General features: G+C 70.4%; 46 protein-coding genes, 1 tRNA gene and 1 pseudogene (1 of these 48 only partly in view). 16 read left to right on the top strand and 32 right to left on the bottom strand.

The features are described 5' to 3' along the window. From proC to CLV49_RS09815, 15 genes are all read right to left on the bottom strand, one after another. On the bottom strand, nt 1-178 hold the 5' end (the start) of the coding sequence (gene proC, locus CLV49_RS09885) for a pyrroline-5-carboxylate reductase (RefSeq protein WP_106563397.1). 728 nt of this gene lie to the left of the window's left edge; the window shows 178 of its 906 coding nt (coding positions 1-178); its start codon is at nt 176-178; the stop codon falls past the left edge of the window. Continuing rightward, complete coding sequence (locus CLV49_RS09880) at nt 175-1,404, bottom strand: metal-dependent hydrolase family protein (protein ID WP_243696624.1); 1,230 nt, start codon at nt 1,402-1,404, stop codon at nt 175-177. The genes proC and CLV49_RS09880 overlap by 4 nt, the downstream gene beginning before the upstream one ends. Further along, nucleotides 1,401-3,125: a hydantoinase B/oxoprolinase family protein gene (locus tag CLV49_RS09875; protein WP_106563396.1), complete on the bottom strand. Its 1,725-nt coding sequence runs from the start codon at nt 3,123-3,125 to the stop codon at nt 1,401-1,403. The genes CLV49_RS09880 and CLV49_RS09875 overlap by 4 nt, the downstream gene beginning before the upstream one ends. Next, entirely contained in the window at nt 3,122-5,203 is a 2,082-nt protein-coding gene (locus CLV49_RS09870) for a hydantoinase/oxoprolinase family protein (protein WP_106563395.1), read from the bottom strand. Before CLV49_RS09870 ends, CLV49_RS09875 begins: the two co-directional genes overlap by 4 nt. A gap of 33 nt (nt 5,204-5,236) precedes the next feature. Continuing rightward, nucleotides 5,237-6,214, bottom strand: coding sequence for an ABC transporter permease (locus CLV49_RS09865; protein WP_106563394.1), 978 nt, complete (start codon nt 6,212-6,214; stop codon nt 5,237-5,239). Further along, a complete protein-coding gene (locus CLV49_RS09860; protein WP_158261945.1) occupies nt 6,211-7,734 on the bottom strand; it encodes a sugar ABC transporter ATP-binding protein in 1,524 nt (507 codons plus the stop codon). Before CLV49_RS09860 ends, CLV49_RS09865 begins: the two co-directional genes overlap by 4 nt. A gap of 43 nt (nt 7,735-7,777) precedes the next feature. Further along, nucleotides 7,778-8,815 (bottom strand): sugar ABC transporter substrate-binding protein, encoded by a 1,038-nt coding sequence (locus CLV49_RS09855; RefSeq protein ID WP_106563392.1) that lies wholly within the window; start codon nt 8,813-8,815, stop codon nt 7,778-7,780. 207 nt (nt 8,816-9,022) lie between these two features. Beyond that, nucleotides 9,023-9,328, bottom strand: coding sequence for an antibiotic biosynthesis monooxygenase family protein (locus tag CLV49_RS09850; protein ID WP_106563391.1), 306 nt, complete (start codon nt 9,326-9,328; stop codon nt 9,023-9,025). Then, nucleotides 9,325-10,845 (bottom strand): aldehyde dehydrogenase (NADP(+)), encoded by a 1,521-nt coding sequence (locus tag CLV49_RS09845; RefSeq protein ID WP_106563390.1) that lies wholly within the window; start codon nt 10,843-10,845, stop codon nt 9,325-9,327. The genes CLV49_RS09850 and CLV49_RS09845 overlap by 4 nt, the downstream gene beginning before the upstream one ends. Nucleotides 10,846-10,869: 24 nt before the next feature. Next, nucleotides 10,870-11,871 (bottom strand): proline racemase family protein, encoded by a 1,002-nt coding sequence (locus tag CLV49_RS09840; protein ID WP_106563389.1) that lies wholly within the window; start codon nt 11,869-11,871, stop codon nt 10,870-10,872. Between the two features lies 1 nt (nt 11,872). Further along, nucleotides 11,873-12,799, bottom strand: coding sequence for a dihydrodipicolinate synthase family protein (locus CLV49_RS09835; protein ID WP_106563388.1), 927 nt, complete (start codon nt 12,797-12,799; stop codon nt 11,873-11,875). Nucleotides 12,800-12,823: 24 nt separating this feature from the next. Further along, the gene (locus tag CLV49_RS09830; RefSeq protein ID WP_106563387.1) at nt 12,824-14,242 is read right to left on the bottom strand and encodes an FAD-dependent oxidoreductase; all 1,419 of its coding nucleotides are present in this window, start codon (nt 14,240-14,242) and stop codon (nt 12,824-12,826) included. Then, entirely contained in the window at nt 14,239-14,619 is a 381-nt protein-coding gene (locus CLV49_RS09825) for a (2Fe-2S)-binding protein (protein WP_106563386.1), read from the bottom strand. Before CLV49_RS09825 ends, CLV49_RS09830 begins: the two co-directional genes overlap by 4 nt. Continuing rightward, nucleotides 14,616-15,815, bottom strand: a complete 1,200-nt coding sequence (locus CLV49_RS09820; RefSeq protein WP_106563385.1) for an NAD(P)/FAD-dependent oxidoreductase — start codon at nt 15,813-15,815, stop codon at nt 14,616-14,618. The genes CLV49_RS09825 and CLV49_RS09820 overlap by 4 nt, the downstream gene beginning before the upstream one ends. A gap of 128 nt (nt 15,816-15,943) precedes the next feature. Continuing rightward, the gene (locus tag CLV49_RS09815; protein ID WP_106563384.1) at nt 15,944-16,630 is read right to left on the bottom strand and encodes a GntR family transcriptional regulator; all 687 of its coding nucleotides are present in this window, start codon (nt 16,628-16,630) and stop codon (nt 15,944-15,946) included. A gap of 218 nt (nt 16,631-16,848) precedes the next feature. Here CLV49_RS09815 and CLV49_RS09810 point away from each other — a divergent pair, with 218 nt between their 5' ends. Next, entirely contained in the window at nt 16,849-17,946 is a 1,098-nt protein-coding gene (locus tag CLV49_RS09810) for a Zn-dependent alcohol dehydrogenase (protein WP_106563383.1), read from the top strand. 29 nt (nt 17,947-17,975) lie between these two features. Here the strand turns inward: CLV49_RS09810 and CLV49_RS09805 are convergent, their stop codons facing one another. Together CLV49_RS09805 and CLV49_RS09800 are read right to left on the bottom strand one after the other, a co-directional pair. Beyond that, on the bottom strand, nt 17,976-18,161 hold the full coding sequence (locus CLV49_RS09805) for a DUF1272 domain-containing protein (protein ID WP_106563382.1): 186 nt from the start codon (nt 18,159-18,161) through the stop codon (nt 17,976-17,978). A 289-nt stretch (nt 18,162-18,450) separates the two neighbouring features. Continuing rightward, nucleotides 18,451-23,379: an ExeM/NucH family extracellular endonuclease gene (locus tag CLV49_RS09800; protein ID WP_243696625.1), complete on the bottom strand. Its 4,929-nt coding sequence runs from the start codon at nt 23,377-23,379 to the stop codon at nt 18,451-18,453. Between the two features lie 217 nt (nt 23,380-23,596). On the opposite strand from CLV49_RS09800, the gene CLV49_RS09795 reads away from it, so the two are divergent. The 4 genes from CLV49_RS09795 (at nt 23,597) to CLV49_RS09780 (ending at nt 27,412) form a co-directional block, all read left to right on the top strand. After that, complete coding sequence (locus CLV49_RS09795; RefSeq protein ID WP_106563380.1) at nt 23,597-24,403, top strand: hypothetical protein; 807 nt, start codon at nt 23,597-23,599, stop codon at nt 24,401-24,403. A gap of 141 nt (nt 24,404-24,544) precedes the next feature. Continuing rightward, on the top strand, nt 24,545-24,793 hold the full coding sequence (locus CLV49_RS09790; RefSeq protein WP_158261944.1) for a type II toxin-antitoxin system VapB family antitoxin: 249 nt from the start codon (nt 24,545-24,547) through the stop codon (nt 24,791-24,793). After that, a complete protein-coding gene (locus tag CLV49_RS09785) occupies nt 24,790-25,194 on the top strand; it encodes a PIN domain-containing protein (RefSeq protein ID WP_106563378.1) in 405 nt (134 codons plus the stop codon). The genes CLV49_RS09790 and CLV49_RS09785 overlap by 4 nt, the downstream gene beginning before the upstream one ends. Before the next feature lie 157 nt (nt 25,195-25,351). After that, nucleotides 25,352-27,412: an acid phosphatase gene (locus CLV49_RS09780; RefSeq protein ID WP_243696626.1), complete on the top strand. Its 2,061-nt coding sequence runs from the start codon at nt 25,352-25,354 to the stop codon at nt 27,410-27,412. A 13-nt stretch (nt 27,413-27,425) separates the two neighbouring features. On the opposite strand, the gene CLV49_RS09775 is transcribed toward CLV49_RS09780, so the two are convergent. Then, nucleotides 27,426-28,184: an SDR family NAD(P)-dependent oxidoreductase gene (locus CLV49_RS09775; RefSeq protein WP_158261943.1), complete on the bottom strand. Its 759-nt coding sequence runs from the start codon at nt 28,182-28,184 to the stop codon at nt 27,426-27,428. 156 nt (nt 28,185-28,340) lie between these two features. Here CLV49_RS09775 and CLV49_RS09770 point away from each other — a divergent pair, with 156 nt between their 5' ends. Then, nucleotides 28,341-29,288 (top strand): hypothetical protein, encoded by a 948-nt coding sequence (locus CLV49_RS09770; RefSeq protein ID WP_106563376.1) that lies wholly within the window; start codon nt 28,341-28,343, stop codon nt 29,286-29,288. A gap of 43 nt (nt 29,289-29,331) precedes the next feature. Here the strand turns inward: CLV49_RS09770 and CLV49_RS09765 are convergent, their stop codons facing one another. The 6 genes from CLV49_RS09765 to CLV49_RS09740 form a co-directional block, all read right to left on the bottom strand. Next, nucleotides 29,332-30,093, bottom strand: a complete 762-nt coding sequence (locus CLV49_RS09765; protein WP_106563375.1) for a FadR/GntR family transcriptional regulator — start codon at nt 30,091-30,093, stop codon at nt 29,332-29,334. A gap of 83 nt (nt 30,094-30,176) precedes the next feature. Beyond that, a complete protein-coding gene (locus CLV49_RS09760; RefSeq protein ID WP_106563374.1) occupies nt 30,177-30,866 on the bottom strand; it encodes an ABC transporter ATP-binding protein in 690 nt (229 codons plus the stop codon). Next, nucleotides 30,853-31,629 (bottom strand): ABC transporter ATP-binding protein, encoded by a 777-nt coding sequence (locus tag CLV49_RS09755; protein WP_106563373.1) that lies wholly within the window; start codon nt 31,627-31,629, stop codon nt 30,853-30,855. Before CLV49_RS09755 ends, CLV49_RS09760 begins: the two co-directional genes overlap by 14 nt. After that, nucleotides 31,626-32,717 carry a branched-chain amino acid ABC transporter permease gene (locus CLV49_RS09750; protein WP_106563372.1) on the bottom strand — a complete coding sequence of 364 codons (1,092 nt, stop codon included), beginning with the start codon at nt 32,715-32,717 and terminating at the stop codon, nt 31,626-31,628. The genes CLV49_RS09755 and CLV49_RS09750 overlap by 4 nt, the downstream gene beginning before the upstream one ends. Next, nucleotides 32,714-33,601 (bottom strand): branched-chain amino acid ABC transporter permease, encoded by an 888-nt coding sequence (locus CLV49_RS09745; RefSeq protein ID WP_106563371.1) that lies wholly within the window; start codon nt 33,599-33,601, stop codon nt 32,714-32,716. The genes CLV49_RS09750 and CLV49_RS09745 overlap by 4 nt, the downstream gene beginning before the upstream one ends. Before the next feature lie 37 nt (nt 33,602-33,638). Then, nucleotides 33,639-34,883 carry an ABC transporter substrate-binding protein gene (locus tag CLV49_RS09740; RefSeq protein ID WP_158261942.1) on the bottom strand — a complete coding sequence of 415 codons (1,245 nt, stop codon included), beginning with the start codon at nt 34,881-34,883 and terminating at the stop codon, nt 33,639-33,641. A 325-nt stretch (nt 34,884-35,208) separates the two neighbouring features. Here CLV49_RS09740 and CLV49_RS09735 point away from each other — a divergent pair, with 325 nt between their 5' ends. From CLV49_RS09735 to CLV49_RS09725, 3 genes are read left to right on the top strand one after another with little or no spacing between them, the layout of a single operon-like run. Next, nucleotides 35,209-36,789: an amidase family protein gene (locus CLV49_RS09735; RefSeq protein WP_106563369.1), complete on the top strand. Its 1,581-nt coding sequence runs from the start codon at nt 35,209-35,211 to the stop codon at nt 36,787-36,789. Nucleotides 36,790-36,801: 12 nt separating this feature from the next. After that, on the top strand, nt 36,802-38,415 hold the full coding sequence (locus tag CLV49_RS09730; protein ID WP_106563368.1) for an amidase family protein: 1,614 nt from the start codon (nt 36,802-36,804) through the stop codon (nt 38,413-38,415). Next, entirely contained in the window at nt 38,412-39,992 is a 1,581-nt protein-coding gene (locus tag CLV49_RS09725) for an amidase family protein (protein WP_106563367.1), read from the top strand. The genes CLV49_RS09730 and CLV49_RS09725 overlap by 4 nt, the downstream gene beginning before the upstream one ends. A gap of 59 nt (nt 39,993-40,051) precedes the next feature. On the opposite strand, the gene CLV49_RS09720 is transcribed toward CLV49_RS09725, so the two are convergent. The 3 genes from CLV49_RS09720 to thrC are packed head-to-tail and all read right to left on the bottom strand — an operon-like array spanning nt 40,052 to nt 42,087. Further along, nucleotides 40,052-40,369: a type II toxin-antitoxin system RelE/ParE family toxin gene (locus CLV49_RS09720; RefSeq protein WP_106563366.1), complete on the bottom strand. Its 318-nt coding sequence runs from the start codon at nt 40,367-40,369 to the stop codon at nt 40,052-40,054. After that, on the bottom strand, nt 40,366-40,611 hold the full coding sequence (locus CLV49_RS09715; protein ID WP_106565001.1) for a ribbon-helix-helix domain-containing protein: 246 nt from the start codon (nt 40,609-40,611) through the stop codon (nt 40,366-40,368). The genes CLV49_RS09720 and CLV49_RS09715 overlap by 4 nt, the downstream gene beginning before the upstream one ends. A 51-nt stretch (nt 40,612-40,662) precedes the next feature. Continuing rightward, nucleotides 40,663-42,087: a threonine synthase gene (thrC, locus tag CLV49_RS09710; protein ID WP_106565000.1), complete on the bottom strand. Its 1,425-nt coding sequence runs from the start codon at nt 42,085-42,087 to the stop codon at nt 40,663-40,665. 161 nt (nt 42,088-42,248) lie between these two features. Here thrC and CLV49_RS09705 point away from each other — a divergent pair. After that, nucleotides 42,249-42,887: pseudogene (locus CLV49_RS09705) on the top strand (isochorismatase family protein). Between the two features lie 121 nt (nt 42,888-43,008). Here the strand turns inward: CLV49_RS09705 and CLV49_RS09700 are convergent. Further along, nucleotides 43,009-43,081: transfer RNA gene (locus CLV49_RS09700), tRNA-Arg, on the bottom strand. A gap of 153 nt (nt 43,082-43,234) precedes the next feature. On the opposite strand from CLV49_RS09700, the gene CLV49_RS09695 reads away from it, so the two are divergent. Both CLV49_RS09695 and CLV49_RS09690 read left to right on the top strand, forming a co-directional pair. Beyond that, complete coding sequence (locus CLV49_RS09695) at nt 43,235-43,813, top strand: hypothetical protein (RefSeq protein ID WP_106563365.1); 579 nt, start codon at nt 43,235-43,237, stop codon at nt 43,811-43,813. Between the two features lie 192 nt (nt 43,814-44,005). After that, nucleotides 44,006-45,373, top strand: a complete 1,368-nt coding sequence (locus CLV49_RS09690; RefSeq protein ID WP_106563364.1) for a hypothetical protein — start codon at nt 44,006-44,008, stop codon at nt 45,371-45,373. Nucleotides 45,374-45,455: 82 nt separating this feature from the next. Here the strand turns inward: CLV49_RS09690 and CLV49_RS09685 are convergent, their stop codons facing one another. From CLV49_RS09685 to CLV49_RS09675, 3 genes are read right to left on the bottom strand one after another with little or no spacing between them, the layout of a single operon-like run. Beyond that, entirely contained in the window at nt 45,456-46,346 is an 891-nt protein-coding gene (locus CLV49_RS09685) for a carbohydrate ABC transporter permease (protein WP_106563363.1), read from the bottom strand. Continuing rightward, nucleotides 46,339-47,292: a carbohydrate ABC transporter permease gene (locus CLV49_RS09680; protein WP_243696627.1), complete on the bottom strand. Its 954-nt coding sequence runs from the start codon at nt 47,290-47,292 to the stop codon at nt 46,339-46,341. The genes CLV49_RS09685 and CLV49_RS09680 overlap by 8 nt, the downstream gene beginning before the upstream one ends. Further along, entirely contained in the window at nt 47,289-48,632 is a 1,344-nt protein-coding gene (locus CLV49_RS09675; protein ID WP_106563362.1) for an ABC transporter substrate-binding protein, read from the bottom strand. Before CLV49_RS09675 ends, CLV49_RS09680 begins: the two co-directional genes overlap by 4 nt. A gap of 281 nt (nt 48,633-48,913) precedes the next feature. Between CLV49_RS09675 and CLV49_RS09670 the strand changes: the two genes are divergently transcribed. Genes CLV49_RS09670 through CLV49_RS09660 form a run of 3 tightly spaced genes read left to right on the top strand, consistent with a single transcriptional unit; the run spans nt 48,914 to nt 52,925 of the window. Further along, complete coding sequence (locus CLV49_RS09670; RefSeq protein ID WP_106563361.1) at nt 48,914-50,356, top strand: LLM class flavin-dependent oxidoreductase; 1,443 nt, start codon at nt 48,914-48,916, stop codon at nt 50,354-50,356. Nucleotide 50,357: 1 nt separating this feature from the next. Beyond that, nucleotides 50,358-51,593 (top strand): acyl-CoA dehydrogenase family protein, encoded by a 1,236-nt coding sequence (locus CLV49_RS09665; RefSeq protein WP_208019799.1) that lies wholly within the window; start codon nt 50,358-50,360, stop codon nt 51,591-51,593. A gap of 9 nt (nt 51,594-51,602) precedes the next feature. Continuing rightward, on the top strand, nt 51,603-52,925 hold the full coding sequence (locus tag CLV49_RS09660; protein ID WP_106563360.1) for an acyl-CoA dehydrogenase family protein: 1,323 nt from the start codon (nt 51,603-51,605) through the stop codon (nt 52,923-52,925). A 201-nt stretch (nt 52,926-53,126) separates the two neighbouring features. Here the strand turns inward: CLV49_RS09660 and CLV49_RS09655 are convergent, their stop codons facing one another. Then, nucleotides 53,127-54,032, bottom strand: coding sequence for a MerR family transcriptional regulator (locus CLV49_RS09655; RefSeq protein WP_106563359.1), 906 nt, complete (start codon nt 54,030-54,032; stop codon nt 53,127-53,129). A 465-nt stretch (nt 54,033-54,497) separates the two neighbouring features. On the opposite strand from CLV49_RS09655, the gene CLV49_RS09645 reads away from it, so the two are divergent. Then, a complete protein-coding gene (locus tag CLV49_RS09645; RefSeq protein WP_158261941.1) occupies nt 54,498-57,593 on the top strand; it encodes a M14 family zinc carboxypeptidase in 3,096 nt (1,031 codons plus the stop codon). Nucleotides 57,594-57,671 lie beyond the last annotated feature (78 nt).

Raw genomic sequence — 57,671 nt, 5'->3', positions numbered from 1 at the left:
TGACCCCCGGCCACGCGATCTCCGCCGCTCGGGACGCGGTGCGGGAGACCGTGAGCACGGACGGGAACGGCACACCGGCGCGCTGCCATCCGGCGAGGAGCGTGCGGGCGAGCGACCCGGCGCCGATCACCGCGAGGGCGCGGGCCGGTGCGGTACCGGCCAGGTGCGGGTCCGTCACGAGGCCGCGACGGCTACGCGACCGCGGCTCACGACCGTGCGCGCGCGTCCCTCATCCGAGATGACGGCGATGTCCTCGAGCGGATTCCCCGACCAGATGACGAGGTCCCCGAGCGCACCGGCCGCGATCCGGCCGAGATCGTCGCGCTGCAGCAGCTCGGCGTTCGCGGAGGTGAGCGAGCGGAGCGCGTCGAGCGGGCTCGACGCCTCCGCCTGCAGCCGCACTCCCACGAGCTGGTCGGAGGCGAGGTCGCCCATGAGGTCGGAGCCGAAGCCCACGGTGACGCCGGCGTCGAGGGCGAAGCGCACGGCGTACTTGCCCGCCTCGAGGACCTGCTTGTTCTTCGCGGCGGAGACGGGTGAGAGACCCACTTCGTCGCCGCGTCGGTCCATCGCGTCATAGGCGGCGAGTGTGGGCACGAGGACCGCGCCGGCCGCGGCCATCGCAGCGGCCGTCTCCGGGTCGAGGAGATTGCCGTGCTCGATCGATCGCACGCCGTTCTCGATCGAGTGGCGGATCGACTCCGGCGAGTACGAGTGGGCGGCGACGTAGCTGCCGCGCCGCCCCGCCTCCTCCGTGACCGCGCGCACCTCCTCCGCCGAGTACTGCGCCGGCCGCAGCGGGTCGGTGAGGGAGGCGACGCCGCCGGACGTCATGATCTTGATCGCGTGGGCGCCGTGGTGGAAGCGCGACCGTACGGCGACGCGGAGCGCGTCGACCCCGTCGACGAGCTCGCACATGTGGCCGCCGTGGAAGCACACGTCGTCCTCGGCGCCGCGGTGGTCGCCGTGCCCGCCCGTCTGGCTGAGCGCCGCGCCCGTCCAGAAGTACCGCGGCGAGGGGATGAGGCCACGGTCGATCGCGGCGGACAGCCCGGCGTCGCCGCCGGCCACGTCGCGCACGGTCGTGAAGCCGCGGCCGAGCGCGTCGCGCAACCGGAGGGAGGCCGCGAGCGCGAGGTAGCTCAGGTAGGCGCTCTCGATGCGGCTCGTGATCATCGACACCGCGTAGGCGTGGAAGTGCGCGTCGATGAGGCCGGGGGTCACGACGGCGCCGTGCGCGTCGATCTCCTGCTCGCCCGGTCGGCTCGCACCGACGTCTCCGACCTCGGCGATCGTTCCGTCGACGATGCGGATCGCCCCCTCGACGAGGTCGGCCGAGACGCCGTCGAAGACGAGCGCGTTGCGGACGACGAGGTCGCCGCCGGCCATCGGGCCGCCGGTCATCGGGTGGCCGCCGCTGAACCGCGGAGCTCGGCGGTCGCCGCCTCGTCCACGTCGAACCCGCCGGGTCGCAGCACGACCCCGTACGACGATGCGGCGGCCTCCACGGAGACGAAGCCGTTGCGCACGTCCGCGGCCACGGCCTGCGGGTCGCGCTCGAAAGCCGGACCCCAGCCGCCGCCGCCGCCCGTCGCGTTGACGAGGACGTCTCCAGCCTCGAGGTGGCTGTACTCGCCGGCAGCCCGTCGCTCGCCGGGGAGTCCGGGGTTGATGGTCATGCTGTTCGGCACGGCCTCCTCCCCTCCCGCGACGGCCCACGGCGGGCTCGTCTTGTACATGAGGCCGATGCCGATCGACGGAGCCGTGAAGCGGTACGCCCGGCTCACGCCGACGCCGCCGCGGTGCTTGCCCGCGCCGCCGGAGTCCGGTCGGTACCCGTAGTGGTCGATGATCATCGGCGACTTCGTCTCGAGCACCTCGACCGGGTTGTTGCGGCAGCCGGGCTCCGAGAAGTGCATGATGCCGTCCTCGCCGTCGCCGTCCGCGTGGCCGCCGTAGCCGACGGCCTCGTTCGTGGCCTCGAGCCAGGAGTCGCCGTTCCGCGGGTTGACGCCGAGACCCATCATCGAGTTCACGTCGCCGCCGGAGGATGCCGGCATCCAGTCGGGCATGCCCTGCGCGAGCGCCTTGAGCACCACCTCGCCCGCGAGGAGGCCCGTCCACAGCGTGAACGTGGGCATCGGGGGGACGGCGTGCATGACGCTCCCCTCCTTCGTGATCACGCGGAGGGGCGCGAAGTTGCCTGCGACGACGGGGCTGTCCGGCGTCGTGAGGGACTTGAAGACGAGGCTGCAGAGCGCCTCGGTCTGACCAGGCGGGAGGTTGATCGGGCCGACCACGCCGAAGGCGCTGTCGCTCCAGTCGATGATGAACTCGTCGTCCGTGATCGTCACGACGGCGTCCATCGCGACGGGCGTGGACTTGTCGATCCCGTCGCTGTCCATGAAGTCGCGCGCGTGCCACGTACCCTTCGGGAGCTTCGCGAGACCGATGCGGGCGAGCTTCTCGCCGTGCTCGTTGATCGCGCGCATCGCGTCGGCGAGGGTCTCCACTCCGTACTTGTCGGCGATCTCGCGGGTGCGGGCGACACCCGCGTGGACCGCCGAGACCTGCGCCTGGAGGTCGCCGATGGTCCGCTCGGGCATCCGGCTGTTGAAGCGGATGATGTTGAAGACGTCGTCGCACTGCTTGCCGCCCTGGTACAGCCGCGTGCCCGGGAAGAAGATGCCCTCCTGGTACATGTCGGTGGAGTCGAGCACGTAGCCCGCGTCCTTCTGCATGAGGTCGAGCACGTGGATGCGCACGGAGGCGTAGCCGATGAGCTCGCCGGAGCTCGCATGGATTGGCCCGAAGACGAGGGTGTCGAGGGCGTGAGCCGACGACCAGTACGGGTAGTTGAGGAGGAACACGTCGCCTTCGCCCATGGCATCCACCCCGAGGAACTCGACGGCCTTCTTGATCCCGTAGTCGTTCCCACGGGTGAAGATCGCGATGCCGGGGGCGTCGGCCACGACGTCGCCGTTCACGTCGTGGACGCCCACGCCGTAGTCGTGGATCTCGTACACCACCGTGTTGTAGGCGGTACGGCACAGGTTGTGCGCGACCTCGGCGGCCGCGGCGATCAGGCCGTGACGGATGACTTCGATCGTGATGGCGTCGCTCATCGGACGGCTCCTTCGAGGGCGGGGGAATCGGAAGCGGTGACGGGTTCGGTCTCGATCGCGATGACGAGTTCGCCGTATCGACCCACCGTGAGGACGTCGCCCGCGTGCATGACGGTCGTCGCGGTGTGCTCGGTGATCACGGCCGGGCCGGGGATGCGGTCGCCCATGAGGAGCTGCTCACGGGAGTAGAGGCCGTACACCGTCTGCTCGTCGTCGGAGAGGTGCACGATGCGATCGCCGAGTCGTTCGGGCCCGCCGTCGACCCGGTCGGCCATCGTGGGCAGCGAGGGCTTGTCGATCACGCCGACGCCGCGGACGCGGAGCGTCGTGATCTCGACGGGGTCGGACATCGTGTGCCCGTACTGGCGCTCGTGCAGCTGCGCGAACGACGACTCGACAGCGGCCGCGAATCCGTCGCCGATCGGCGGGCAGGCCACGGTGACGGAGTGCTCCTGCCCCATGTACCGCACGTCGATCGTGCGCACGAGCCGTCGGTCGGACTCGGCGAAGCCCTCGGCCTCGAGCGCCTCGACCGCCTGGGCCTCGAGCGCGGCGAACGACGCGGCGATCTGCTCCGCGTCGATGTCGAGCAGCGGGGTGATGGAGGTGCGCGAGAAATCGTGCTGCACATCCGCCATGAGCATGCCGAGGGCCGAGAACGCACCCTGTCCCGGCGGGACGACGACGGTCGGGATGCCGAGTTCTCGCGCCACGTCCACCGCGACGAGCCCGCCTCCGCCGCCGAACGAGAGCAGAGCGAAGTCCTGGGGGTCGAGGCCGAGCTCGACGGTGATGCCGCGCACCGCCCCGACGATCTTCGTCGTCGAGATGCGGAGCATGCCGCGCGCGAGGGCGCGCTCGCCGAAGCCGAGAGGCCCGGCGATCGTCGCGAGGGCGTCGATCGCCCGCTCCTCGTCGAGAACGAGCGTGCCGCCGAGAGGGGTGTCCGAGCCGAGGTAGCCCACGGCGAGCGCCGCGTCGGTGAAGGTCGGCTGGGTGCCACCGCGTCCGTACGACGCGGGGCCGGGCATCGCTCCCGCGCTCTGCGGGCCCACCTGCAGCACGCCGGCCGCATCGAGGTAGCCGAGCGATCCGCCGCCCGCTCCGATCGTCTGGATGTTGAGGGAGGGCGTCGTGATCGGCAGTCCCTCGAACTCGGCTCCCTGGTGCATGAGCGGCTCGTGGTCGAGGACGAGGGAGGCGTCGAGACTCGTGCCGCCCATGTCGATCGTGATGAGGTTCGGGGTCTCGATGAGCTTCGAGAACGCCGCGGCGCCGATGACGCCACCGGCGGGGCCGGAGAGGATGAGGTTGACGGGCTGCTGCTTCGCGGCCGCGGCCGTCATCGCGCCGCCGCCGGAGCGCGACATGAGGAACCGGCCGGCGAAGCCGCCCTGCGCGAGCTCGTCCTCGAGCACGTCGAGGTAGCCGCGCACGATCGGCTTGATGTACGCGTCGAGGACGGTCGTGCTCGTCCGCTCGTACTCGCGGTACTCGCGGGCGAGCTCGTGCGAGAGCGTCACGTCGACACCCGGTGCGACCTCCTCGAGGATCTCCCGCATGCGCGCCTCGTGGGCCGCGTTCGCGTACGAGTGGAGGAAGGTGACGGCGACCGACGCGTAGCCGCCTGCCGCGATCTCCGAGGCCACCCGGCGGGCGTCGTCCTCGTCGAGCGGGGTCGCCACGGTGCCGTCGAAGTAGCTGCGCTCGACGACCTCGAAGGTGTCGGCGCGCTCCACGAGTGCCGCGGGCTTCTTGTAGCGGATGTCGTACATCGCCGAGCGGTCCGTACGACCCAGCAGGTAGACGTCGCGGAATCCGGCGGTCGACACGATCGCGGTGCGCGCACCCGTCCGGGTGAGGAGGGCATTGAGGCCGAGGGTCGTGCCGTGGTTGAACATCACGATGTCCTCCAGGGTGGCCTCGGCGGCCGAGAAGCCGGCGAGCACTCCGTCCGTCGGCGCCGACGGCGTGGTCGGGACCTTCTCGAACCGGAGTTCGCCGGACGCGGGCGTGAGCTTGACGACATCGGTGAAGGTGCCGCCTACGTCGATGGCGACGCGGACTCGTTCAGACATGGGGGGGTCCTTTCGGAAGGAGGGAGACGGACGTCAGCGGCGCTTGACGCCGGCGGCGGCGAGGCCCACGGCCGCGAGGATGATGGCGCCCGTGACGAGGTCCTTGATCTGCGGGTTGAAGCCGAGGATGTCGAAGCCGTTGCCGATGAGGGCGATGAGGAAGACGCCGGCGACGGAGCGCCACACGGCGCCGACGCCGCCGTAGATGCTCGTGCCGCCGAGGATGATCGCGGCGATTGCATCGAACTCGAGCCCCGCTCCGGCCTGCGGCTGTCCGGACGCGATGCGCGAGACGCCGATCGCGGCGGCCATGCCGGCCGCGAGGCCGCTGAGCGCGAAGACCATCACGCGCGTGCGGTCGACGCGCACGCCGGAGAGCTGCGCGGCGTCGGGGTTGCCGCCCACCGCGAAGACGTGCCGGCCGAAGACCGTGCCCTTGAGGAGGAACCACATGAGCGCGACGAAGACGATGAGGATGAGGACGGTGTAGAACACGCCGCCGACGCGGCCGCGGCCGAGCTCCGAGAAGCCGGGGAGCGCCACCTGGATGAGCGATCCGCCCGTGATGAGCACGGCGATCGCCTTGAAGATGAGGCTCGACGCGAGAGTCGCGAGGAACGAGTGCACCCGCAGCACGGTGACGGCGAGGCCGTTGAACACGCCGAGGGCGAGCCCGATGACGGGCGGGGCGAGGAGGCCGAGCACGACGTTGCCGCTCTCGACGGCCACCCACGCGGCCGCGACGCTCCCGACCGCGTAGATCGCGGCGGTGGAGAGGTCGAAGGAGCCGGAGATGATCACGAACGTGCCGGCCACCGCGATAAGCGCGAGGGGCGTGTTCTGGTTGATGATGTTGATGATGTTCGCGAACGTGAAGAACGACGGCGACGCGATCGCGAGCACGATGAGGAGCGCGACGAGGAGGATCAGGACGGCGTAGTCGCGCAGGAACGCGAGGGCCTTGGCCGGCGTGATGCGCGGTTCGGACGCGCGGACGGTCGTGCTGGTCATGCGATGGCTCCGATTTCCTGTTCGACTGAGAAGAGATGCGCGAGGAGGTCGCCGACGCCGAAGACGGCCGGGTCGACCTCGCCCGCGATGCGGCCGTTGCTCACGGTGTACGCGCGGCTGCTGAGCGCGAGGACCTCCTCGTGCTCCGAGGAGATGAGGAGCACGCCGACGCCGCGATCCGCGAGGTCGGCGACGAGCTGGTAGATCGTGGCCTTCGCGCCGATGTCGACGCCACGGGTCGGCTCGTCGAGGATGACGAACGACGGGTCGCCCACGAGCCACTTCGCGAGGAGGGCCTTCTGCTGGTTGCCTCCGGAGAGGCCGCCCACCTCGAGTCCGATACGCGGCGGGCGCATGCTGAGAGCCTCGGCGAGCGCCGTGGCCTCCGTCCGCTCGGCCGACCGTCGGATGACACCGGCGGTCGCGAAGCGGTCGAGGAAGGCGAGCGAGATGTTCTCGCGCACGCTCCGCTGGAGGACGAGGCCCTGCGCGTGCCGGTCCTCCGGCACCATGACGAGTCCCTCGGCGATCGCACGGCGCGTGTTCCACCGGGTGCGCGTCGTCCCGCGGAATGTCAGCGTGCCCGCGGTGAGGGGATCGGCCCCCGCGAGGGCCCTGGCGATCTCGGAACGGCCGGAGCCGACGAGACCGAGCAGGCCGACGATCTCGCCGGGCCGCACGACGAGGGAGGCCTCCTCGACGCCCGTCGCCGTCGCGATGCGATCGGCGACGAGGACGGGCTCGACCTCCGGGTCGGCCGCCGGTCGTCGATCGGGGAAGGTCACCGACAGCTCGCGGCCGAGCATCGCCTGCACCATCGACGCCTTCGTCTCGCTCGCCGCGGCACCCGTGCGCACGCGCACCCCGTCGCGCATGATCGTCACCGTGTCGGCCACCTCGAGCACGGCGTCGAGGAAGTGCGAGACGTACACGACGCTCCTCCCCTGCTCGCGCAACTGCACGACGAGGCGGTGCAGTCGCTCGGTCTCGTGCGCCGTGAGGGAGGAGGTGGGCTCGTCCATGACGATCACGCGGGCGTCGCGGGCGAGCGCCCGCATGATCTCGACCTTCTGCTGGTCGGCGATCCGCAGGTCGCCGACCCGCGCCTTCGCGTCGAGCTCGAAGTCGGCGAGCGCACGCAGTGTTTCGAAGCGCTCGCCGTTCCTCCGGTGGAGGATGCCGGCGGTGCTGGCCTCGACACCGAGGAAGACGTTCTCCTCGACCGTGAGATCGTCCACGAGCGAGAGCTCCTGGGCGATCATCACGACGCCGCTCCGCTGGGCGCGGACCGGATCCCACCGGCCCACCGCCTCCCCGTCGACGCGCAGCTCGCCGGAGTCCGGCGCGTAGAGCCCGGCGACGATCTTGCCGAGCGTCGACTTGCCCGCGCCGTTCTCGCCCACGAGGGCGTGCACGGCGCCGGCGCGGAGCACGAGGTCGACTCCGTCGAGCGCCTGGGTGCCGCCGAAGCGCTTGGAGACGCCGCTCAGTTCGACGAGCGGGGTGGTGGTGGTGTCCATGGGATCCGATCCGTCCGATGAGGGTGAGGGGGATGGTGCGGGTCTAGCCCTCCCACTCGCCGGTGAAGTCGGGGGTCTCCTCGAGCGTCTCCTTGGTGGCGTACGGCTCGACCTCGCCGACCTCATCGGCGTTCACGTAGGACTCGACGTCGGCGCCGGTCAGGGCGTTGTAGAGCTGCTGCATCGCGGCCGCGCCCATCGAGACGGGGAAGTTGATGTAGTCGGCCTGCCAGATGCCGTCGCGCACGTTCTGGATCGACTCGGTCGTTCCGCCGCCGCCCGTGAGGTACACGGACGAGGGGTCGATGCCGGCGTCCTCGAGCGCGATCTGCGCGCCCTTCGTCTGCTGGTCGGCGTTCGAGAGGATGACGTTCACGTCGGGCGTCGACTGCAGCACGTTCGTGATGGTCGTGGCCGACTGGTCGGGGTCGTAGTTGCCCTCGACCGTCGTGACGATCTCGATGTTGTCCTCGGCCTCGAGGACCTCGCGGTAGGAGGCCTCACGGGTGACGTCGAGCGGGGCGTTGAGCTGACCGACGAGCAGCACGACCTTGCACGGGTCGATGTCGGCGCAGTAGGACACGACGTCCTCCGCCTGCTTGGCCGCGGCCTCGCCGGCCGGGACGGCGACCGTGGACACGACGCCCTCGACCTGGGGCTCCATCTCCTCGATCTCCGGGCCGATCGGGTTGAGCACCGACGCCACGGGGATGCTGTTCGACAGGGGGAACGCCGCGGCGAGGGCCGGGCCGTCGAACGGGACCACGACGACGCCGTCGTACTTGTCCCCGACACCCGCCGTCTCCATCTGGCTGAGCTGCGTGTCGGCGTTGAACGCCCCGTCGAGGAGCGTCAGGTTGATGTCGGCGTCGAGCTCGTCCGCCATGTTCTGGACGCCCTCGGCGACGGCCTGGTTGTAGCCGTTCTGGCTCGAGGAGAGCAGCACGGCGATCTCGTAGCCGTCCTCGGACGCACCGGTACTGCCGGTGTCACCGCTGCAGGCGGTGAGGGCCGATGCTCCGAGGAACACCACGGATGCCGCGACGGGGAGCCGCCACCGGCGACGATTCGATGTGAACAACTGCTACCTCCAAGGAGTGAGTCGGCGGACGCCGGGATGAGTCTTGCCGTGGTGCGTGTCAGTAATATGTCACACTTCGCATTACAGCGGTTTATCTCTTATGTAACGGACGCATTTCGTCTGGCGCGGCGGTCGAGAACCGCCCGACGTCTGGACGGCGCGACGAACGGGCCGACCCTCGCGGGGCGGCCCGAACGACGAGCGACGCTACGCCGAGACCGAGTGGTCCACCTCGAAGAGGCGCGCGGACCCGACCTCCACGCCCGCGAGGATCGCGACGAGTCGTTCGTTGCGGCGGCGCGGGTGGTCGAGCCACTCCTGGTAGGCGGCGGGGTCCGGCCAGAGCGCGGTCACGACGATCTCGCCCGAACCGTCGACGGCCACCGAGATCTCGGAGGCGACGGCGCGAGACTGGTCGAGCGAGAACTGCAGGATGTCGGCATCCCGATACACCTCGAGCACGTCGGCGACCCGCTCGGGGGCGGGATACAGCGACAGGATGCTGCGGATCATGCGGCGCCACCGCCGGTTGCTCCGGCGCTGGCGGCCAGCTGACCCCACGACGCCGACTCGCCCGCCGACGAGCGCCGCTGCGGCACTCCCCACGGGTTGTCGTCGCGCAGCGGCGGCGGCAGGATGCCGTCGGGTGCGTTCTGGTAGGTGACGGGGCGGAGGAAGCGCGAGATCGCGGCCGTGCCGACCGATGTCCCCGCGCCGCCGACGGTGGCCGGGAACGGGCCGCCGTGGGTCATCGCGGGCGTGACGGCGACCCCGGTCGGCCAGCCGTTCACGATGACGCGGCCCGAGTGGGCCGCGATCGCCGCCGCCAGGTCGGTGAATCCGGCGGGGTCCTCCCCCGGCGCCGTCTGGATCGTGCCCGTGAGGTTGCCAGGGAAGAACTCGTCGACGAGGCCGGGGAGGTCCGCCGGGTCGTCGTAGTCCACGACGATCGCGAGCGGTCCGAAGGCCTCGTCGAGCAGAGCCTCGCGCTCGCGGCGGAGCGTCGCGACGTCCGTCCGCGCGATTGTGGGTGTGGCCCAGGCGCCGGCCTCGTCGTCCGTCACGTCGCCGCCCGCGACCGTCTCGACACCGTCGGTCGAGAGGATGCGCTCGCGCCGATCCCGGAACCCGTCCGCGATGCCGGCGTGGAGCAGGCGGTGCGGAGCGACCCCCGCGGCCGGAGCGGCGACGGGGAGGTCCGCGCCGCGCGGCACGAAGAGGAACCCGGACTTCGTGCAGAGCTGCCCGGCGGATCCGCTGACGCTCGCGACGAACGCCTCGGCGAGCGGGCCGAGGCCCGCCTCCGCAGCGGCGGGCGTCACGAACACGGGATTGACGCTTCCGAGCTCACCGAAGAACGGGATCGGGACGGGACGGTTCGCCGCGATGGCCGCGAGAGCGACCCCGCCTCCCGTCGAGCCGGTGAAGGCGGCCGCCGCGATGCGCGGGTCGCGGAGCGCGGTGATCCCCGAATCGCGTCCGAAGACGATCCCGAAAGTCCCCTCGGGGAGCCCGGCCGCGACGAGGGCCGTCGCGACGATCTCCGCCGTCCGCTGCGACAGCTCCGGGTGACCCTCGTGCGCCTTCACGACCACGGGTGACCCCGCGGCGAGCGCTGCCGCCGAGTCGCCGCCGGCGACGGAGAACGCGAACGGGAAGTTGCTCGCGGCGAAGTTGAGGACGGGTCCGAGGGGCACGAGGTAGCGCCGCACCTCGGGGCGCGGCCCCAGTACGAAGTCGGGATCGGCGTCGTCGATGCGCACATCGAGGTAGGCGCCGTCCACGACGGTCTCGGCGAAGAGGCGCAGCTGCACGGTGGTGCGCTTCAGCTCGCCGCGCAGACGCGCCTCGGCGAGGCCCGTCTCGCGCATCGCGATGGGCACGAGCTCGTCGGCCGCACCATCGAGAGCATCGGCCGCGGCCACGAGGGCCTCAGCACGCACCCGCGGAGCGGACGCCGCGAGGGCCGGCGCCGCCTGTGCGGCGGCGTCGAGGACGGCCTCGAGTTCGGTCGGTGTCGTGTCGTTCACATGGTCCTCCTGGACGGTGGTGGATCAGAACTCGAAGCCCTGGGGGAACGGATCGGAGGGGTCGAGCATGTACTGGCCGATCCCCGTGACCCAGGCGCGCCCGGTGATGGTGGGGACGACCGCCGGCATGCCGGCGACCTCAGTCTCCCGCACGAGGCGACCGGTGAACGTCGACCCGATGAAGGAGTCGTTGCGGAAGTCCTGGTCGAGCGGGAGCTCCCCTCGTGCCCACAACTCCGCCATGCGCGCCGATGTCCCGGTGCCGCACGGCGAACGGTCGAACCATCCGGGGTGGATCGCCATCGCGTGGCGCGAGTGTCGCGCGTCGGAGCCCGGGGCGATGAACTCCACATGGTGGCAGTGATCGACGCCGTCGATCGTGGGGTGCGACGGCGGGTCCTGCTCGTTGATCGCCGCCATGATGGCGAGACCGGCCGACAGGATCTCCTGCTGGTGCGAACGGTCGAACGGGAGCCCCACGGCATCGAGGTCGACCATCGCGTAAAAGTTGCCGCCGAAGGCGAGGCTGTACGGGACGGTCCCGAGGCCGTCCACCTCGATCTCGGCGTCGAGCCGAACGGGGAAAGACGGCACGTTCTCGATCGTCACGGAGTCCGCGTGGCCGTCGCTCACCGCGACGCGCGCGATGACGAGGCCGGCCGGAGTGTCGAGCCGGATCTCCGTGACCGGCTCGACGACCTCGACCATCCCCGTCTCGACGAGCACCGTGGCCACGCCGATCGTGCCGTGACCACACATCGGCAGACACCCGGAGACCTCGATGAAGAGGACCCCGAAATCCGCGTCGGGACGCGTGGGCGGCTGCAGGATCGCACCGCTCATCGCCGCGTGTCCGCGGGGCTCGTTCACGAGGAGCTTGCGGATGTGGTCGAGGTGCTCGATGAAGTGGAGCCGCCGCTCGTTCATCGTGCTGCCGGGGATGACGCCGACGCCGCCGGTGACGACGCGCGTCGGCATCCCCTCGGTGTGCGAGTCGACCGCGGTGTAGAGACGGGAGGAGCGCATGTCAGACGAGCGCGGGGGTCCGCGATGCGAGATAGTCGATCGCGCGCTGCATGTCGGCGCGCACGCCGGCCTCGTGCTCGGGCGTGAGGGGACCGCGGGGCGGGCGCGACGGTCCGCCGTAGCGGCCGACCATCTCCATGCTGAGCTTGATGGCCTGCACGAACTCCACGCGGGAGTCCCAGCGGAAGATCGCGACGAGCGCCTTGTAGAGCTCGCGCGCCTCGTCGATCCGGCCGGAGCGGACGAGGGTGTAGATCTCGACGGACTCGGCGGGGAACGCGTTCGGGAAGCCGGCGAACCAGCCGACGGCTCCGTCGAGCAGGAGCTCGAAGACGACGTCGTCGGCGCCGGCGATGATGTCGATGTCGCACAGCTCGGCGATCTCGAAGGCGCGGCGCACGTCGCCCGAGAACTCCTTGATCGCGACGACGTTCTCGATCTGCGCGAGCTCCGCCACGAGGTCGGGTACGAGGTCGACCTTGGTGTCGATGGGGTTGTTGTAGGCCATGATCGGCAGGCCCACCTCGGAGATGGCCGCGTAGTGGTCGACGACCTGGGAGCGGCTCGCGCGGTACATCGTCGGCGGGAGCGAGAGCACACCCTTTGCGCCGTCCTCCGCCGCGAGCTCCGCCCAGTACTTCGCCTGGTGCGAGCCCGGACCGTGCACGCCGGCCACGACGATGCCGCGGTCGCCGACGGCCTCGACGGCCACCTGGATGACGCGTCGACGCTCGGCGTCGGTGAGCGAGGAGTACTCGCCGAGCGAGCCGTTCGGCCCGACGCCGTCGCAGCCGTTCGAGACGAGCCAGTCGCAGTGCTCCGCGAAGCGGTCGTAGTCGACCGCGAGGCCGGCGGGGGCTGAGGCGTCCTCCTTGTAGGGGAGCGCCGTGGCGACGATGACGCCGCCCAGGATGCTGCGAGGTTCCATGGTGTTGTTGGTCCTTTCGATGTCTCAGGGGAGTTCCGGGTCGTCGCCGATCGACGCCAGGTCGCCGAGCCGCTGGGGCGTGACGATCGGGCGGCGGTCGGTCGTGACCGAGTCGAGGAAGCGGTCGCCGGGGGAAGCCGCGATGAGCAGCTCCTCCACGGTGCGTCCGCAGATGCGGCCCTGGCAGATGCCGAGACCGGCGCGCGTGCTGAGCTTGAGCGAGCGGAGGCCCTCTCCGTCGGTCGCGGCGGCGGTCGTGCAGAGCCGCCCATAGCCGACCTCCTCGCACCGGCACACGATCGTGTCGTCGTGCAGCCAGTGCCGCCAGCCGGGGCGGATGCCGTGGGCCGCGCCGATGCGCGTGGCGAAGTCCGCGAAGACGCGACGCCGGCGCACCGCGTCGGCCGGAGCGTTCCGTCCGGCCGCCGCAGCGCCGCCGACGGCGCCCTCCGCGAGCGCGAGGTCGACCCCGCCGATGCCGGTGATCTCGCCCACGGCGAAGACGCCGGGCACGCTCGTCTCCTGCCGGTCGTCGACGACGACGAAGCGGTCGGGGCCGAGGGCGCAGCCCGCCGCGACGGCGAGCTCGAGCCGGGGGGTGAAGTCGTGGCTCACGCACACGGCATCGGCCGCCACGCGTCGCTCGGTGCCGGGGATCGGACGCCAGTCGGCGTCGAGCCGCGCGATCGTCACGGCCTCGACGCGATCGGTCCCGTGGGCAGCGACGACGGCGGATCCGGTCCGGTACGGGATGCGTCGCCGGACGAACGTGGACACGTAGCCGACGAGCTCCCCCGCCTTCGAGCGTGCGCCGAGCAGACGCCAGGGGCGAGGAGACCAGCCGCGCAGGATGCGACCGACGCGGTTCGCCTCGACGACCTCCACCACGCGGGCACCGGACTCGGCGACCGACGACGCGACCGGGAGGAGGAACGGGCCGGCGCCGCCGACCACCACGCGCTCGCCGACGCGGACGCGCTCCCCCTTCGCGAGGGCCTGGGCCGCGCCGCCCGTGAAGACGCCGGGCAGATCCCACCCGGGGAACGGGAGAGTGCGGTCGTGCGCCCCCGTCGCGAGGACGAGCGCGTCGGGCTGGAGCGCCGTCATCCGCGCGCGGGTGGCGTCGATGCGTCCCGTCGAGACGTTCACGGTGAGGCCGGAGGGCGACGACGCCGAGCGCTCGATCGACCACACGGCCGAGGAGAGCAGGACGGTGCACGCCGGATCGCCGAGCACGCGATCGCGGAGGGCGCGGTAGAGAGCGAAGCCGTGGTGGAGGCGCGCCTCGCCGGCGCCCGCACGCTGCTCGGGGAGGTGCCGCCAGTACTGGCCGCCGGTCTCGTCCGAGGAGTCCACGAGCCAGACGTCCGCTCCGGCGTCGAGGGCCGCGACGGCGGAGGCGAGGCCGGCGGGACCCGCCCCGACGACGAGCACGCGGGTCACGAGGTCGCTCCGTCGGCGCGGCCTGCGGGGTCGGCGTGATCGGCGGTGTCGGGATCCTCCACGGGCACCGGGGGCAGGTCGCGCTGGGTGCGCAGCTCGTCGCCGTTCGACGCGCGGCGCTGGCAGAGCCTCACGTCGCGCTCCCCGTTCACCTCGGCGATGCAGTCGAAGCAGACGCCGATCCCGCAGAACACGCCGCGGGGCCGGGCGCCCGACGACGTCGCGCGCCAGCTCATCCGACCGCACCCGAGGAGCACGCCCGCGAGGGTCTGTCCGTCGACGCCGTCGAAGCTCTCTCCGTCCAACGTGATCGACAGCGGACCGGAGGCTCGGGGCCGCACGGCGTCCGTCGAGGAGGGGATGCGTCGCGCGCTCATGCGACGACCTCCGCGAGGAACGGCGCGAGCGTCGGGCGCGAGAGCGAGAACGGCGTGGCGTCCATCGGCGCCGGGCGGCCGCCCAAGAGGGCGGCGAGCATCGCCGCGGTGCCGGTCGCGAGACCGATCCCCGCGCCCTCGTGCCCGTTCGCGTGCCAGAGTCCGGGCACGCGGGGGTCCTCGCCGATGATCGGCAGGTGGTCGGGCATGTAGGGACGGAAGCCGCTGTACGTGCGCATGAGCGAGGCGCCGGCGAGGAACGGGAAGAGCAGGATCGCCTTGCGCGCGAGTTCGGCGACGATGCGGCTGCGGAACTCGTCCCGGAAGCCCACCTGCTCGCGGGAGGAGCCGATGAGCACCGTTCCCGACGCGGTCGACTCGACCACGCTGCTCGTCTGGAGGTCGGCAGCCGAGGAGCCCACGGCGCCGACGTAGTCCGCGTCGTAGACCTTGTGGAAGACGCGGTGGGGCATGCGCGTGGTGACGAGGACCATGCCACGACGGGGGCGGACCGGAGTCGGCGCCCCGAGGGCCTCGCCCACGGCAGCGCCCCACGGCCCCGCGGCGTTCACGACGGCGTCCGCGTGGAACGCGGCCTCGACGCCCGACGAGGTGCGCGCCCGGACGCCCACCAGGGCTCCCCCGCCGTCGCGGACGGCCCCGACGACCTCGTGGCCGGTGAGGACGCGCGCACCCGACCGACGGGCCGAGGCGAGGAACGCCTCCGTCGCGATGACCGGCTGGATCTGCGCGTCCTCCGGATAGTGGATCGCCGCGGTCGTGGAGTCGGTGAGGTGGGGTTCGAGGGCGCGGGCCGCAGCGGCGTCGATGACGTCGGCGCGCACGCCCGCCGCGCGCTGCGACGCGGCGAAAGCGAGGAGCGGCTCCGCGCCGGTGGCCGTCGTGGAGACGACGAGCCCGCCCTTCGGCTCGAACTCGATGGATGGGAAGGCGTCGCCGAGCTCCTCGTGGAGCTCGCGGGCGATCTGCGGCCAGAGCGAGCGCGAGAGCTGGGCGAGCTCGAGCTCGGCTCCCGGTCCCTTGTCGCTCACGAGGACGTTGCCCTCCCCGCGACCGGACGTGCCGGAGGCGGCGGCCGTGCGCTCGAGGACCGTCACGTCGTGTCCGTCGCGCGCGAGTTCGCGGGCGAGGGCGGCCCCGAGGATGCCGGCGCCGATCACGACGATCCGCTTCATTCCCGCACCTCCCCTCTCCTGTGGCTCCTCAGTAATATGTCACACATCCTGTTACACCGGTGTTACGGTTCGGCGACGAATCCGTGAGGTCGGCGATCGGGCGGCGTTGTCGAAGCCACCGCCGGGGGTCAGCGGGTCGGGCTCGGGCCCTCCGGCCGGCCGGCCCACCAGCCGATCACATGCGCGATGTGCCGATGCATGAGCTTCTCGGCCTCGACCCCCTTCCCCGCGCGCAGGTGGTCCAGCAGTTCGAGATGCTCATTGGCGGACGCGGCGAGCTCCTCCGTGGCGAGTAGCCCCGCGAGACCCGGGAGCCGCGTCTGCGAGCGCAGCTCCGTGATCAGGTCGACGAGCCGGGCGTTGTCGGCGAACGCCGTCACCGCGGCGTGGAAGACCGCGTCGGCCTCCAGATACTCGGTGAGGCTGCCGCGCCCCGCGCTGTCGACGATGCGGTCGGCGAGTTCGCGCAGCCGCCCGTACTCCTCCTCCGGGATGCGTCCGGCCAAGCGTCGGACGATCGGCGGTTCGAGCAGCTGACGGACGCCGACGATGTCCTCGAGGTCCTTGTCGCTCACGCCGGTGACCCGGAAGCCCTTGTTGCGGACCGTCTCCACGAACCCGCGCTTCTCGAGATTGAGCATCGCCTCGCGCACCGGCGTCGCCGACACGTTGAAGCGCGCGGCGAGGGTCGGGGCGGAGAACAGCTCCCCCGGGGCCATCTCGCCCGAGCGGATGGCCGCGGCGAGCGCCGTCTCCACCCTCTCGCGCAGACTCGAGGACGGGGCTATCGGTGAGACGGTGAAATGGGATGACATTCGGGCCCCTCGGCACTCGGTTCGGTCGGCGATCGACACGGATACCGTCGAGCGCCGGCACCGCGTCGCCATGGTGCAATGCCACGTTGCACTTGAGGACGAAGGTACTTCATTCCGGCACCTATCGACGAGAGGAATCCCGGGTTGCCGCGCCGAGGGGTCCCGGCCGCTAGCATCCGATCAGGCGCACCCGGCGCCGCGATGCGAGGAGATCCCGGATGAAAGCCGTCGTGTTCCGTTCCCCCGAGTCCGCCGTCTCCCTGGCCGATGTCGAGCTCGCGACGCCGAAGGCCGGGGAGGTCCGCGTGCGGATCGCGGCCGCCGGCGTCTGCCACTCCGACCTGCACGTGCGGCGTGGCGAATGGCCCGCGCCGGCCCCTCTCGTCATGGGGCACGAGGGCTCCGGGGTCGTCACGGAGCTCGGCGCGGGCGCGACGGGCCTCGAGGTCGGCGACCACGTCGTGCTCTCGTGGGTGCCTCCGTGCGGCGAGTGCGCCCGGTGCCTCGCCGGACGGGAGGCGCAGTGCCAGAAGGTCGCGACGATCATCGCCCCGCTCGGCACTCTCTTCGACCGCACCTCGCGACTGAGCGCGGAGGGCGAGATGCTCCACCACTACCTCGGCGTGTCCTCCTACGCCGAGGAGGTCGTGGTCCCCGCATCGGGCGCCATCCGGGTACGCCGTGATGCACCGCTCGACGTGATCGCAGTGGTCGGCTGCGCCGTGGCGACGGGGGTCGGCGCCGTCGTCAACACCGCGAAGGTGGAGGCGGGGTCGACCGTCGTGGTGATCGGATGCGGCGGCGTGGGGCTCAACGTGGTGCAGGGGGCGCGGCTCGCCGGCGCCTCCCGCATCGTGGCCGTCGACATGCTGCCGGCCAAGACGGAGCTCGCCGCGCGGTTCGGCGCGACGGACGCGATCGACGCATCTCAGGGCGATCCGGTGGCCGCCCTCTTCGAGCTGCTTCCCGAGGGCGCCGACTACGTGTTCGACGCCATCGGGCGCACGAGCACGACGGAGCAGGCCATCCGGATGCTCGCGCTCGGCGGGGCCGCGGTGATCGTGGGCCTGCCGCCGGCTGGCGCGACGGCGTCGTTCGAGCCGCTCGTGCTCGCCGAGGCCGACCAGCGCATCCTCGGGTCGAACTACGGCAGCGTACGTCCGGCCGTGGACATCCCTCGCCTCGTCGACCAGTACATGGCGGGCGAGCTGCTCATCGATGAGCTCATCTCCGGACGACGGCCGCTCGCCGAGGCGGCTGAGGCGCTCGACGATCTCGAGAGCGGCGGGGCGCTCCGCACCCTCCTCATCCCCTGACGCCCCGGTGAGCCGCGGGGTGGGAGGCGCTACGCGGCGGGGCGGCGGCTCGGGCGGCGCTGGAGGTCGCCTCCGCAGTTCGGGCAGGCGCGACCGGGGAACGTGTCGACGCAGTCGGAGCACCACGTGCACTCGAACGAGCAGATGAACGCGGTGCCGGTCGGCGGGGTCGCGGTGCCGCAGCGTTCGCAGGAGTCGCGCATCTCGAGGGCCATACGCCGACCGTAGCGGCGCGGTCGTGTCGGTCGCCCGCGAGGTCCCGCCGCGCTCCGACGATTTCCCGCCACCGCTTCACCTCTCGAGCCCCCACCACGTCGTGCGTTTGCGCCGATTGATGCCGTTCCAGCGGTATCGATCGGCGCGAACGCGATACCCGGGTGGAGCAGGGGGCGGGGCGGGGCGGGAGGGGGCGGGGCGGGGGGGGGCGGGGCGGGAGGGGGGCACAGCGCAGCGGCGCGCCACCCCGAGGGGTGACGCGCCGCTGTGTGTGGTGCGAGCCGACGATCAGGCCTGGGCGCGCCTCCGCACGATCAGGAACGTCGCACCGGCCATGAGCAGCAGGAGCGCGAGCGCCGCGATCGGGGCGGCCGTCGCACCGGTGACGGCGAGGCCGCCTCCGTTGCCCGAGCCCGAGCCGTTGCCCGAACCGTCGCCGCTTCCGTCGCCGTCGCCGTCGCCCGGGGTACCGGGCGTGCCGTCGGCGAGCACGGTGATGCCGGTCCAGCCGAGGACGTCGCCGTTCGCGTCGGTGACGGCGATCGTGTGCTCACCGGCGGTCGCATCGAGTGGGACGGTCGCGGTGACCGTTCCTTCCGCTGAGACCTGCTGCCAGTCGGCGATGAGGGTCGGAGCGGAGTACATCCACACCGCGATCCACTGACCGGCGTACTCGGTGCCGACGAAGACCGTGATCTCGTCGCCCGGGTTCACCACGTCGGGGGCGACGGAGATGTCACCCTCGACGTCTGCAGGGAGGTCATCGGAGTCGACACCCACCGGCGGGGTGGTCGGCTTCGTCGGCTCGGGCTCCGAGCCTGCCTCCACCGAGACGGGGACGCGGAAGGTCGTACCCGACGGCTGCGCCGTGAGGACGATCTCGCTCGCGGCCTCGGCGTCCTCCGGCACGGTGAGCGACACCGTGGCTGCGCCGCCCGTGACCGTGATCGGGTCGAACGTGGCGTCCGAACCAATCCACTCGGCCGACAACGACGTGTTCTGCGGGCTGCCGAGCGACGTGAGGTCGAGGGACGAGACGTCGAACGTGACCGTCTCGCCGGGCTCGACGGCCTCGGTCGGAGCGTTCGTGACCGAGACGCTCTTGCGGTCGAACTCGGGCGTCAGCCCCGGGTTCGCCTCGAGGTACGAGATCCACGCGTCACGGTCGACGAGACCGGAGTCGCGCGTCTGCTCGCCGCCCGATGCGAAGGTGCGGAAGTTGTCGCCGCCCTGGAGGAGGAAGCTGAACGATCCGATCCGGTAGTCCTGGCTCGCGACGATCGGCTCGCCGTCCACCCAGATGCCGGTGATGCGGTCGCCCTGCGCACGCGACGCGTCGTACGTGTACTCCACGTTGTCCGACAGGCCGAGCTTGAGGAACGGACGCGACGGGATCGTGCCGTCCGGGTTGGTCTGCCACTGCTCCTCGAGGACCGCCTTGAACTCGGCGCCCGAGAGCGTCGTGGTCCACAGGTTGTTGAGGAACGGGAGCACCGCGTTCGCCTCGGCGTACGTGATGGTGCCGTCGGGCGCGTAGAGGAGCTCGGCGCGCAGACCACCGGAGTTGACGACACCGATCTCGGCACCGCCACGCTCGTCGGAGGAGAGGATCGACTGGAGCGCGTCGGCGACGGTGTTGCCGAGCGTCGACTCGCTCGCGCGGTCGTCACGCGTGCCGCCCGTCCACTTCCCGTCGACGTACGAGCCGCCGGCGTAGGCGGTCGTGATGTCGGCCGTGACCGATCCCTTGGGCTGGTTGCCGATCTCGGCCGCCGTCGCGAGTGCCGCGTCGACGATCCGCTTGACCTCGGCCACGCGCGGGTAGGTCGAGACGAGTACGTCGTCGGCCACCGTGGTGCGCGCGACGTTCTTCGCGACGTAGGACTCGACGTCGCCCGTCTCCGGGTCGAGCGTGAGGACCACGTTGCCGATGTTCTCGCCGTAGCTGCCCGTCTGGAGGACCGGACGGGTCTCGCCCTCGACGCCCGGGATGGGGGCGTCCCACGCGTACTGCTTGTGCGTGTGACCGGTGAAGATCACGTCGACGGCCGCCGAGGTCTCGGTGACGATGTCGGCGAAGGCGCCGCCGGCGGCGACCTCCTCCTCGAGGGTCGCGCCGTCGGGCGTGCCCGCTCCAGCGCCCTCGTGGTAGTTCGCCACGATCACGTCGGCCTCGCCGTTGGTGTCGTCACCGTCGGTGAGTTCGCCCGCGACGCGGTTCACGGCCTCGACGGGGTCGCCGAAGTCGAGGGTCGCGACATTGGCCGGGGACACGAGGGTGGGCGTCTCCTGCGTCACGGTGCCGATGAAGGCGACAGTCAGGCCGTCGATCTCCTTCAGCGCGTACTCCTGCAGCGCCGGGGTGGTCGTGCCCTTCTCGTAGACGTTGGCGCCCAGGTAGTCCCAGTCCGCCTCGGCCTCGATGCGCTCGGTCAGGTCCGTGTAGCCCTGGTCGAACTCGTGGTTGCCCACGGCGCTCGCGATGAGCTCGAGGGTGTTGAGCACGTCGATCGTGGGCTGGTCCTGCTGCGACGACGACGCGAAGAGCGAGGCTCCCACGTTGTCACCCGACGAGACGAACGCGGTGTTGTCCTCGCCGTACTGCGCGCGGAGCTGCTCGATCGTGCCCGCGAACTTCACCGTGTTGCCGTCGATGCGACCGTGGAAGTCGTTGATGTCGAGGAGGCTGAGCTCCACGGGGAGGGCCTCGGCGGAGTAGCCGACGACCACGGGGTCGTGGTCGCTCGACCGGTAGACGCTCTCGTCGTAGAAGTCGGTCGCGTTGTAGTTGTAGCGGCTGTACTCCTTCGCGATCGACTCACCGGCGTTGATGTTCCAGATGTCGACGCCCGTGACCTTGGCGTCGGCGGCCTTCGAGGCGTAGACGTGGTCGAGCGAGCCGCTCTGGCCGCTGAACGAGTAGCTGTACTGGTCCGTCTTCGAGCCCTGGTCGACGTAGCCGGCCTCCATGATGGTGACCGACGGGTCCTCCTGCGTGTAGGCGTTGAAGTCGCCGATGAGGAAGGCCTCGTCGGTGCCGAGCTCCTCCTGCAGGTCGGACGAGAACGCCACGAGCGCCTCGGCCTGCGCGACGCGGGAGGCGTTCGACGCACCCTGTCCGTCGCCCTGGTCGGCGTCGGCTCCCGAGCCGGAACCCTTCGACTTGAAGTGGTTCACGATCGCGATGAAGGAGCTCTCGGCCCCCACGACCTGGAACTCCTGCGCGAGGGGCTGACGGGCGTTCGAGAATGCGGCGTCGACGAGGACGCGCGAGTCGCCGATCGGCTCGACGTCGGCCTTCTTGTAGATGAAGGCGTTGCGGATGACGTCCTGGTCGGACACCGACGGCAGCTCGCTCGCGTCGGGCGAGGGCACGAACTCCCACACGTCCGAGCCGGCGGCGGCGTTGAGGGCGTCGACGAGGATCGAGAGCGCCTCGTCGCGGTCCTTGCCGAACTTCACCGAGTTCTCGATCTCCTCGAGGGAGACGACCTCGGCACCGAGGCCGTTGATCGCCGCGACGATCTTGGCCTGCTGGCGTTCCAGGTCGTCGGCCTCGGCCGCGCCGCGCGCGTCGCAGCCCGAGTTGACCGTGACGCGGTTGCCCGCGCGGTCGGTGTAGTAGGTGCAGCCGGTCAGCTGGTCACCCGTGGTGGTGAAGTAGTTGAGCACGTTGAAGCCGGCGATCTGGATGTCGCCGCCCACATCGGCCGGCTCCGCCTCGCGCACGTCGCTGAACGTGGCCGGCAGTTCGCCCGCAGCGGTCAGCTGCGTGGTCGGCTGGAACTTCCACGTGTCGTTGCGGTAGTCGAGCACGACCGGCTCCGTGAAGGACACGGAGGACCCGACCGTGATGGCGTCGTTCTGCGTGAGGTACGGCAGCGGGATGTTCTTGTTGTCGGTGGAGCCGAGGAAGTTGATCGATGCACCGTCGTCGAGCGTCACGGCGCGTGCCGCGTTGTCCGCGACGGCCGCCGTGTACTCGGCGCTGCCGGGGCGAGCGATCTCCGTGGGGGTGATGAGGGGCGAGTCGCCGGTGGCGAGGCCGATCTCCGCGTACTGGTTGGTGGAGTACGTGTTGCTCACCGTGAACTCACCCTGCGGCGCGATGAGCATGCCCTCGAGGGCTTCGCGCTGCGAGGCCTCGGTCGGGTAGGACACCGTGGCGGGCTCGGGAGCCTCGGCCGGAGTGTCGAGCTTCGTGAGGCCGGCGGTCGTCGGAACGACGACCTGCGTGAGCCCGTAGAACTCGGTGGCCGTTCCCGTGACCTGCACGTGGTCGCCGACGGCGACGGAACCCACCGTCGAGGCGGAGTACACGAAGATCGCGTCCGATGCGGTGTGCGCGGCGAGGTCGATCGCGCCGCCCGTTCCCGGCGTCTGGATGTAGTAGCCGTTGAACCCGCCCGTGGGGTACGTCGCCGTGACGACACCCTCGGTGGTCACGGTCTGGCCCGAGAGGGGCGTCTCCGTGCCGGTTCCCTGGATGGCGGAGATGGTGACGGGTTCGGCCGGGGTGCCCGGCTCCTCCGGCTCGCCCGGCTCCTCGGGCTCCTCTGGCGTGGTGCCACCGGAGTTCGTGGGCGTCGGCGCACCGGCCGCGAAGTCGGCGGAGTTGTCGTCCGTGTCGGCGGCGTCGGTGCGGGCGATCGTGGTCGCGACGGAGGCCGCGGGAGCCGCGGCGGTCTCGAAGGTCTTCGACGTGCCGTAGCCCACGAGGTCGATGATCGCGGGGTCGTCCACGATGGAACCCGTGGGCGGCGCGGTGAGCACCGTCGACTGGTCGGCGAGGAAGATGGTGCCGCCGGCTCCGGCGAACGACATGTTGCCGGGCAGGGTGGCGTCAGCGGTGGGGAGCGCCTCACCGGCGGAGCCGTTCGACGTGCCCTGCACGAGGTAGTAGCCGCCGGCGGCGATGGAGCCGCCGAGCGCGTACACGCCGGAGGGGTTCGCGTCACCGTTGGCCGATCGGTACTGGATCGACATGCCGTCGAGCGACACGGCCGCGTCGGTGGGGTTGTACAGCTCCACGAACTTGTGGGTGTACGCAGCCCCGTTGCTGCCTCCGTTCAGGTAGGCCTCACTGATGACGACGGCGCTGCCGTCGACGGCGGCTGATGCCGGGGCCGCCACCCCGATGAGAGGGGCCGCGATGAGCGCGCCCCCCAAGAGCGTCGCGAAGCCGGCCCGAACCGGTCTCGTGGCTGATTGTGACAAAAGGATCTCCTCATTCGAACGTCCCACACGGACCTCTTCACGCTACGTGCGACCTCTGACGTTCTGAAGGGCGGAAGGTTTCGAGGAGGTGAACTCTCGCGAAGTGAGAGGAAGCCGCGTCGGTTCGGGTGACCTCGCGGGGAGGAACGGACTCGGCCTCTCGGGATCATCCGAACGGCTGACGCGTCGCCCGGACCGCCCGCGTAGCGTCGAGTGTGTGCGTTCCCTCACCCGCCTCGCCATCGCCTCCGGCATCACACTGACGCTGTGCGTCGCGGCCGGCGTCGTCGGCGTCGTCGCCCTCCTCAATCCCCCGAGTCCCACGACGCGGATCACGGCCGCCGACGGCTCCGTGGTCACCCTCGACTGGCGTGACTTCCCCGCCTCCAGCGATCCGGATCTCGATCCGCAGGACGTTCTCGACGCTCCTCGGGCGGAAGACGTCGCCGCAGTCGTCACCGAGCAGATCGAGAGCCTCGGCGCCGGTCTCGCCCCCGCGCTGCCGGGCGTCGAGTGGAATCCGGCCGATCCGGACGAGCCGACCCTCTTCCAGGACGAGGGGAACGGCTACGGCGGGGAGACGCTGCTCCACACGTACAACGCCTCGGCGTCAACGGACGGCACCCTGCCGGGCGGAGCGGGCTGGAACACGTTGACGGACGCCCTCGATGCGCAGCTCTCCGACCTCGGGTACGACGACATCGTCTGGGACTTCGAGCGCGATCGGTATCCCGAAGAGACGCGGGCCGAGTTCGAGGAGGAGATGGTCACCCAGTACGGTTCCACCGATCCGGACGCGATGTGGATGTGGTCCGGCTTTGCGCGGCAGGGCAGCCTCTGGGTCATGATCTCCATCTGGGACGAGCGCCGCGGAGCACCGGAGGACGCCTGGCCGGAGGAGACGACCGGGCTCGACCTCCTCTTCGGCGGCACGGTGATCTCCGAGAAGGACGAGGCCGCGTACGCCGACGGCGTCGCTCCGTTCGAGGGGCTCCCGCGCCCAGCTTCCACGTCGTCCGACTGACCTTCATATCGTCGGACTGACCTCCACGTCGTCGGACTGACCTCCACCCCCGCCTGTCGTCCGACCGCCGGTTGTGCACAACCGGTTCACGGACATCCGCCTCGATATACAATGGCCTATATAGAGCGAGAGGAGCCCCGGATGACGGTCACGTCCATCGACATCGATAAGGACGAGCTCGCCCTCGCCAAAGAGGTCGCCGGCACCGCCACGGCTCGCGAGACGGTCGAGCTGGCGCTGCGCACCCTGATCGCGGTCCGCCGCCAGCCGTCGGTCGTCGAACGCCTCATCGGCAGATCGTTCGAACCCGATCAGATCGACGCCCCCACGATCGCGCCGCGACCGCTCTCGTCCTCGTCATTGTCCCCGTCGGACGAACCGAGCGCGTGACGACCTACCTCGTCGACAACAGCGTCTGGCAGAAGGCCTCAGGGAGCGCGTCGATAGCCGCCCGTCTTCGGGCGATCTCTCCGCACCACCTCATCATCACGTGCCCACCGCAGGTGCTCGAATACTGCCAGTCGGCCCGCTCGCCCGAGGAGTTCGCCGAGTTCCGCTCGGACATGGACGAGTTGCTTCCCGCAGCCACTCACCCGTCGATGCGTGACGCCCTGGACATCCAGCAGTCGCTCTGGACGGGCGGACTGATGAGGGCGGCCGGAGCGTTCGACTGTCTGATCGCCGCCTACGCCCTCGTCAACGACGCGGTCATCCTCCACAGCGATCGTGATTTCGAGCACATCGCCGCCGCCACCGATGGTCTGGTCCGCCAGGAGTACGTGCCGGCGTAGCGGTCGGCTCGACCCCGAGCCTCGGTACCGCCCGTCCACCCGCTGTTCACCCCGTCGTCCCCTCCGGGTCACACCCCCTCGTTAGCGTCCCGTGGGGCTCGGCCGTCCTCAGCGCCGGGTCGCCGCCAGACGGATCCGACGAGGGAAGAGAACACACGTGACGACATCGAGAACCCGGACGTCCGGGCGCCGGCGCACCGCGATCATCGGGGGAACGGCCGTCGCCGCGATCCTCCTGGGCGGAGCCGCCCCGGCGCAGGCGGCCGGCGAGGATGCGATCGCGCCGCAGGCCGGAACCTACGGGTTCTACGTGGACGCCTACCGCGACAACACGAGCGCGCTGACCACACCCGAGACGAATCCCTCGATCGGTCTGCTCTCGCAGATGCTCGAGTACTGGCAGCCCGGTCCCACGTGGGACACGGGAACGGCCCTCGTGCCCGAGGTCCTCGACGCGAACATCGATCGCAGCATCCAGATCACGCAGACACGCACGGACGAGGAGGCGACGCGGGCCTATCTCATCGACCGCCGCAACCAGAACTACTCGGCCATCGACGGTCTCGGCGTCTACGCCGACGCGTTCCGCACCGCGAGCAACGCGGGCACGACGATCCCCGACACGATCCCGGCGGACGCCACCACGACGAAGTACGACGACGCCGGCAACAGCAACGGCACGTGGGCCGACACGGTCTCCGAGGTGGGCGCCGTCGTCTCCCTCGTGAACACGATCCGCGGCAGCTACGCCACGTCGAACAACGCGAAGAACTACTACGGCTACCCGCGCCCGTTCCGTTGGAGCGACGACGTCGAGGTGCTCCCCACGCTCGAGCCTGTGAAGAAGCCCGTCGAGGAGGCGGCCGGCGACAACGGCTACCCGAGCGGCCACACGAACGCCGGATACCTCGCGTCCTACGCCCTCGCGTACGCCTTCCCCGAGCAGTACGCCGATCTGCTCGCGAGCGCATCGGACATCGGGAACAGCCGCATCGTCGCCGGGATGCACTCCCCCGCCGACGTGATCGGCGGCCGGATCCTCGCGACGGCGATCGCCGCCTCCGTGCTGAACGACCCCGCGAACGCCGCCCTGCTCGGCGAGGCACGCACCGAGGCGCTCGCGCTGCTCGCCTCCTCGGCGACGACAGCGGACGACGACTCGGCATCGGCCCTCGACGAGGACGACGTGATCGCGCGCCTCACCTACGGGCTCCCGCGCACCGGCGACACGACTCTCCCCGTCGTGGTGCCGAAGGGCGCCGAGGTGCTGCTCGAGACCCGCATGCCGTACCTCACCGACGAGCAGCGCCGGTGGGTGCTTCAGAGCACGGGTCTCGGGTCGGGCTACGCGCTCCTCGACGACGCCGAGGGCTGGGGCCGTCTCGACCTCGCCCTCGCCGTGCAGGGGTACGGCGCGTTCGACACCGACGTGATCGCCGACATGGACGCGAGCGACGGTGGCTTCTCCGCCGCCGACACGTGGTCGAACGACATCGAGGGCGACGGCTCTCTCACGAAGCAGGGCTCCGGCGTGCTCACTCTCGCGGGCGACAACGCCTACCTCGGCGGCACGACCGTCACGGGCGGAACGCTCGTGGCGGCGTCGCCGTCCGCTCTCGGCGACGGCTCGGTGACGACGGACGGCGGTGAGCTCGAGGACACGGTCGACGGCACGATCGCGATCGCCGGCGACTTCGCGCAGTCGACGTCGTCGACGCTCTCCCTCACCCTGGAGGACACCGCAGCCCTCGCGATCACGGGCGAGGCCTCGTTCGGCGGCGCCCTCGAGGTGTCCTTCGCCGACGGCGCGACTCCCGCGGACGATGTGGTGCTCGCCACCTACGGATCGCTTGCGACCGCTGGGCGTTTCTCGTCCGTCGACATCTCGGGCCTGCCCGCTGGCTACGAGCCGGAACTCGAGTACCGGGCCGGCGCACTCCACCTCGTGAACGCGGCGGCCGAGGGCGCCGAGCCCCAGCCGGGCGACGGCGATGGGGGCGGCGAGCCCGGTACGGGCACCCCGGGCACCGGAACGCCGGGCGCCGGCGACGGCGGATCCGACGCGGGAACGGGCGCGGGCGACCCCGAGGCGGGCGACGACCTCGCCGTCACGGGCGCCGCGGACCTCACCCCGGCGATCCTCGCGGCAGCGACGCTTCTCCTCGGCGGCGCGTTAGCGCTCCTCCTGGTGCGCCGTCGGCGACGCGGCGACGCCTAGCCGTCGAGGAGGCTCAGACGCTCCAGTCCTGGCCCGTCTCGGAGAGCGAGAGGCGGGCCAGGAGGCCGGCGGCCGAGCGCTCCGGCGTGATGAGCGCCCCCTCCTCGTGCAGGCGTCGGAAGTTCGCGGGGAGACCCGTGGCCACCTCGTCCTCCGGCCGCGAGCGCAGCCACTCCTGCATGCCGGTGTCGACGACGCCCGGCCGGTAGACGTTGATCGTGACGCCCGAATCGGCGTACTCGGCGGCGAGGTTGCGGGTGTGCGCCTCGAGCGCCGCCTTCGTCGTCGTGTACGCGTTCGCGCCGATCATGGCCTCGTTGCGCACCGCGACGCCACTCGACACGTTGACGATGCGCCCCCAGCCCGCGGCCACCATGCCCGGCAGCACACGGAACGAGAGGGCCGCCGGCGCGACGACGTTGAGGCGCAGGGCGCGCTCGAAGGCGTCCATCGGGACGTCGACGCTGCGTCCCAGCGGGTCGACGATCGCCGCATTGTTGATGAGGACGTCGACACGACCGCACTCCGCCTCGACGTCGTCGATGAGGGAGTCGCGCTCGGCGTCGTCGAGCAGGTCGCGGGCGAAGGCCGTGGCGCGGCCCCCCGCCGCCACGATCCCGGCGACGACCCGGTCGAGGTCGTCGCCCGATCGCGCGACGATCGCGACGTGCGCCCCTCGAGCGGCGAGCCCCTCGGCGATCGCGCGCCCGATGCCTCGACCCGCTCCCGTGACGAGGGCGATCCGGCCGGCGAATTCTGCGTGTGCGTCCATCATCCGATTCTGCCGCGCATCCGGGGAGGACACCGCCACCGGCAGGGAGCACGACTCACCGACGTGCTCGACGCCACACAGGGGTCCCGACACTCCGCTCTTGGCGGCGCGACGCATCACCCCGTAGAGTGATTGGTACTACCACTTGGAGGTTGAATGGCACTCTGGCGCAGCCTCTCGGCGACCGCGCTGCTTCTCACGGCGATGGCCGTGGGCCTCGGCGGCGGGTTCCTCTCCCCGGCGCGATTCGACACGAACGTCATCCTGTGGCCGGCGATCTTCGCCCAGACCGTGATCGCCGTCGGGGGCCTCCGACCCGATTGGCTGACCGACTCCAGCAAGAGATCCGACGCCGTGCGACTGCTGCTGGTGCACCACACGGCGGCGACCGCGCCGTTCCTCGCCGCGTGGTTCCTCCTCCCCGTCGACGCCCGAGCGAGTCCACTCTGGGTCGGTCTCGTCTGGTTGGCCATCGTTCCCACGGCCGCCGGCCTTCCCGCCTACGCGAGCGCCGCGCGCACGGCCCCCTCGACGATGGCGGCCTTCGCACTTCTCGCCTACGTCTGCGGCCTCGTCGTGACACCGCTGCTGTCGCTCGTCATCTTCGGAGGCGGCACCGACATCGGCAGACTCCTCGTGGCCATGTTCGCGGGACTCATCGTGCCGGCATCGCTCGGGATCCTCCTGGGCCGCTGGGTCCGACGGATCCCGCCGCGCGTCCGCACCGGAGTGGTGGCCGTCTGCATGACGCTCACGACCTACGTGTTCGCGAGCGCCATGAGCGACTCCCTCGCAGGCGACGAGGCGACGGGCACCTTCGTCGCGGTCGCCCTCCTCGCGGGGGCGGCCCGGATCCCCGTGAGCATCGGCATCGGCCTGCTCGTCTCCGCGCGATGGACGGGGCTGCGTGCGCCGTCGGTGCTCGCGGCCGGCTACAAGAACGACGCGCTCGCAGCCTCGTCCGCGCTCCAGGTGGCCGGTCCGCTCGCCGTCATCCCCGCGCTCGGCAGCCTGCTCTGCGAGTCGCTGATGCTGCTGATCGCGTCGTTCGCGAACCACCGACGGACGCACCGCCCGATGCCCCCGGACACCCCACGGCCGTGACGGCTCCCCCGCGCGAGTCCGAAGCGTCGGGGACGGCGGAAGCTCAGGCGCCGAAGCCGAACTTGCCGCGAACCACCCGCTCGTGCAGCGAGAAGTGCTCGTCGACGGCATGGGAAGCGGCCTCAGGGTCCTGGGCCTCGACGGCGTCGATGATGTCGGCGTGCACGGCGACGAGCAGGTGCTTGCCGATCCGCTGCTCGCGCCAGTTGACCGTGCCCATCTCGGTCGCCCGTTCGAGCACGCCGCGCAGCGCGTCGGCGAAGAAGGCGAGCGCGGGGTTGTCGGCCGCGCGGATGAGAGCACGATGGAAGCGCACATCCTCCCGCACCATCTCGGGGGTGTCGTACTTCTCGCCGAGCGCTTCGACGGCCGACCGCATCTCGGCGATGAGCTCTGGCTTCGACCCGCCGCTCGCGGCTTGGATCGCCGCCTGACGTTCGAGACCCACGCGCACCGACTGGAGGTCGCTGTGCTTCAGTTGCCCCATCGCCACGAGTAGGTCCATCGCGAACACGAGGCCGTCCGGGTTGAAGGTCTTCTCGAGGTACGTGCCCGAGCCCTGACGCCTCGCGAGCACCCCGACCGACTCGAGGAGCCGGACCCGATCGCGGAGCGCGTTGCGGCTGACGCCGAGCTCTTCGGCGAGCTCCCGCTCGTTGGGCAGCCGGGCTCCGGGCTCGAGCTGGTGCAGGAGTGCGCGCAGGGCCGTCGAGATCTCGTCGTCGAATCGCCCCTGGGCCGATTCCGGGGTGGGGGAACCGGATGGATCCGTCTCAGCGTCCGCCCCGGAGCGTTCGTCGCTCACGCCTTCTCCTCACCCACGATCCCCGAATGGTAACACCAATAGGACATCGGTCATCGGTTCGACGACACACTACCGGATGCCCCTCAGCCTCCGAAGGCGATCGTCTCGAGGCGACGCAGACCGTCGGCGTCGGCGGCGGCGACCTGGTCCCCGCTCCGCCCGATGGAGATGAGTCTGACCTGGTCGGCGAGGCGGGCGACCCGGGCAGCGCTCTGCTCCACGAGGACGACCGCGAGGTCCGGTGTGAGCAGGTCCCGGATGCGCGCGTAGATGTCGTCGACGATCACGGGGGCCAGACCGAGGCCGGGCTCGTCGAGGAGCAGGATGCGAGGGTCCCGCATGAGGGTGCGAGCCAGGGCCACCATCTGTCGCTGACCACCCGAGAGCGCACCGACGTCGGTCGCGAGCCGCGACTCGAGCATCGGGAAGGCCGCCATCGCCCGGTCGAGGTTGCGCGACGCCGTCCGCGATTGACCGACGAGCAGGTTCTCCCTCACGGTCATCGCCGAGAAGAGACTCTTCGATTCCGGGACCACGCCGATGTCGAACTCGCGCACGCGCTTGTGCGTGGGCCAGTTCGACACGTCCGTCCCGTACATCACGACGGTGCCCTTCGACCGGACGAGGCCGAGGATGGCGCGGATCGTGCTCGACTTCCCCGCACCGTTGGTGCCGATGAGAGCGAGCACCTCCCCCGGCGCCACCTCGAGCGACACGTCGAAGAGAGCCTGGGTGCGGCCGTACCAGGCCTGGACGTGTTCAAGCGACAGCATCGGACTCTCCAAAGTAGGCGACGCGGACGTCGGGACGGGCGAGGACCTCGTCGGTGGGACCGTCGGCGAGCACCGAGCCGGCCGACAGGGCGATGCAGCGGTCGCACGCTCGGCGCACGATGTTCACGTCGTGCTCGACGAGCACGATGAGGCACCCCACGCGTCCGGGGAGGCTGCGGAGGACCTCGGCGAGGTGCTCGCGACTCGCGGCATCGAGGCCGGCCGCCGGCTCGTCGAGGAACACGATGCGCGGCTCGGCGAGCAGAACCCGCCCGATCTCCACGAGCCGGCGAGTGGCTGTGGAGAGGGAGGAGGCGCGGGCATCGGCGAACTCGAGCAGCCCCAGCAGGTCGAGTGCCGCATAGGCCTGATCGAGCCATGCACGCTCGGACTTCAGGTGCGGCGGCCATCCGAAGATCTGCCGCACCGGTCCAGCGTGCGAGAACCGCTGCCGACCGAGCAGGAGATTGCTGACGACGGTCTCGTCTTCCAGAAGCTGCGCCGTCTGGAAGCTGCGCACGAGTCCGGCCGAGGTGTACTGCTGCGGCGTGAAGCGCGTCGTCTCACGGCCGTCGAGGCGCACCGTCCCCTCCGTCGGCGGCGTGAACCCCGAGAGGGCGTTGAGGAGGGTGCTCTTCCCCGCGCCGTTCGGGCCGATCAGGCCGATCACCTGCTCGCCCTCGAGCGTCACGTCCACTCCCTGCAGGGCGACGAGGCCGCCGAAGCGCATGCCGAGGGAGGACACCTCGAGCACCGCGCTCACGAGCCCGCCCCGTCCGCGTCGGCTCCGCCGGCCTGTCTCGAACGTGCCGGGATCCAGCGCTTCGCGAGATGGCCGAGCTGCACGAGGCCTCCCGGCAGCACGTAGATGAGGGCGACGAGCAGGGCGCCCGAGAGGAGCACGTAGATCCTCTCGGCGTTCATGGCGGCGAACAGCGGCGGCACGATCGAGACGTACGCAGCACCCAGCCACGCACCGAAGGTGGAGCTCGTCCCACCCAGGATGACGCCGACCAGGATGTAGACCGAGGAGAACATGTCGTAGTTCGTCGGCGTCACCGACTGGGACGTGTGCGCCACGAGGAAGCCGGAGATCCCGGCGCAGAGCCCCGCGACCACGAAGGCGATGAGCTTCGTGCGATTCACGGGCACGCCGACACTCCGCGCCGCGAACGGCGATTCCCGGACGGCGGCCATGTTGCGACCGAGCTGAGTGAAGGGGAGGTGGCCGAGCGCCGCGGTCGTGATGAGGGCGAACACCGCACACAGCGCGTAGAGGAAGAGCGGATCTCCCGTATCGACTCCCGGGATGTAGAACGTGGCGACCGGGATGCCCTGAGCGCCTCCCGTCACCTCCCTGCCCTGCACGAGCCACCACTGGAACAGCTCACCCACCGCGAGCGTCAACAGCGCGAGGCGGAGCCCGCTGACGCGGAGTGCGGGGATCCCCACCACGAGCGAGGCGACGATCGAGACGGCGATCACGAGGAGCAGCTCGTAGACGCCGATGAGCTCGAACACGCTCGCCGCGATCGCGGCCGTGTAGGCGCCCACCCCGATGAAGGTCGCCTGGGCGAGGGAGAGGATCCCCGCCATGCCGAAGAGCACGCGTGCGCCCATCACGGCGATCGAGTACGCGATGAGGATCGACGCCTGATAGAGCCAGTAGGTGTTGACGAGGAACGGCACGGCGATGAAGACGGCGCCCGTGATGACCGCTGCGGTGATCCACTGCCGCCGCGAGCGCATCTGCGATCGCTGGGCGAGCTCCTTGGCGCGGTCCGTGAGGAGCCGCGACCAGGTGTCGGCGGCCGGGGCCGATGGGGGTGTCTCGAGGGTCGAAGCGCTCATGCGCGGACCACTCCTCTCTCGGATAGGAACCTCTTCGGCAGGAACGCCAGGAGGAGGATGACGAGCACGAACACGGAGGGGACCGCGAAGTTGGTCCCGATGAAGAACGCCGCGAGCCCCTCGAACACGGCGAGCGCGAAGCACACGAGGAGGGGCGCCACGAAGCGGTCGAGTCCGCCGATGATGCCGGCGATCACCGCCTTGATGAGGAACGGCGTCATGTAATAGGCGTCGACGGACAGGCGGCTCGCCACGATGATGCCGACGATCCCCGCCGTGAGTCCGGCGAACCCCCAGGTGAGCGCTCGGACGGTGCTGACATTCAGGCCCACACTCGACGCGAGCGACGGGTCGCTCGCGACGGCACGCATCGCGAGGCCCGACGGCGTCTTGTTCAGGAACCACGCGAACGCGCCGAGTAGTACGAGCGTGGCCAGGGTCGCGATGATCTGGTTGGCGTTGAGGTACATGTCGCCGATCACGACGGGCACGTCCGTCCCGAGCGGCAGGTACGACCGCGTCGAGGTTCCGAAGAGCGCCTCTCCGCCCGCCGTGAGGAACAGCAGGATGCCGAGGGTGACGACGAGGTCGAGACCCTCCCGCCCCGCCTTGCGGCTGATCGGCTCGAGCACGAACCGGTCCGTCGCGAAGGAGATCACGGCGGCGACGGCGAGCCCCGAGGCGATCGCGGCCCAGACCGGCCACCCGAGGTCGATGGTGAGGACGTAGGAGAGGAAGGCGGCGACCATGCCCAGGGCTCCGTGCGCGAAGTTCACGGCCTTGCTCACGCGATACACGATGAGCATTCCGAAGAGCAGTAGAGCGTAGAGGGCACCCGTCGCGATGGAGCTCGCGACGATCTGTGCCAGACCGTTCAGGTTCATGGTCGACGCCTTCCTCGAGGTGGGTTGTCTATCGGGGTCAGTCGCCGGAGACGAGCTGGAACGGGGCCACCTGGACGACTTCGCCGTCCTCGATCTTCGCGACGCCGACCGCGTTGGTCCCCTGCCGCGAATCGGGCCCGAAGGTCACGGGCGGGATGAGTCCGGTCTCGAAGTCGCTCATGGTCTCGAGCGCGAACTCGAAGCAGTCGCGTGTGAGGGCCGGAGCGGTCTTGAGGGCTTCGATCGTGACAAGACCCTGGGTGTAGCCGGCCGCGTTCCACATCGTGGGCGCCTCCCCGTTGTCCGCGGTCCAGTCGTCGACGAACTGCTGCACGAGCGGGTCGTCGCTTCCGAAGGGCGCGACCTTGGTAGCGACGATCATCCCTTCGCCCTCGTCCCCGAATTCGGAGAGCCACGACTCGTCCGTCATGTCGGACTGTCCGAGCAGGCGCGGCTCGTAGCCGATCTGGTGCATCGCCTGGATCACCTGACCGACGACGACCGGGCCGGCGATGAACATGACCATTTCGCTGTCGGCGTTCCGAAGGGCCTGCGCGATCGCGGAGAAGTCCGTGGTGGTGGGCTCGACCGTCTGGATGGTGCTGAGCTCGACGCCGGTGCCGTCGAGCGCCTTCTCGATTCCCGCGAGGGCGTCATCTCCGACGTCGCCGACCTGCTGGACGAGGGAGGCGGACTCGACCGGCTCGTTCTCCATCATCCAGGAGACCGCCACGTCGAACTCGTCGACGAAGTTCGGCCAGATCATGAAGACGTCGGGGTTCTCCATGACACCGACCTGATTCGACGGGGCGTACGGTCCGACGGCGGGGATGGCGTTCTGCTTGATGTACGGGAGCACGCCGACGAAGTTCGGCGTGCCGATTCCGCCGGTGAAGGCGAACACCTCGTCGCTCTCGTTGAGGCGACGGGCGGCCTGCAGCGCGACCGAGGCGTCGTACTGGTCGTCCTCCACGACGAGCTCGATCTGTCGGCCGTCGATCCCACCGTCGGCGTTCGCCGTGTCGATGGCGTACTGGAGGCCGGCGAGGCCGCTCGTACCCGGGTCCGCCACGGGACCGGTGAGCGGCGTGAAGCTCCCGAGCTTGATCGTGTCGTCGGTGATCCCCTGGCTGACTCCGTTCTCGTCGCACGAGGTGCGGGCCTCGCCGGAGCCCGAACCGCTCGCGGTGTCCTCCCCTCTCGTGGCGGAGCATCCCGTCGCCGTGGCGAGCAGGACGATGGCGAGAGACGCGACGGTCGCGCGCCGGTGGACTGTTCTCATGGGAGTTCTCCTGGTGTCGGGATGGGGCCTGGTGTCGGGATGAGGTGGTGCGGATAACCCAATTGGTTGGTCCAGATTGGAGCACTGCTGTCGCGCAAAATCAACAGAATCGCGAGACTTTACAAACATGAAACGAAGTCGTCGGATCACTTAATGCTCTTTCACCAGGCGTTTCTATGGCATCTCCCGCGCCGATCAGGCAGAGAGCGGTTACACGTTCTTAATACGAGGGCAATTGACGCGTCACCCAGCTTGGTCAAATGGGTGCTACCAATTGATCAACGTTGTTTTCGGTTCCCCGCCACCCGCTCCGAAAGAAGGCACCATGATCCAGTTCGACTTCGATGCACTGCAGTCCTCGGCGCACCGCGTCGGTACCCACATCCACGACTACGAGCGCGACGACGTCCTGCAGCTCGCACGATGGATGGCGTCGACGATCGACGAATTCCTCGAATCGAGCAGGCCTCTCGTGCCCGCGCCGTCCGCCGTCCCGGCCGTCCGCGTGGCCGGTACCGCCCCGACGCCGGCAGAGGACCCCCTGAACGCCATCGTGCGACGGGTCGACGTCCGCGCAACACCCGACGAGATCACGAGCGACCTGCTCGCAGGGAAATCGATCGGTATGAAGGACCTCATCTCCGTCGCGGGGATCCCCATGAGCGCTGCGACGACCATCCTCGAAGGGTTCGTCCCGCGCGAGGACGCCGTCGTCACGGAGCGGGTGCTCCGGGCCGGCGGCCGCATCACCGTCATGACCAACATGGAGGGCGTCGCGTTCGGCGGGGGCGGCGAGTCGGGGATCTACGGAGCCACCCGGAACCCCTTCGATCCCGCACGCTCCACGTCGGGGTCGTCGGGCGGGTCCGCCGCCGCCCTCTTCTACGACGGCATCGACATCACCTTCGGCACCGACCAGGGCGGCTCCGTCCGCCTCCCCGCGTCGTGGTGCGGTGTGCTCGGGCTGAAGCCCACCCACTCCCTCGTGCCGTACACGGGCATCGCCTCCCACGACGTGACGTTCGACCACGTCGGACCGATGACCCGCACGACAGAGGACATGGCCCTCGCGATGCAGGTGATCTCCGGCCCTCACCCGAGCGACACGCGTCAGGGCGCCGGCACCCCGACGGACCTCGGCTTCGTCGACGCGTGGGCATCGGCGCCCGATCGGTTCGACGGCGTCCGGTTCGGTGTCCTCACGGAGGCCCTCGCGTCCGACGGCACCCCCGAGAGGGAGGCGGCGCTCGCCGCCTTCGCCGAGACGCGGGAGAGGATCGCGGCGCTCGGCGGCGAGATCGTAGAGATCTCCATCCCGGAACACCAGCTCGCCGGGGCGATCCTCTTCGCCGCCATGCTCGAAGGCGTCACCGCCACCCTGCACGGCAACGGCGAGGGCTACCACCGCGGCGGCGGTCATTCGGTGGACGTCCGCCGAGCCGTCGGCATGGGCATGCTCGCGCACGGGGACGAGCTCCAGGCGGCCTACAAGACGGCCGCCGTTCTCGGTGAACACCTGCGCTCCCATTACTTCGGAACCGTCTACGCGACGGCCCAGACCGTGATCCCGGTCCTCCGCGCCGCCTACGACCGCGCGCTCGATGACGTGGACGTCGTGCTCATGACCACGACCCGGACGCCCGCGATGCTCCTGAAGCCCGAGGCCTCGGTCTACGAGATGCATCGGCGCAGCTTCTCGATGACGACGGACACCCCGGCGCACAACGCGACGGGGCACCCGGCGCTCTCCATGCCCGCCGCCGAGTCCGAGGGGCTGCCCCTCGGCATCACCCTCGTCGGCCGACACTTCGACGATGCCCGGCTCGTGGCCCTCGCCCGCACGTGGGAGAAGGCCTACGGCTGGTTCCCCGCAGAGGCCCCGGAGTTTCCGGGCACGACGAACTGAGGACGGACCCACATGATCGACTTCGACGACGACGAGCTGCGCGCGGCCGCGCGACGCATCGGCACGGACTTCAGCGAGGCGGAGAGGGAGGACTTCACGCGGCTCGCGCGGTGGATGGCCGCCCAGATCGACGATTTCCTCGCTGTGAGCGCACCTCTCCTCCCCCCGATCGACGCGGTCCCCGCCGAACGGATCACGGACACGGAGGCCACGACGGACACCGATCCGCTCAACGCCGTCGTCCGGTGGGTGGACGTGCACGCCGTCCCGTCGGCCGTGACCGGCGACCTCCTCGACGGCAAGCGCATCGGACTCAAGGACCTCATCAGCGTCGCGGGAGTGCCGCTGAGCGCCGCGAACCGGATCTTCGACGGCTTCGTGCCACGGGAGGACGCCCCCGTCGCGCGCCGACTCCTCGAGGCCGGGGCCCGGATCGTCGCGATGACGAACCTCGAAGGCATGGCGTGGGGCGGCGGCAGCGAGTCCGGCCGATGGGGCGCGTGCGAGAACCCGTGGGACCCGTCGCGGTCGACGGGCGGGTCCTCCGGAGGATCGGCCGCTGCCCTCTTCTACGACGGGGTCGACATCACCTTCGGCACCGACCAGGGCGGATCCATCCGGCTCCCCGCGTCGTGGTGCGGCGTCCTCGGCCTCAAGCCGACCCACTCTCTCGTCCCGTACCAGGGCATCGCGTCGCACGAGTTCACGTTCGACCACGTGGGCCCCATGACCCGGACGACGGAGGACATGGCGCTCGCGATGGCCGCCGTCGCAGGGCAGGCGCCCGGCGATCCCCGACAGGCGGCCGGCGTCCCCGACCTCCCCTTCCTGGAGGCCTGGGAGAGCGCCCCCGACTCGTTCGCCGGCGTCACGTTCGGCGTCCTGTCGGAGGCCGTCGAGGACTCGGACGGGTCGCCCGAGCGCGAGGCTGCTCTTGCCGCCTTCCGCTCGACCGTCTCGTCCCTCGAGGAGCTGGGGGCGACGATCGTGGAGATCTCGATCCCCGAGCACCGCGTCGGCGGCTCGATCATCTTCGGTGCCATGGTGGAGTCGGTCGCGACGACGCTGTCGTCCTTCGGAGACGGCTACCACTGGTCGGGCGCGCACTCGGTGGAGACGCGACTCGCCGTCGGGAAGGGACTCGCGGCGTTCGGCGCCGAGATGCCGCCGGCCTACCGCGCGTCGGCCGCCCTCGGCGAGCTCCTCCGCACGCGGTACTTCGGCACCGTCTACGCCCAGGCGCAGAACTCCATCCCCGCCGTCCGAGCCGCGTACGACGCCGCCCTCGCCACGGTCGACGCGATCATCATGCCGACGACGCCCACGACCGCGATGCGACGCACCCCGGAGGCCTCGATGTACGACACCCAGGTGCACTCCTTCTCGATGGCGGTCGACACCCCCACCCACAACGCGACGGGTCACCCGGCCCTGTCGATGCCCGCGGCCGAGGCCGACGGGCTGCCCCTCGGCGTGATGCTCGTCGGCAAGCACTTCACCGACCACGAGCTCATCGCCTTCGCCCGCACGTGGGAGAAGGCGCGGGGCTGGTTCCCCGCCGCAGCCCCCACCTTCCCGACGGCGCACTCGCCGTTCGCCACGACCACGACGGAGGTCTCGGAATGACGACGACGGATTCACCCACGAGCACGAACGCACCGGCGGGCACGGTCTCGCGCGAGGACATCGAGCGGTATGCCGGGGCCGCCGGCTTCCCGGTCGACGAGATCGACATCGACCAGCTCCACGGACTCGTCGAGTTCGTCTACGAGTCCGTCGAGCGGTTCCGTTCCGCGGCCGGGCGTCTCGTGCCGCCGCCGGCCCCGACGGCACCGCGCGACCCGGGACGGGTCGCCACACGCGACGAGGATCCCCTCAACGCCGTCGTGCGCTGGGTCGACATCGCCGGGGCGCCCGACGGCCCGCTCGCGGGCAAGCGGCTCGCGGTGAAGGATCTCGTCTCCGTCGCCGGCGTGCCGATGACCCTCGGCTCGGCGATCCCCTCCGACTACGCGCCGACGAGCGACGCCGTCGTGATCGAACGTCTCCTCGGCGCGGGAGCCCGCGTCGTCGCCATGACAAACCTCGAGAACCTCGCCCTGTCGGGCGGCGGCGAGACGAGCGCCTTCGGCCCCGTGCGGAATCCGTTCGATCCGACGCGCGCTGCGTCCGGTTCGTCCGGAGGATCCGCCGCCTCGCTCTCGTACGACACCGTCGACATCGCCATCGGCACCGATCAGGGCGGCTCCGTCCGCCTGCCGGCCGCATGGTGCGGCTACCTCGGGCTCAAGCCCACCTTCGGACTCGTGCCGTATACGGGCATCGCGTCGCTCGACCGTTCCGTCGACCACGTGGGTCCGCTCACGCGCACGGTGGAGGACATGGCGGCGATGATGGACGCGATGTCGGGGCCCCACCCGTCGGACCCTCGCCAGCCGCGCGACCAGCCGACCCTCGATTTCGCGGCGGCCGTCGCGGGCGCGGGCGACCGACTCGACGGTCTCCGCATCGGGATCGTCACCGAGGCGCTGGACGTCGGTGACGACGGCCACGAGGGACGCGTCGAGACCGTCGCCGCGTTCCTCGAGGCGATGGACCGACTGCGCGAGCTCGGGGCGGAGATCGTCGACGTGTCGATGCCCGAGCACGTGCTCGCGGGCGACGTCATGTTCGCCGCCCTCATCGAGGGGATCGCGGCGACGCACTGGTCGCACGGCGAGGCCCACAACTGGACGGGCAGTTACAACCCGGCGTTCGCCCAGGCGATGGCGAGGGGCTTCGCCGAGCGGGGTGCCTCCACGCCGATCACCTACCTCGCGATGGTGACGGCGGGCGAGCTCGTGCGCGACCGCTTCGATGGCACGGTCTACGGCGAGGCGCGGAACGCGAGCACGGCACTGCGCGCCGTGTACGACGACGCCCTGTCGTCCGTCGACGTGATCGCCATGCCCACCGCAACGCACTACGCCCACGAGATCGCTCCAGACGCCACCGCCGAGGAGATCGGGCGGCGCGGGTGGACGATGACCGGCAACACCCCGATTCACAACGTCACAGGACACCCGGCCCTGTCGATGCCGGCGGCCGCATCAGCCGGTCTCCCGGTGGGCGTCATGCTCGTGGCGAAGCACTTCGAGGACGACCGGCTCCTCGCGATCGCTCGCACCTACGAGCGCCGGTTCGGGTGGCTCCCAGAGCGCTGACGCGTCGCGGACTGTGTCGCCGAGAGGGCTGCATGTCCGTCGCCTTCAGCGGCGACCGGTCAGAGGTCGTGCAATTCGGCGGGGATATCTCGCCGAGAGTGGAGCACCCGCTGGACGCGCACGGCGTCGTCGTCGTCGGTGTAGAAGATGATGTACGGAAAGCGTCGAAGAGCAATGCTCCTGAGCTCGGCTATGCCCGTCTCGATCGCGAATCGGGTCGAGCCGATTGACGGGTGGGCGGCGAGGAGCTCCGTTGTGTCCTGAACGGCATCGACGAAATCGAGGGCCGCGGCATGCGCGCCCTCGTCGAGGTAGTGATCGACGGCCTCGTCGATGTCGAGGTAGGCACGCCGCGTCGAGACGACACGGCGGGTCACGCGAGGTCGGCTTCGGATCCGCGAATCCGCGAGCGCAACCCGTCGAAGTACTTGCTGTCGAGCTCGGGCCCGGGACCAGAGGTCATTCCGTCGACGATGAGGCCCCGCACCTGGGTGCGCGCCTGATCCCTGCGAATGAGATCACGTACGTACTCGCTGCTCGTGCCGTATCCACGCTCGCCGACCTGCGACTCGACGAAATCCTTGAGCCCATCCGGAAGGGAGACGTTCATGGTGGCCATCACCCCATGGTACGCCGACGATGGCAAACTTTGCCATCGTCGTTCCTCCGGTCAGCGCAGCGCGTGCTCGCTGATGTAGGCGCGGAGCGGGGCCTCGTCGTTGGCCATGTCGACCGTGCGCTGCGGGGCGTCGAGGAGCGCGCGCGTCGCGGGGTCGACCGGGGCGGTCGAGCCGAGAGCCTCCGCGAGCGTGTTCGCGAACTTCGGCGCCTTGGCCGTCTCGAGGACGAGCATGGGGACGCCGGTCTCGACGTACTCCCGCGCGACCTTCACGCCGTCGGAGGTGTGCGGGTCGAGGACGACGGCCACCGCGTCGGAGAACTCGCGGATCGTGGCGATGCGGTTGTCGTGGGTGCTCGTGCCGCTCACGATGCCGAACTCGGACTCGAACCGGTGCTTCTCCGCCGAGAGGTCGATCTGCCCTGTGGTGCGCAGCTCCTCCCACGCGGCGGCCGTGCGCTCCTGGTCGCGGCCGAGCAGCTCGAAGACGAAGCGCTCGAGGTTCGATGCGCGGGAGACGTCCATCGACGGGCTCGACGTCGCGAACGTCTTCTCAGCCGAGCGCGGGCTGTAGATGCCCGTGCGGAAGAAGTCGTCGAGCACGTTGTTCTCGTTGACCGCGAGTACGAGCCGGCGGATCGGCACACCCATGAGGCGCGCGTACTGGCCGGAGAGGATGTTGCCGAAGTTGCCGGACGGCACCGCGAACGACACCTCGAAGGCTGCGCGCTCGGACTCCGCGACCTCGTCGGTGGCGCGGAGCCACGCCCACACGTAGTACACGACCTGCGCCGAGATCCGACCGAAGTTGATGGAGTTCATGGCGCCCAGGTGGTGCTCGCGCTTGAACTCGATGTCCTCGGAAAGGCGCTTCACGAGGTCCTGGCACTCGTCGAAGACGCCGTCCACGACGATGTTGTGCACGTTCTCGTCGTGCAGGGAGTACATCTGCGCGCGCTGGTACTCACTCATGCGGCCCTTGGGCGACAGCATGAAGATCGCGAGGCGATCCCGTCCACGGACGGCGTGCTCGGCGGCCGATCCGGTGTCGCCGGACGTCGCTCCCAGCACGTTGAGGACTCGGTCCCTGTTCGTCAGGATGTATTCGAGTGCGCCGCCGAGGAACTGCATAGCGAGGTCCTTGAAGGCGAGAGTCGGGCCCTCGGACAGGCCGACGAGCGTGAGCCCCTCGCCGATGTCGCTGAGCGGCACGACCTCGGGGCTCGCGAAGCGGCCGGCGCCGTATGCGGACTCGCACAGCTGGCGCAGGTCGTCGCGCGGGATGTCGGTCGCGAACAGGCCGATCACCTCGGTGGCGAGCCCGATGTAGTCGAGCTCGCGCCACTCCTCGAGCATGCCGGCGTCGATGCGCGGCAGCTCGGCGGGAACCGCGAGGCCGCCGTTGGGCGCGAGGCCTTCGATGAGGACGTCGGTGTACTGCCCGAGCGAGCCGCCGCGGGTGGAGATGAACTGCACGATGGGTTGCCTCGGTCGCTTCGTCGATGGTCGATCGGTGGTCGCTCCCATTCTACGGACGCGTGGATGCGGCGCGGAGGCTGTGGTCAACGGGCGTCCGTCCGAGGCTGGCCGTCGTACGGTGAGAGGGCACCCATCCCCGGACGATCGGATCGACCACGATGACCTCTCCCAACCGCGCCCTCGTCCTCGTCGACGTGCAGATGCAGTACGTCGAGGGTCCGCTCGAGATCCGCTTCCCCCCGCACGCGGAGTCGGTCCCGCGCATCGCCGCGGCGATCGACGCCGCGACGGCCGCCGGGCTCCCGATCGTCGTCGTGCAGCACGACGCGGGCGCCGGCGCTCCGATCTTCGACCCGGAGACGCCGGCGTTCGCCCTGCACCCCGAAGTGGAGCAGCGGCGCACGGCGGAGTGAAAGGCCGTCACGAAGCAGTACGGCTCCGTCTTCGCGGACACGGACGTACACGCGTGGCTCCGTGAGCAGGGCGTCGACACCGTCACGCTCGTCGGCTACATGACCAACAACTGCATCCTCGCGTCGGCCGCGGAGGCCGAGCCGGTCGGGCTCGCTGCCGAGGTCCTCTCCGACGCCACGGGCGCGATCGACATCGTCAACGCGGCCGGCTCGGCGAGCGCGCGCACGGTCCACGAGATGCTCATGGCCCTGCTTCACTCGAACTTCGCGGCCGTCGCGACGACCGACGAGTGGGCGGCCGCCGTGAGGGACGGCCGCGCGCTCGCGCCCGACAACCTCATCGAATCCGCGGCTCGCGGCGCCGAGCGGTTCCCCGAGGGCTGACGAGGCTGGTGCGGCGGTCGTCCTGATCCCACCCCGCACAAACGAAAACGGCCCGCTTTCGCGAGCCGTTTCATTCTGTCTCAACCAGAACCTGCGCCAGCCGGTTACTCAGCTGGCAGAGTGCGCCCGGAGGGATTCGAACCCCCAACCTTCTGATCCGTAGTCAGATGCTCTATCCGTTGAGCTACGGGCGCAGTTTTCGGCTTTCGATGCGGTTTCCCGCTCGCAGGCCAGAGTAGAGACTATCAGGCGCACGGCGGCCTACGCCAATCGGGCTCAGCGAGCTCGACGCCCACGCGACATAAGCTGTGACGACCCCCTCCGGTGACAGATCGAGGACGTCCGCCATGACGCGTATCGGCCGCAATCCCGTGATCGGCGCCGCCCGCCTCACGAGTGTGCTGAGCGCCATCTTCGGCCTCGCGGTCGGTTCCGCCGTCTCCCGCATGACGGACGGTGCTGTCGGGTATGAGATCGCGGTGCTCGTGTCGGCGGCGGCGTTCTTCGGGCTCGTCTTCGGGATCGCAGCGCTGCTCCACCGTTCACTCGACTGGGACGAGCAGGCCGGCACCGTCTCGTTCTGGCGGCACACGGTGCCGCTCGCCTCGATCACCCGGGTGGAGCGCAGCCTGTCGGTGGGCGTCGGCACCTCCGTCTCCCTGAGCTACCGTTTCGTCTCCACCGAGGGACCGAGTGTGCGCATCCTCGTGGCGGGCCGTCCACTGAAGGGGCTCGATCACGAAGGTCTCGACTCGCTCCGCCGCCTCGTGGAGGCCGCACCGATCGCCGAACCGGCGCTCGTCGACGAGCTCACCGACGAGCACAACGTCCTCGTCGACGGACTCTCCGAGTCGGAAGGGCGCACAGCCGTCGGGAAACTCCTGCTGCTTCGCGAACTCGACCGCCTGATCGATCCTCGCGGCTAGACAGGCTGTAGCGGGAGGACCACGCGAGGGCCAACCGAGAGACATCGGGAACGCTTCGACGGGCGGGCCGACGGATCTCCCAGCCGGCGTGCGCGCCCGGCGCCCCGGATGGCACGCCGTCCTCCCGAACGGACGCGGCGCCCGCCCCTAGTCTGGGGCGACCACGTTCCGCACACCGAAGGACGACTCCTCATGACTCGCATCGGACGGAATCCCGCACTCGGGAGCATCCGCTTCATCGTCGTCGTGTGCGTGATCGGCGGGTTCCTTCTGGGCTCGCCGCTCACGCGCCTCACCGACGGGCAGGTGCCGTACCTGGCAGGGGCCGTCCTGTCGGTCGCACTGCTCCTCGCCGTGGTCTTCGGGCTCACGGCCATCCTGTATCGCCCACTGGCGTGGGACCCACGGGCGGGCACGGCATCGTTCGGAGGTCGGACGGTGCCGCTGGCGTCCGTCACACGCGCGGTCCGCGGGATATCCGCCGGCGTCGGCGCCGCCTACGTCACGTACCGCTTCTTCTCGACGGAAGGGCCGAGCGTCCGGGTGCTCATCGCCGGTCAGCCCTTGAAAGGACTCGATGCGGCGAGCGTGGCCGAGCTCATCCGGTTCATCGAGGCGGCGCCTATCGTCGAACCGCTCCGTCCGGGCGGCCTCACCGACCAGCAGGCGGCGCTCGCTGACGCGCTCACGGAATCGGGCGGGAAGTCCGACGCCGGCAAGCGGCTCCTGCTGGACGAGCTCCGCTCGATGCTCGCGGCGCAGAATCCCGATGCGCCGGTGGCTGCGGCCGCGGAACCGGAGGCGACCTCTGCCGACCCGCTCGCCCCTCCGATTCCGTTGGACGCTGCGGGGGTGGAGTTGCCCGAACGCCCGCGGATGTCGCAGCACGAGGCGGCGGACCTGGAACGGCAGTGGGAGGAAGACGACGCCGACGCCGCGCGGTACCTGCGGGCGCACCCTGTTCCGTTCATCACCCTGCGCCGCATCCTCGTCCTGCTGATCGTGGTCGCCGCCCTCGTCTCCGGCATCGCCCTCATGGTGGCGGTCGTCGCGGAGACCACGAGCGGCTCGCGGCTCGACGAGGACGCGAACGATCTCGCGGCTCTCTGGATCGTCGGACCCGGTCTCCTCGGCGTCGTCCTCTACCTCGTCTGGTGCGCGGTGGCGGACGCTCAGGTGCGCCGGCGACAGACCATCGCCTTCGCCTGGCTCGGAACGCGTGACCCGCAGCAGCGCACGCGGGGTCTCGCGACGCCGCTCCTCGCCGCGTGGGCGGAGCCGGCACCCGGCACCCGGTCTGCGCGAGCGCTCGGCTTCACCGGTTCGGTGATCGGCGGGCTGGCGTTCCTCATCGGGCTCATTCTCTTCTTCGACGACAGCGACGACCTGCTCGACCTGGGCGGCCCCCTCCTGGCGACCCTCCTCACCGTGATCGGCGGGGCGGTGCTCGCGGCCGGGATCGTGGGGCTGGTGTGGAGCTACCGCCGCCGGAGGGCGGGTGCTCGCGAGCTCGTCCTCCACGCGGGTTGGCGGCTCGACCCGCCGTTCGTCGCTGAGTAGCCTCGCGCTCTTCGAGGGCGCCAGTTACGTGCCGAGGGCGCCATGTGGGAGTGGCGCCCTCGCTCGGGAGTAGCCCTTTGGGTCACTTGAGGGAACCGGCGGTGAGGCCCGCGACGAGCCAGCGCTGGAGGAAGACCGCGGCGGCGAAGACGGGGATCACGCCGATGAGGGACGCGGCGGCGATCTTGCCGAAGTCCTGCACCCGCTCGCCGAGCATGAGGGACAGGATCACGGGCACCGTCTGAGCGTCCGGACCCTGCGTGAGGAACGTCGCGAACAGGAACTCGTTGTAGTTGAGCACCGCCACGATCACCCCGACAGCCACGAGCGCGGGCGTGAGGAGCGGGGTCACGACGCTCACGAGCACGCGCCATTCCCCCGCCCCGTCGATCTGCGCCGCCTCATCGAGCTCCACCGGAAGGCGGCGGACGAAGCCCTCGAGCAGCCAGATCGCGACGGCCGTGTTCGTGAGCGCGTAGACGAGGGTGAGGCCCGCGAGCGTGTTGTTCAGTCCGAGCACGCGCAGAAGGGTGAAGACGGGTACGATCGCGACGATCGGCGGCAGCAGCCACGGGCTCAGCACGAGCCCGGCGAGCGTGCGCCCGCCCGTGCGGTGACGCGCCATCGCCCAGGCGGCGGGGAGCGCGAACACGAGGGTGAGGGCGGCTCCGCCGAGCGACGCGACCACGGAGTTCACGATCGCACGCGGCAACCCCGACTCCGTGAACGCGGCGGCCCAGTTGCCCCAGGCCGGCGACGTCGGCACGAGCAGTCCAGCGGAGACCTGTCCCTGCGTCATGAGCGACACCGACAGGAGATACGCGAGCGGCACGAGCGCCGCCGCGAGCGACAGTCCAACCCATACCGCGGCGCCCCACGACCGCTTCTTCCGTCGCCTGATGGCGGGTATGATCGCCGGCCGGACGGGTTGAGCGTCCGAAGATGACACCTCACGGGTCTGGAGATCAGTCATGGTGGAGCCTCCGGGTGACGGCGACGACGGGGAGTGTCACGACGGTCACGACCACCGCGAGCAGAAGCGTGATGACGGCGGCACGTCCCACGTCGAACTGCTGCAGCGCCGCCTGCCAGATGAGGTAGGCGGGCATCGTCGTGGACTGGCCGGGGCCGCCCGACGTGAGGATGTAGACGAGGTCGAAGACTTTGAACGCGAGCACGAGACGGATGAGGAACGCGGCCCCGACCACTCCCGCGATCGCGGGCAGCGTGATGCTGCGGAACAAGCGGAAGCCATGCGCGCCGTCGAGCGCGGCCGCCTCGCCGATCTCGGTGTCCTGCCCGATGAGGGCCGCGAACACGAGCAGCACGATGAGCGGCGTCCACTCCCACACGTCGGCGAGCGCGACACCGAGGAACGCGAACACCGGGTGCGAGAGCACGGACACCGTCCCGCCGCCGGGGAACACGGCGCCGAGCACTGTGTCCACGAGCCCGCCCGACGGGTTGAAGACGAGCTTCCACAGGATGCCCACCACCACGGGTGGCGTGATCATCGGGAGGAGCAGCAGCGTGCGGACGATCGCGCCGGAACGAACCGAGCGCCACAGGGCGACGGCCGTCGCGACGCCGAGCACCACGCTCACGACCGCGACGAGCACCGCGTAGACGACGCCGCGGACGAGCGCGGCCGTCGCGTCGGCATCCCCCAGCACGCTCTCGAACGTGGCGGTGCCGACGAACTCCTGGAACGGGCGGCCGAGGCTCGATTCGGTGAACGCGGCGAGCGCGATGAAGACGAGCGGGTAGCCACCGAGGACGACGAGGGCGAGCACGGCGGGGGCGACGAAGACACGGCGCGTCCACGTCGTGCGGGGGCGCCGCCGGGGCGCACGGGACGGACCCGCGTCTCGGTTCTCACCGATCCGCGGGTCCGACTGGCGTGTGAGGGTGGCGGTCACCCGAGGAGGTCTTCCCACTCCGCCTGGACGCGGTCGAGGGTGTCCTGCGCGGAACCGCCCTCACCGGCGAGCAGCTTCGCGAGTTCGTCCGTGAGCACCTGCGCGGCCTCCGTGGCGTTCTCGCCGGTGGGCCACGCGAGGGCGCCGTCGAGCGTCGCGCGGTTGGCCTCCTGGATCTCCGGGTACTCCTCGCCGTACGTGGGGTCCTCGAGCGACGAGACGCGGTTCGGGTCGATGCCGGTGGGCGGGAGGGCCGTGAGGAGCTTCGCGTTCACCTCGGACGACGACGCGAACTCGATGAACTTCTGCGCGAGAGCGGTCTTCTGCGTGTTCGCGGAGATCACCCAGCTGAAGCCGGCGACGAGCGACGCGCGCGACTGGGTGTTGTCGCCACCGGTCGGCAGGAGCGTGACGCCCCACTTGTCGACGACCTCCGAGCCGCTCTCCGGGTCCTGCGAGCGCACGCCCAGGTCGGTCCAGTTCTCGATGAAGCCCACCTTGCCGGCGAACCAGGCGCTGTTGCCGGCACCGAAGTCGGTCTCGGCGGGGGTCGGCAAGGCGTAGTCGTTCACGTCCACGAGGGCCTGCGCGGCGGCGACGGCCTCCGGCGAGTTGATCGTGGGCTTGCCGTCCTCGTCGACGAACTCGCCGCCGAAGCCGGCGAGGCGGTTCGCGAAGCTCGCGCCGAGGATGAGGGGCGACTTCTGGCCGAACACCGCGGCGCCGTAGACGCCGTCTGCTCCCTCGTTCTCGGTGATCGTCTTCGTCTGCTCGAGGTACTCGTCCCACGTCTTCGGCGGGGTGTCGAAGCCGTTCCGGGCGAGGATCTCCTTGTTGTAGAAGAGCACGTGGGTGTCGCCGTCGAACGGGAGGCCGTAGGTCTTGCCGTCGACCTGGCTGTACGGCTCCCAGATGGACGGGATGAAGTCGTCGACGTCGATCGCATCGTTGCCGTCGACCCACTCGGTGAGGTCCTGGATGGCGCCGTCGGCCGCGAGGTCGCCGAGCGAGGTGTACCAGGGGGCGGCCACGTCGATCGTGTTGGCACCGGACTGCTGGTCGAGGGCGAGCTTCGAGCCGATCTCGTCGTACGGCACGATGACGGGCTTGATGATCGCGCCCGTCTCCTTCTCGAACTCGGTCGTGAGCCACTCGGCCGCGCCTTCGTGCGAGGAGATCATGAGCACGGACAGCTCCTGGCCGGTGAAGTCGCCGTCCTCGCCCCCGGCATCGGCTGAACCGCCGGCGCAGGCGGAGAAGGCGAGGGCGACGGTCGCGGCTCCGGCGACGAGCGCCACGCGGCGGGCGCGGCGTCCGAAGGGGGAACGGATCGTGGTCATGGGGGTCTCCTCGGAGATCGGGTGGGGTCGGAGCTCGCCACCGGAACGGGGCGCTGTCTGAGAAATGTAGGGACGCCGCGAGCCCGGCGGAAGCGGCGCCGTAAGACGGCGACACGATGTGACGAACTGTGTCGCCGAAGGTTTCGTCGTGTGTCGGCCGACCTCGCGGCGGCCCTCCGCTGCCCGGTAGCTTCGGCCCGGACGGCTCCGACGCGGAGCCTGTGTCCCGCCGCCTCCCGGAGTGCGGCACCCGAGTCCGAGCAGGAACTGGAGACAGCGAGATGGCTTCGCGCATCATCCTCAACGCGTTCGACATGAGCTGCGTGACGCACCAGGCACCCGGGCTGTGGAAGCACCCGGACAACCAGGCGCACCGCTACAACTCCCTCGACTACTGGGTGGACCTCGCGAAGCTGCTCGAGCGCGGCACGTTCGACGCCCTCTTCATCGCCGACGTCGTGGGCGTGTACGACGTGTACCGGCACTCCGCCGCCACGGCCCTCGAGGACTCGGCGCAGATCCCCGTCGGCGACCCGATCGTGCAGGTCTCGGCCATGGCGCACGCGACGGAGCACCTCGGCTTCGGTGTCACCGTCGCCTCGACGTACGAGCTGCCGTACGCGCTCGCCCGGCGCTTCTCCACGCTCGACCACTTCACGAAGGGCCGCGTGGGCTGGAACGTCGTGACCTCCTACCTCGACTCCGCCGCGAAGAACCTCGGCCTCGACAAGCAGATCGGCCACGACGACCGCTACGGCATCGGCGACGAGTTCCTCGACGTCACCTACAAGCTGTGGGAGGGGTCGTGGGAGGACGACGCCGTGGTGATCGACCGTGAGCGCGGCGTCTACACCGACCCCACGAAGGTGCACCCCATCGCGCACGACGGCGAGTACTTCCGCGTGCCCGGTGTGCACCTCTCCGAGCCGAGCCCGCAGCGCACGCCCGTGATCTTCCAGGCCGGCGCCTCGTCGCGTGGCCGCGAGTTCGCGGCCAAGCACGGAGAGGCCATCTTCATCAACGGCCTCAAGCCGGAGCTCACACGCCGCATCACGGACGACATCCGCGACCGGGCCGAGCAGATCGGTCGTCCGCGCGACAGCGTGAAGATCCTGACGCTCGCGACCGTCGTCGTCGCGGACACCGATGAGGAGGCGCAGGCGAAGTACGACGCGTACCGGCCCTACGTGAGCCTCGACGGCGCACTCGCCCTGTATGGCGGCTGGTCGGGACTCGACCTCTCGCAGTACGACCCCGACGAGCCGCTCAAGTACGTCGACACGGACGCCGCCCGCTCGGCTCTCGCGATCTTCACCCAGTACGACTCGGAGCGCGAGTGGACCCCTCGCGACATCGCGCACTACGTGGGGATCGGCGGCATCGGACCCGTGATCGTCGGAAGCCCGACGACGGTCGCCGACGAGCTCGAGCGGTGGATCGAGGTGGGCGGCATCGACGGCTTCAACCTCGCGTACGTCGTCACACCCGGCACCTTCGAGGACGTCGTGGAGCTGCTCATCCCGGAGCTCCGCCGCCGCGGCCGCGTGTGGGACGAGTACCCCGAGGGCACGCTGCGCAGTCGCCTCAACGGAACGGACTCTCCCGTCGTGCCCGAGTGGCACCCCGCCCACGCGTACCGCGGCGCCTACGTCGACAAGCCGAGCGCGGCCGACGACACCGCACCGTCCCTCTTCTCCGCTTCGCTCGAGACCCAAGGAGCCTGACGTGACCGACACGACCATCGACCGCATCGCGACGGCCCGTTCCCCGTGGAGCGGCACGGCGTCTCGCGAGGAGCTCGCGCACTGGCGCGGCGTCGCCGAGCGTGTGGCCGCGACCCTCGGAGAGGACGCCCTCGCCCGCGACCGCGCCAACCTCGACCCCACCGCGGAGCTCGACCTGCTCCGCGAGAGCGGGCTCGTGAACCTCCTCGACCCCGCCGAATACGGCGGTGGCGGAGGCCACTGGGAGTCGGCGTTCCTCGCGGTCCGCATCCTGTCGCGCACCGACGCGTCGATCGCGCAGGTCCTCGCGTACCACTACATCAACTCAGGCAACATCGGCTTCAACACCGATCCCGCGAAGCGCGCCGACTGGTACCGCCGCACGGTCGAGGGCCGCTGGGTGTGGGGCGACTCGGTGAACCCCACCGACCCGAACCTGCTCCTCACCCCGGACGGCGACGGCTACCGCCTGAACGGCCTGAAGCGATTCTCCACCGGAGCCTCCGCCGGCGACGTCGTGCTCGTGAACGCGATCGTGCAGGGCGGCGAGCTCGACGGCCGCTTCCTCTTCTTCGCGCTCGACCACGACCGCGACGGCGTCTCGTACCTCGGAGACTGGGACGCGCTCGGCCAGCGTCTCTCGGCGAGCGGCTCTGTGCGCTTCACCGACGTGGTCGTCTCGCCTGACGACATCCTCGGCGTCGGTACGGAGGAGCCCTTCTCCACCCTCATCACCCCGGGCATCCAGCTCGCGTTCGGCAACCTCTACCTCGGCGTCGCGGAGGGCGCGCTCGCACAGGGGCTCGACATCACACGTGCCCGCCCCGCCGCGTGGTTCCTCAGCCAGGCGGACTCGTACCGGAACGACCCGTTCGTACAGCGCGTCGTCGGCGAGTTCTCGTCGAAGATCGCCGCCGTCGAGGCTCTCGCCGACCGTGCCGGTCGCGCGTTCGACGAGGTCATCGCGCTCGGCGACGGCGTGACGGCGGAGATCCGTGGGGAGATCGCGATCGAGATCGCGAAGCTCAAGGTCGTGTCGACCGACGTCGGCATCGAGGTGTCGAACCGGATCTTCGAGATCACGGGGTCGAGCTCCGCGAAGGCGTCGACGGGTCTCGACCTGTTCTGGCGCAACGTGCGCACCCACTCCCTCCACGACCCGGTCGACTACAAGAAGCTCGAGGTGGGCGCGTACGTGCTCAATGGCGAGCTCCAGCCGATCTCCCTCTACACGTAGGAGCCCGCGATGACGCAGACACACACCGACCACACGCTCCGCGCACCGTCCTCGGAAACGGAAGCGGCTTCGGTCGCCCACCACACGGGCCCCGAGCCTGTCGACGGGCCCGCCTCGGGAATCGGACCCGCTGCACCGACCCGGCTCGACGCCGTGCTCGCGCGGCTGCGTCCCGTGTTCGACCGCATCGCGGAGGGCACGATCGCGCGCGAGCAGGACCACGCGCTCCCGGTGGAGCCCGTTCGCTGGCTCGTCGACGCGGGCTTCGCCCGCCTCCGCGTGCCCACCGACTTCGGTGGCGACGGCCTCACCATCCCGGAGCTCGCCGAGGTGCTCGTGGAACTCGCGGCCGCCGACTCGAACCTGCCGCAGATCTTCCGTGGCCACATCGCGTTCGTCGAGGACCGCCTCCAGGCGGCGCCCGGCGGCGAGCGTGACTCGTGGCTGCGCCGATTCGCCGCGGGCGAGATCGTCGGCAACGCATGGAGCGAGACGGGTGCCGGTGCGCTCGGCACGTCGCAGACGAAACTCGAACGCCGCGGCGACCGCTGGGTGCTGAACGGCCGCAAGTTCTACACGACGGGCAGCATCTTCGCGGAGTGGACCGACGTGACAGCGGACCGCGACGGTGAGGCCGTCACGGCGATCGTCCGCACGGGCCAGCCGGGTGTCGCGATCTCGGACGACTGGGACGGCTTCGGCCAGCAGCTCACCGGAACGGGCACGATCGTGTTCACCGACGCCGAGGTCGAGGACGCGCACGTGGCGCTCTTCGACGACCGCTTCCGCTACCAGACCGCGCTCTACCAGCTCGTGCTCCTCGCGGTGCTCGCGGGCGTCGCCGCGGCCACCGAGCGCGACACCGCGCAGGCGATCCGCGAGCGGACCCGCGTGTACAGTCACGGCGTCGCATCGCTCGTGCGGGACGACGCGCAGATCCAGGCGGTGGTGGGCGAGATCTCGTCCGTCGCCTACACCGCCCGCACGCTCGTCCGCGGCGTGGCCGAGGCCGTGCAGGGCGCGGCCGACACGGCACACCTGCGCGACAGTGACGAGGACCTCGCGGCGAACGTGCTCGCGGAGATCCGTTCGGCGCAGGCCCAGGTGGTGCTGTCGGAGTCGGTGCCGCGGGCCGCGACCCTCGTCTTCAACACGCTCGGCGCATCGGCGACGAGCCGCGCGAAGGCGCTCGACCGTCACTGGCGCAACGCCCGTACCGTCGCCTCCCACAACCCCGTGATCTACAAGGCACGCATCGTGGGCGACTGGTCCATCAACGGCACGCCCCCGCCCTTCATCTGGAACATCGGCACCGCCCCCACCCCCTCCTGACGAAAGGGCTACTCCCGAGCGAGGGCGCCACCTAGATGTGGCGCCCTCGGGACGTATCTGCAGCCCTCGACGACGCGCCGCACACCCCAAAGCCCTCACACGGACTGGACCCTGTCAGGGAGCGGGCAGACCATGCAGTCGGTGGTCCTGACCGCTTACGTCGAGCCGGCCGACTGACGAACACCCGACGGTGCGAGCCCGTCAGACCGCTGAGTCCTTCATCGCCAGCTCCAGGGCGAGTTCCATACTCCGGAGGCGGGCGGGTGAGAAGTCGTACGGCATCTTCCCGATGGCTCCGACGGCGCTCATCGAGTCGGGCCCACGGCCGGAGGCGCGACCGGAGGCGCGGCCGGCCTCGCCGCCGCCCTCGTCGGGTTCGGGATGCGCGGCGTCCCATGCGTCGAACATCGCCTCGTCCTCCTGGGTCTGACCGGACGCCTCGATGACCGCGTGGAGCGACTCCTCGAACCTCTGGCGTTCGGCGGCCACCTGCGCCACACGCGGGTCGTCGACGGCGACCGAATCGTCGAGGGCCTTCTCCGCCGCGTCGACGCGGTCGGATTCCTTCCGGAGCTCCGGGTGTCGGGCGAGGGCGACGAAACGGCCGGCCTGGACGGCCGCGCCGAGTGGACCGAGAATCCGCTCCGTCACCAGCAGGGTGTCCAGGTCCTCCTGCCGCAACGAGCCCTCCGGCAGGCCCTCGAGGCGACCGGAGACGAGATCGGAGAGGAGCCCCATCCGGCTGCCCCGCGTGCGCATGCGCTGGACGGCGGAGCGCTGCCGCCGCAGTTCCTCCTCCTGGGCGGCGAGGGTGTGGTCCAACCGTTCCAGGACGCCCTCGATGTCCCGCGTACTGTCGGCATCGGACGGAGCGGCGTCCGCGGCCGCATCACGGATGTCGCTCAGGGCGATCCCGGCGTCGGCCATCGTGCGGATCCACAGCAATCGGATCATGTCCTCATAGCCGTAGCGACGACGACCGTCACTGCCGCGCTCGGGCTCGGGGAGCAGACCGATCGCGTGGTAGTGACGGATCGCCCGCGGTGTCGTGCCGACGAACGCGGCCGCGTCGCCGATCCTGACCTGACGTGGGGTGAACGGGAACATCGTAGGAGCCCTCCTCAAGAAGCCGGACGTGAATCCACTGCATCACATGACGCTGCGGAAGGTGCAACTCGAGTTCTGATGCATCGGGCCGTGCACAGACGGACGACGAGCCCGCCCTGGTGACCACGCCCTCGTCGCGCACGTCCTGAGAATCGACACCGCCCGTCCTCGGCAGCTCTAACCGGACGACGCACACTCGAATCAACAGCGGTGCGCCGCACGCATCGATCGTGCGCGGGATCGCGGCGATACGACCAGATCCGTCTCCGTGGCCCACGAACTGGGTACACCCCGCGACGGCTCAGGTACCTCAGCAGACACACTGGCGAAACATAGCGTCCCTAGGTTGAAACGACAGCCCCTCCGGCCGCTCAGGCCACCGCACCGCTCTCCATCCGGCACACCTCCCGGCCTCGGCGCGTGCGTTTCGTCGTTCCATCGTGCCCTCGAACGAAAGAGACCTCCGTGTTCACACGTGTCGTGGCCGGAGCGAGCAGCGTCATCGTTGCCGCATCAGCCGTCTTCCTGTCCGCCCCATCGGCCTTGGCCGATCCCGGCATCCTCGATGCCCCGACCGTTCCCATCGTCCGCACCGACGGCGGCGTCGCGCTGCCCACGAGCTACCCCGTGCAGCCGACGCTCACCGAAGTGCCGGCCGACCCCACCGACGCCTCCCTCTTCCGCGGAGCCGTGCCCTATGCCGACATCGCCCCGAAGGTCAACGACCTCATGGCCGAGAGCGAGTACGTCTCCGCCCAGGTGATCGGCCAGTCCGAGCAGGGCCGTGACCTCTACCTCGTCACCGTCACGGCGCCCGAGACCGCTGAGGAGACCGCGCAGCAGACAGCATGGCGCGACGCGATCAAGCACACCCCGGGCGTCGCGGCCGAGAGCGCCGCCATCGCCGACGGCTACAAGCTGCCCATCTGGTTCAACTCGAACATCCACGGCAACGAGTGGGAGGGCACGGACGCGACGCTCAACTACATCGAGCAGCTCGTCGACACGTCGGGCGAGCCGGAGGTGAAGGAGCTCCTCGAGACCACGCGCCTCTACTTCACCGTCTCCGCGAACCCGGACGGCCGCTTCAACGGCACCCGCGCCACCGCGAACGGCTACGACCCGAACCGCGACTTCATCACGAACGCGACGAACACGACAACGGCGCTGCGCGACATCACCGGGCGCATCCAGCCCACCTACTTCGTGGACCTCCACGGCTACACCGGCATCCTGCAGGTCGAGCCGTGCGGGCCGCCCCACGGCGAGAACTACGAGTACGACCTCTTCCTGCCGCACGCCTACTCCGCCGCCCTCGCGGTGGAGGAGGCCGTCGCCGAGGCGGACATCCCGGGCAACACGTACGACGACGGCGCTGGCAACCCGACCACGACCAACACGGGCAAGATCCTGATCCCCTACCGCGACATCCGCGAGGGCTGGGACGACTGGCCCCCGATCTTCGCCCCGCAGTACGTGGCGTACCAGGGCGCGATCACGAACACCGTCGAGCTGCCCCTCGGACGCTCAAACGACCCCGAGACGAGCAAGAAGAACTCCGCGATCGACACCGAGGTGGCCGAGGTCGTCATCGACTCGATCATCGAGTACGTCGTCGACAACCGCGACCCGCTGCTCGCGAACCAGATCGAGATCTTCGACCGCGGCGTGACCGGCGCCGAGCAGACCCCGATCCCCGCGGACGTCGCCCCCGAGGACCTCGCCCCCGGCGTTCCCACCGAGTGGACCGACATCTGGGACGAGACGGACATCTACAACGCCACGTTCCCGCGCGCCTACGTCATCCCCGTGGACGGCTCTCAGCGCTCGCGCTCCGACGCCGAGCAGCTCGTGGAGCAGCTCCTCGTGAACGACGTCGAGGTCACCCGCGCCACCGCTCCGTTCACGGCGGACGGCACGACCTACCCGGCCGGCACGTTCCTCGTGGACATGCACCAGCCGCTGCGCGGTCTCGCCAACGTGCTGCTCGCCGACGGGACGGACATCTCCGACCGCATCTCCGAGATGTACGACATCTCCGCGTGGAGCCTCTCACTCCTCTGGGGCGCTGATGTCGTGTCTGTCGGCGACACCACCGACGCGGCCGTGACCGTCGCGGTCGAGCCGGTGACCGAGGTCGACCTCGGCGGTTCGGTCGCCGACGGCGGCCCGTACCTCGCTCTGGAGCCCGCTGGCACCGCCGAATGGCAGGCCGTCACGGCCCTGCTCGACGCAGGCATCCCGCTCTCGCAGCTCGAGGACGGAACGGTCGTGCTCGGCAAGGACGCGGCGAGCCGCGCCGCCGCCGAGGAGGCCGCCTCCCTGTTCGGGGTCGACTTCACGGCGACCGACGGACTCGCGCTCCGGGAGGAGTCGACGACGTCGCTCCGCTCGCTCTCCGTGGGATACACGACGACCGACGACCGTGACGTGCTCCTCAAGCTCGGCTTCGACGAGCCCGTGCTTGTGAGCGCCGCGCTCGTCACCTCGGGCGCCGTGGACCTCTCGACCCTCGACGTGCTGTTCCTCGGTGGCAACCTCAGCTTCACCGGCCAGAACGCTGCGGGAGCCGAGAAGCTCACCGCGTACCTCGCGGCCGGAGGCGACGTCGTCGCCCGCGGCAGCGGCGGCGCGACGTTCGCGAACACGAACGGGCTCGCCCAGGTCACCGCGACCACGGGCACGAGCGGATCGAACGGCATCGTGCGCGTCGACACCCCCGAGGGCAGCGTCTTCGGGCCGGACACCGCCGACACCGCGTTCATCTACCCGGCCACGTGGTTCGTAGGGCTCGGCGACGATGTCACCGTGGAGCAGAGCTACGCGAGCGACGTGTTCGTCTCGGGCCACTGGGCCACCTCGGACGGCCGCTCCCCCGCGGACGCGGCGGGACAGGCGTCGGCGATCTCGTCGGAGACGGAGGCGGGCAGCCGCTTCTTCCTCTTCGGCACGTCGCCCACCTTCCGCAACCACCCGGTCGGGCAGTTCGGCGACATCGCGAGCGCGCTCTACTGGTCGGCCGGACCCGGCACGGCCGTCGTGCCGCCGATCACGGAAGAGGACCTCACGGAGGACACCCGCGGCGGCGTGAGCGTTCCCGCCGAGGCCACGGCGGGCGACACCATCACGGTGACGGTCGACGCATCCCTCGCGGAGCAGGAGCTCACGGCGACACTCTTCTCCGAGCCCGTCGGCCTCGGCACGCACGTCGTGTCGGCCGCCGGCACCTTCGAGGTGACGATCCCCGCCGACACGACGGCGGCCGTCCACCGCGTGGCCGTGGAGGACGCGACCGGCGCGCTCATCGGCTGGGACGACCTCACGGTCCTCGCCGCCGAAGTGCCGGGAGAGGAGCCCGGAACGGGTGAGCCGGGAACCGGTGAGCCGGGCGCGGGCGACCCCGGCGACGGGGCCGCCGGTCCCGGCGAGGGTGTCGCGGTGACGGGTGCGAACGATGCACTCCCCGTGATCGGCCTCGCGAGCGCGCTGCTGCTCTTCGGAGCGTGCCTCGTGGTCGCGAAGCGCATGCGCCGAGCGAGCGAGGGTGTGACCGAGGAGTAGGAACCCGCTCGGATCGACCGACGCCCGGTCGTGGGACAGCCGTCCCGCGACCGGGCGTCGTCGTGTTCCAGTGTGGTC

Source organism: Labedella gwakjiensis (assembly GCF_003014675.1).
GTDB classification, from domain to species: domain Bacteria; phylum Actinomycetota; class Actinomycetes; order Actinomycetales; family Microbacteriaceae; genus Labedella; species Labedella gwakjiensis.
Note: the sequence above shows the minus strand (reverse complement) of the source record. Positions and strands in the feature narration are given on the sequence as shown.

Coding starts and splice junctions, on each gene's coding strand:
- CLV49_RS09840 (WP_106563389.1), bottom strand. CDS start 11,871: ATGCGCTCCTCCCGTCTCTACACCGCGGTCGACTCGCACACCGAGGGG.
- CLV49_RS09815 (WP_106563384.1), bottom strand. CDS start 16,630: ATGTCATCCCATTTCACCGTCTCACCGATAGCCCCGTCCTCGAGTCTG.
- CLV49_RS09695 (WP_106563365.1), top strand. CDS start 43,235: ATGACGCGTATCGGCCGCAATCCCGTGATCGGCGCCGCCCGCCTCACG.
- CLV49_RS09685 (WP_106563363.1), bottom strand. CDS start 46,346: ATGACTGATCTCCAGACCCGTGAGGTGTCATCTTCGGACGCTCAACCC.
- CLV49_RS09690 (WP_106563364.1), top strand. CDS start 44,006: ATGACTCGCATCGGACGGAATCCCGCACTCGGGAGCATCCGCTTCATC.
- CLV49_RS09825 (WP_106563386.1), bottom strand. CDS start 14,619: ATGAGCGCGCGACGCATCCCCTCCTCGACGGACGCCGTGCGGCCCCGA.
- CLV49_RS09775 (WP_158261943.1), bottom strand. CDS start 28,184: ATGGACGCACACGCAGAATTCGCCGGCCGGATCGCCCTCGTCACGGGA.
- CLV49_RS09770 (WP_106563376.1), top strand. CDS start 28,341: ATGGCACTCTGGCGCAGCCTCTCGGCGACCGCGCTGCTTCTCACGGCG.
- CLV49_RS09735 (WP_106563369.1), top strand. CDS start 35,209: ATGATCCAGTTCGACTTCGATGCACTGCAGTCCTCGGCGCACCGCGTC.
- CLV49_RS09750 (WP_106563372.1), bottom strand. CDS start 32,717: ATGAGCGCTTCGACCCTCGAGACACCCCCATCGGCCCCGGCCGCCGAC.
- CLV49_RS09870 (WP_106563395.1), bottom strand. CDS start 5,203: ATGTCTGAACGAGTCCGCGTCGCCATCGACGTAGGCGGCACCTTCACC.
- CLV49_RS09745 (WP_106563371.1), bottom strand. CDS start 33,601: ATGAACCTGAACGGTCTGGCACAGATCGTCGCGAGCTCCATCGCGACG.
- CLV49_RS09760 (WP_106563374.1), bottom strand. CDS start 30,866: ATGCTGTCGCTTGAACACGTCCAGGCCTGGTACGGCCGCACCCAGGCT.
- CLV49_RS09865 (WP_106563394.1), bottom strand. CDS start 6,214: ATGACCAGCACGACCGTCCGCGCGTCCGAACCGCGCATCACGCCGGCC.
- CLV49_RS09660 (WP_106563360.1), top strand. CDS start 51,603: ATGACGCAGACACACACCGACCACACGCTCCGCGCACCGTCCTCGGAA.
- CLV49_RS09875 (WP_106563396.1), bottom strand. CDS start 3,125: ATGAGCGACGCCATCACGATCGAAGTCATCCGTCACGGCCTGATCGCC.
- CLV49_RS09790 (WP_158261944.1), top strand. CDS start 24,545: ATGACGGTCACGTCCATCGACATCGATAAGGACGAGCTCGCCCTCGCC.
- CLV49_RS09880 (WP_243696624.1), bottom strand. CDS start 1,404: ATGACCGGCGGCCCGATGGCCGGCGGCGACCTCGTCGTCCGCAACGCG.
- CLV49_RS09850 (WP_106563391.1), bottom strand. CDS start 9,328: ATGATCCGCAGCATCCTGTCGCTGTATCCCGCCCCCGAGCGGGTCGCC.
- CLV49_RS09725 (WP_106563367.1), top strand. CDS start 38,412: ATGACGACGACGGATTCACCCACGAGCACGAACGCACCGGCGGGCACG.
- CLV49_RS09810 (WP_106563383.1), top strand. CDS start 16,849: ATGAAAGCCGTCGTGTTCCGTTCCCCCGAGTCCGCCGTCTCCCTGGCC.
- CLV49_RS09655 (WP_106563359.1), bottom strand. CDS start 54,032: ATGTTCCCGTTCACCCCACGTCAGGTCAGGATCGGCGACGCGGCCGCG.
- CLV49_RS09730 (WP_106563368.1), top strand. CDS start 36,802: ATGATCGACTTCGACGACGACGAGCTGCGCGCGGCCGCGCGACGCATC.
- CLV49_RS09835 (WP_106563388.1), bottom strand. CDS start 12,799: ATGGAACCTCGCAGCATCCTGGGCGGCGTCATCGTCGCCACGGCGCTC.
- CLV49_RS09715 (WP_106565001.1), bottom strand. CDS start 40,611: ATGGCCACCATGAACGTCTCCCTTCCGGATGGGCTCAAGGATTTCGTC.
- CLV49_RS09675 (WP_106563362.1), bottom strand. CDS start 48,632: ATGACCACGATCCGTTCCCCCTTCGGACGCCGCGCCCGCCGCGTGGCG.
- CLV49_RS09805 (WP_106563382.1), bottom strand. CDS start 18,161: ATGGCCCTCGAGATGCGCGACTCCTGCGAACGCTGCGGCACCGCGACC.
- CLV49_RS09670 (WP_106563361.1), top strand. CDS start 48,914: ATGGCTTCGCGCATCATCCTCAACGCGTTCGACATGAGCTGCGTGACG.
- CLV49_RS09740 (WP_158261942.1), bottom strand. CDS start 34,883: ATGAGAACAGTCCACCGGCGCGCGACCGTCGCGTCTCTCGCCATCGTC.
- CLV49_RS09820 (WP_106563385.1), bottom strand. CDS start 15,815: ATGAAGCGGATCGTCGTGATCGGCGCCGGCATCCTCGGGGCCGCCCTC.
- CLV49_RS09860 (WP_158261945.1), bottom strand. CDS start 7,734: ATGGACACCACCACCACCCCGCTCGTCGAACTGAGCGGCGTCTCCAAG.